Genomic DNA, 54801 nt, shown 5'->3' on the forward strand with positions numbered 1-54801 from the left:
TTCCCACCGGGCGGAATCCGCAGAACTCCGCCGTGGCGGTGACGCAGGGGCTGCTGAACCACCTGTCCGCCGACGAGATCGAGGGCGTGATCGCCCATGAGCTGGCCCATATCCGGCACCGCGACACGCTGACCATGACCGTCACCGCGACCATGGCCGGCGCCATCGCGATGATGGGGAACATGATGCTGTTCGCGGGCAACCGCGAGGGGCGGGGCGGCATGATCGGCGGCATCATGGCGATGATCCTGGCGCCGATGGCCGCGATGATGGTGCAGATGGCGATCTCTCGTGCGCGGGAATACGAGGCGGATGCGACCGGCGCGCAGATCAGCGGCAAGCCGCGGGCGCTGGCCTCGGCGCTGAGCCGGATCGCGCAGGCGGCGGGGCGCAGCGTGAACCTGCCGGCCGAGAAGAACCCCGCCGCGGCGGCGATGTTCATCATCAACCCGCTGCACGCGATGCGGGCCGACCGGCTGTTCACCACCCACCCCCCGACCGAGGAGCGGATCGCCCGGCTGATGGCGATGGATGGCACGGCCCCGCGTGACCCGGCCCCCGCCGCCGGACCAAGCCGCATCCCCCGCACCGGCGCCGCGCCGCGCACGCCGTGGGGCCGCGGATGACCGGGCCGGACCCTGACCTGCGCCCCGAAAAGCTGGACAGCGATGTCGAGGATCGCGCGCTTCGGCCGCAGAACCTGTCCGAATTCGTGGGCCAGGCCGAGGCGCGCGCGAACCTGAAGGTGTTCATCGAGAGCGCCAAGATGCGCGGCAAGGCGATGGACCACACGCTGTTCTTCGGCCCCCCGGGACTGGGCAAGACCACGCTGGCGCAGATCATGTCGCGCGAACTGGGGGTGAACTTCCGCATGACATCCGGGCCGGTCATCGCGCGGGCGGGGGACTTGGCCGCGATCCTGACCAACCTCGAGGCGCGCGACGTCCTGTTCATCGACGAGATCCACCGCATGAACCCTGCGGTCGAGGAGATCCTGTACCCCGCGATGGAGGATTTCGAGCTGGATCTTGTGATCGGCGAGGGCCCGGCCGCACGCACCGTGCGGATCGAGCTGCAGCCCTTCACGCTGGTGGGGGCGACCACGCGGCTTGGCCTGCTGACCACGCCGCTGCGCGACCGGTTCGGCATTCCGACCCGGCTGCAGTTCTATGAGATCGCGGAACTGGACCTGATCGTGCAGCGCGGCGCGCGGCTGATGGGGATCAGCGCCGATCCCGAAGGCACGCTGGAGATCGCGCGCCGCGCCCGCGGCACGCCCCGCATCGCGGGCCGGCTGCTGCGCCGCGTGGTCGATTTCGCGCTGGTGGAGGGGAACGGCCGCCTGACGCGCGAGATCGCCGATATCGCGCTGAACCGGCTGGGGGTGGATGATCTGGGCCTGGACGGGGCCGACCGGCGCTACCTGACGCAGATGGCGCAGCATTACGCGGGCGGACCCGTGGGGGTCGAGACGCTATCCGCCGCCCTGTCCGAGAGCCGCGACGCCATCGAGGAGGTGATCGAGCCCTATCTGCTGCAGCAGGGCCTGGTCGCGCGGACCCCGCGCGGGCGCATGCTGACCCAGGGGGCCTGGCGCCATCTGGGCTTGGACATGCCGGTCCCCACCGGTCAGGCGACGCTGTTCGACGTCTGATTGCGGACGGGACCGATCGCGCGTATTTTGGCCCCCATGAGCCATCACCTGACATTGCGCGTCTATTACGAAGACACCGACCTGGCCGGGATCGTCTATTATGCGAACTATCTGAAATACATCGAGCGGGGGCGGTCCGAATGGATGCGCGCCACCGGAATCGACCAGATGCGCATGAAGGAGACGTCGGGCCACGTCTTTGCCGTCCGCCATATCGAGGCCGACTATCTGCGCCCCGCGCGCTTCGACGACCTGCTGACCGTGGTCACCGACCTGTCGCACGCCACGGCCGCGCGGATCGTGGTCGACCAGCAGGTGCTGCGCGGTGATGAGGTACTGTTTTCGGCGCGGGTGACGATCGTCAGCCTGGACGGGCGGGGACGTCCCGTGCGCCTGCCCGCCGCCCTGGCGCGGGCGCTGCCGGAGGGCTGAACCCGTGGCTTCTGCCGCGCGGATGCGGCAACACGGACGCAGGTTGATGAAAATTGACGCCATTGTGTTGCCGCGGGGGCTGAAACCCGTGGCAATTACAGGGTAACAGGCCGCAACGCCGGGCTGCCAGGGGGCAGTTGCGGCCCCTGATGATGAGGCAGTAGACCATGGAACCCATTCAGGCCGCCGAGGCCATCGACTTTTCGGCCGTGGCTTTGTTCTGGCGATCCTCGCTGACGGTGCAGGTGGTCATGATCATGCTGATCGCGGCCTCGTTCTGGTCCTGGGCGATCATCGTGCAGAAGTTCCTGACCTTTGCGCAGGCGCGCAAGGAGGCCGCCCGCTTTGACCGCGCCTTCTGGTCCGGAGAGCCCTTGGACGATCTTTATGACCGGCTTGGCGACCGCCCCAAGGGGCCGTCCGAACGGATCTTTTCCGCGGGCATGACCGAATGGCGCCGCAGCCACCGCGATGACGGGCGGCTGATCGCGGGCGGCATCGGGCGCATCGACCGGGCCATGAACGTGGCCATCCAGCGCGAGGAACAGCGCCTGTTCCGCGGCCTGTCCTTCCTGGCGACCGTGGGGTCGACCGCGCCCTTCATCGGCCTGTTCGGCACCGTCTGGGGCATCAAGTCCGCATTCGAGGGCATCGCCCTGACCCAGGACACCAGTCTGGCCGTCGTGGCGCCGGGCATCGCCGAGGCCCTGCTGGCGACCGCTTTGGGCCTGGTCGCGGCCATCCCGGCCGTCGTCTTCTACAACAAGCTGTCGGGCGACGCGGAACGCATCACCGGCGGATGGGAGGCGTTCTCGGACGAGTTCTCGACCCTTCTGTCGCGCCAGATGGACGAGGCCTGACATGGCATCCGGGGTCGTCAAGCGCGTCCGCAGCAAGGGCCGTCGGCGCAACCTGCCGATGTCCGAGATCAACGTCACGCCCTTTGTGGACGTGATGCTGGTGCTGCTGATCATCTTTATGGTCGCGGCGCCGCTGATGACGGCGGGCGTTCCGCTGAACCTGCCCGAAACCGCCGCCAACGCGGTCCCCAACGAGGACGAAGAGCCGTTGATGGTGTCGATCCCGGTCGAGGGGTCGCTGACGATCATGGACCAGCCGGTGGCGGACGAGCAGGTCGTGACGACGCTGCGCACGATCCTGGCGGAACGGCAGTCGGGCCGGGTGTTCCTGCGTGCCGACGGCACCATCCCCTATGCCCGCGTGGTCCAGATCATGGGCGCGCTGAACGCCGCGGGGATCACCGACATCGTGCTGGTCACCGAGACCGGCGGACCGCGGATGGACGGCTGAACCATGGACGAACGCGAAGGGCGCATCGGTTACTGGGTCTCGGGGGTCGCGCACGGCTCTCTGATCCTGTGGGCGATCCTGGGCGGGGCGCTGTTTCGTCCGCAGCCCAGCCCGATGGTGCGCACGACCCAGGTCTCGACCATCAGCGGCGCCGAGTTCGAGGCGATGGCCGCCGCCGCCCGCGGGGCGGGGCCGGTGGGTGCCGATTCGACCGCGGTGGCCACCTTGCCCGACCCCGTCGACCCGGCCGAGGACGGTGCGGCGCGGCCCGTCGATGCGATCCCCCCGCAATCGGGGCAGGCCGCGGCGCTGGAACAGCCCGACACGGCCGAATCCGTGCCCGACCTCAGCGATTTCGCGCCCGCCGCCCCGGTCGAGGTCGCGACCGATCTGCCCGCGCCGCGCCCGAACCAGACCGACGGGGCCGAGACCGCCCCGCAGGTCCCGGACACCCCCCCGGCCCCCGTGGCAGAGGCCCAGCCTAACCGCCCGGCGCTGCCGACGCCCGACGCCGCGGCCGTTCCGGTCGCCCCGCGATCGGCGCTCGCACTTGACGCCTCGCGCCGCCCCGAGGACCGGCCGGCCGACCTGGTCGAATCCTTCAACCGCCGCGTGGCGGAGGCGGCTGCCGCCGAGGCTGCGCGTCAGGCGGCCGCAGATGCGGCTGCCGCCGCCGCGCGTCAGGCCACGGCCGATGCGGCCGCCGAAGCCGCAGCCGAGGCGGAACGCCAGGCTGCCGCCGAGGCAGACCGCCAAGCCGCGGCCGAACGCGAGCGCCAGGCCGCGGCGGACGCTGCCGCGGAAGCCGAACGTCAGGCGGCGGCAGAGGCGGAGCAGGAACGGCGCGCAGCGGCAGAGGCCGCGGAAGAGCGCCGCGCGGAAGCCGCGCGCCAAGCTGCGGAGGAGGAACGGCAGGCAGCCGACGCCGCGGAGGCCGAACGCCGCGCGGCGGCCGAAGCGGAAGCGGCGCGTCGTGCCGCCGCAGAGGCCGCGGCCGAGGAGGAGCGCCGCGCCGAAGCCGCACTTCAGGCGGCGGAGGCCGAGCGCCAGGCCGCTGAGGAGGCGGAACGCCAAGCCGCTGAGGAGGCGGAGCGCCGTGCTGCCGCAGAGGCGGAGGAGGAGCGCCGCGCCGCTGCAGCGGCCGAGGAAGAACGTCGCGCCGAAGCCGCACGCCAGGCCGAAGAAGCGGAGCGCCAGGCCGCCGCGGAGGCGGAACGCCGCGCTGCCGCCGAGGCCGAGGAAGAACGCCGTGCCGCCGCCGAAGCCGCAGAGCGGCAAGCCGAGGCCGAGCGTCAGGCGGCTGCCGAACAGGCCGCGCGCGAGGCGGCGGATCGGCAGGCGCTGGAGGACGCGCTGCGCGATGCGCAGGGCGGGGCAGGGGGGCAGGACGCCGCCTCTGGCTCCGACACGGCCGGCAGCCCGTCGCAGACCATCGAGGGCGGCAGCGGCGCCTCGGCCGGGCTGGACCCGCTGGCCGCCGCGCTGGCGGGGGCCATGGCGGGGACCGGGGCCGCGGCGGATCCGGCGAACGACCCTTCGGGCCCGCCTGCCGACATGATGCAGCTGACCCCCAGCCCGATCCAGGCGACGCCCTTGCCCGATGCGGCGCAGGGCCTGCCCCTGGGCGATCCGCTGACGCTGTCGGAGCGCGACGGGCTGCGCTTTGCGATCCAAGACTGCTGGAACCTGGGCGCGCTGTCGGTCGAGGCGTCGCAGATGACCGTCTCTGTCGGGTTCACGCTGTCGCCGGACGGGGTGCCCGACCAGAACAGCATGCGCATCGCTGGCTATCAGGGCGGCAGCGAATCCGCAGCCCAGCAGGGGTTCGAGGTCGCGCGCCGCGCCATCCTGATGTGCGGACGCGCCGGGTTCGATCTGCCCGCATCGAAATACGGACGCTGGCGCGATGTCGTGGTGGATTTCCGCCCCGACGGCGTCGCGTTCCAATGACTGACCGGCGGGGGCCACCTTCCGCTGTTCGCCGAAAAAAGGTAGTGATGACGCCATGTTCCGCAGACTGATCCTTGCCCCTGCCTTCCTGCTGGCCGCAGCGTTGCTGCCGACCGGGCCCGTGATGGCGCAGGACACCCCCCTGCGCATCGAGATCACCGACGGCGTGATAGAGCCGATGTCGATCGCCATTCCGGCCTTTCATGGCGATGCCGAGATCGCGGCCCGCATCCGTCAGGTCGTGGCGGACGACCTGACCGGTACCGGCCTGTTCAGCGAGATCCCCGTCGAGACGCATGTCGCCCGCCCCGCCAGCTTTACCGAGGCCGTCAGCTATGACGACTGGCGGGCGGTGAACGCGCAGGCGCTGGTCTCGGCCGAGGTGCGGCAGATGGGCGACAACATCAGCGTGGGCTTTCGGCTGTTCGACGTCGTGTCGGGCCAGCCGCAGGGCGACGGGATGCAGTTCGACGCCCGCGCCGCCGACTGGCGCCGCGCGGCCCACAAGATCGCCGACCAGATCTATGCCCGGCTGACCGGCGAAAAGCCCTATTTCGACAGCCGCGTGGCCTTCGTCCAGGAAACCGGCCCGAAAAGCGCACGGATCAAGCGGATCGGCGTGATGGATTACGACGGCGCGAACATCCTGTGGATGACCGACAGCTCGTCCCTGGTGCTGGCGCCGAAATTCTCGCCCGACGGGCGGCGGCTGCTGTTCACCAGCTATGACAGCGGCTTTCCCCAGATCCAGCTGATGGACGTGGCGACCGTCAGCGCCCGGCCGCTGACCCGCGATGCCAGCACGATGGCTTTTGCGCCGACCTTCAGCCCGGACGGGCGGTGGGTCGCGTATTCGCGCGAACAGGGCGGCAATACCGACATCTGGCTGATGGACGTGGCCACCGGCGCCCAACGCGCGCTGACCAATTCGCCGGCCATCGACACCTCTCCGGGTTTAGCCCGGACGGGCAGCGCATCGTGTTCGAAAGCGACCGGTCCGGCGCGCCGCAGCTGTACATCATGGGGTTGGACGGGGCCGAGCCGTCGCGCATCAGCTTTGGGGACGGGCGTTACGGCACGCCCACCTGGTCGCCCAAGGGGGACCTGATCGCGTTCACCAAGCAGATCGGCGAACGCTTTCACATCGGCACCATGCGCACCGACGGATCGTCCGAGCGTATGCTGACCGAAAGCTTCCTGGACGAGGGCCCGACCTGGGCCCCGAACGGTCGGGTGGTGATGTTCACGCGCGCCACCCCCGGCGGAAACGGCCAGCCGCGGCTGCATTCGGTGGACATCACCGGGCGCAACATGCGACCGATGAATCTTGACTTTGCCGCCTCGGACCCGTCCTGGGGTCCCCTGTTGCCATGAGGATGAGATGATGAACGCCGCGACCAAGCCTGTCCTGCTGGCCGCCCTTCTGGGGCTGGCGGCCTGTGCCCAGCCCGCGCCGACGGTGGCGCCGCCCGTGGTCGACCCCTATGCCAGCACGGGCGGGGGGCGCGGTGTTCCAGGGCGATCTGGCCGGCGGCGTCCTGGGCGCCGAGGCCACGGCCCAGTATTTCCGCGGCACGGTCGGCGACACGGTCCTGTTTCCCGCCGACCAGACGACCCTGACCCCCGAGGCGCGGACCATCCTGGCGGCGCAGGCCGCCTGGCTGACGCGCCACACCGCCTTTACCGCCGTGGTCCAGGGCCATGCCGAGGAGACGGGCACCCGCGAATACAACCTTGCGCTTGGCGCACGGCGGGCCAGTGCGGTGCAGGAATACCTGGTCGCGCAGGGCGTGGCCCCGGGCCGCATCCGCACGCTGTCCTTCGGCAAGGAGCGTCCCGCGGCGACCTGTTCGGACGAGGGCTGCTATGCCCAGAACCGCCGTGCCGTCACCGTCGTGACCGAAGCCGCCCCCCCCGCCGTGGCGACGGCCCCCGTGGCAAGCGCCGCCCCTGTCGGGGGCGTCGTCGGGGCAGGCATGTGATGCGGCTGATCCCCGCGCTGATCCTGGCCCTGACGCTTGGGGCGCCTGTTCAGGCCGCCCCCGACGCCGCGACCCTGGCCGACATGCGTCAGCAGGTCACGCAGCTGCGCAGTCAGCTGCAGGGATTGCGAGGCGAACTGGTCGCGTCGGGTGCCGCCGGGTTCCAGGCGGCGGGCGGGGCCAGCGCCATCGACCGCATGAACGCGATGGAGGCGCAGCTGATGCGCCTGACGAACCAGGCCGAACAGCTGCAGAATCGCATCAACCGGATCGCGGGCGACAGCGAACGGCGCCTGTCCGACCTGGAATTCCGCCTGTGCGAGGCCGAACCGGGCTGCGATCTGTCGGCGCTGACCGTGCCGCAGGCGCAGGCGGGGCTCAGCCCGCAGCTGGCGCCCTCGGCCCCGGCGGATGGCGGGGCGGGGCAGCCTGCCTCGACCGCGGCCGAGCAGACCGATTTCGACGCGGCCCGCGCCGCGATGGACGCCGGCGATCACGCCCGCGCGGCGCAGATGTTCGCCGATGTCGCGGAAACCCATGCCGGCGGTCCCCTGACCGCCGAGGCGCTGTTCCTGCGCGGGCAGGCGCTGGATCTGGCCGGCCAGCCGCGCGATGCGGCCGCCGCCTGGCTGGAGGGGTTCGCCGCCGATCCGGACGGCGCACGGGCTGGCGAGAGCCTGCTGGGCATCGCTCGTGTGATCGAGGCGCAGGGTGACGCGACCGCCGCCTGCCTGTACCTGGCAGAGATTCCCGCCCGATTTCCCGGCAGCCCGCAGGCCGTTGAGGCGGAGGGCCACGTGACCCGCCTTGGCTGCGGCGTCAGCGACCTGGGCGTTCTGGACCCGCTGCTCGATCCGTCGATGGACCCCGAAGCGGCGGCCGATCTGGCCGAATATCCGTGATCCGCGACCCCGGCGCCCGCATCAGGTCCGTCCTGGACCGGCTGGCGGGGGACCTGCCGGCGCTTGGACTGGCGGTGTCGGGGGGCGGTGATTCCATCGCCCTGATGCATGTGGCCGCCGAATGGGCGCAGGGGCGGCGCGTCATGGTCGCCACCGTCGATCACGGCCTGCGCGAAGGAAGCGCGGCCGAGGCCGAGGAGGTCGCCCGCGCCGCGCGTGCCCTGGGCCTGTCGCATGCGGTGCTGCTGTGGCGGCGCGACACGCAGGTCGGCAATCTGATGGCGCAGGCCCGCGATGCGCGGCTGCGGCTGCTGTCGGGCTGGGCGCGTCGCAACGACCTGCCGGCGGTGGCGCTTGGCCACACGGCCGACGATCTGGCCGAGACGCTGCTGATGCGCCTGGCGCGCGGTTCCGGCGTGGACGGGCTGTCGGCGATGGCGGAATGGCGCGACGCGTTCGACATGCGCTGGCTGCGGCCGATGCTGGGCACCGGGCGGGCCGAGCTGCGCGACTGGCTAACGGCGCGCGACATCACCTGGATCGACGATCCGACGAACGACAATGCCGACTATGACCGCATCCGGGCGCGTCAGGCCATCGCGGCCCTGGGGCTGGAGGTGTCGGGCCTGGCCCGATCCGCCGCCCATATTGCCGACGCGCGCGACGCGCTGGCCGATTACGCGGCCCTGCTGAGCGCCGATGCCAAGGTCGATCGCGGCAGCCTGATCCTGTCGCGCGGCCCCCTGCGCGACGCGCCGCCAGAGATCCGCCGCCGCATTCTGGTCGCCGCCTGCCGATGGGTGACGGGCGCCGACTATCCGCCGCGCCGCGCGACGCTGATCCACGCGCTGGAGGCGATGCTGGCGCAGGGGCGGGTGACGCTGGATGGGGCGATGATCTCTCCGACGGGCGCGGGGCTGCGGGTCACGCGCGAGGCCGCGGCCGCGCTGCGCACCGGCCCAACGCCCGACCAGGTCTGGGACCGTCGCTGGCGGGTGCGCGGTCTTGCCCCCGGCCAGACGATCGCGGCCTTGGGGACCGAGCCGCTGGCCCGCCTGCCGTGGCGCGATTCGGGCCTGCTGCGTGACGAGGCTGCGGCCAGCCCCGGCATCTGGCAGGACGGACGGCTGATCGCCGCGCCGCTGCTGCGCGACCACCCCGGAATCACCCTGATTCCGGTCCGGGGCGCGGCAGATTTCCACAGGTTGGTGAAGGCGCATTGAACCTGTCGCGATAATCCCTATTTTCAAGTCAAACCGCATTCCGTCGGAGGACCCGTATTGGGCAATGCTCGCAACTTCGCCTTCTGGGTGGTTCTGTTCCTGATGATCCTCGCGCTGTTCAATCTGTTCAGCGACGGGTCGGGCACCATGAACAGCCGCCAGATCAGCTATTCCGACTTCATCGAACGGGTGCAGAACGACCAGGTCAGCGCCGTCACGATCGACGGAGAGGACGTGGCCATCACCGGCACCAACGGCGAGCAGTACGCGACCGTGCGCCCGATGGGCGAGGATATCAGCGACCGGCTGATCCAGCAGGGCGTGGACGTGCGCGTGGTCAAGCAGCAAAGCAGCGGCTTCATGTCGATGCTGGGCGTCTGGCTGCCGTTCATCCTGCTGATCGGGGTGTGGATATTCTTCATGAATCGCATGCAGGGCGGCGGCAAGGGCGGCGCGATGGGCTTTGGCAAGTCCAAGGCCAAGCTGCTGACCGAAAAGCACGGACGCGTGACCTTTGACGACGTCGCGGGCATCGACGAAGCCAAGGAGGAGCTTGAGGAGATCGTCGAGTTCCTGCGCAACCCGCAGAAGTTCAGCCGCCTTGGCGGCAAGATCCCCAAGGGTGCGCTGCTGGTGGGCCCTCCGGGCACTGGTAAGACGCTGCTGGCGCGGGCCATCGCGGGCGAGGCGGGCGTGCCGTTCTTCACCATCTCGGGATCGGACTTCGTCGAGATGTTCGTGGGCGTCGGTGCCAGCCGCGTGCGCGACATGTTCGAGCAGGCCAAGAAATCGGCCCCCTGCATCCTGTTCATCGACGAGATCGACGCCGTGGGTCGCGCCCGTGGCGTAGGCATCGGCGGCGGCAACGATGAGCGCGAACAGACACTGAACCAGCTGCTGGTCGAGATGGACGGCTTCGAGGCGAACGAAGGCATCATCATCATCGCCGCGACCAACCGCAAGGACGTGCTGGACCCCGCGCTGCTGCGTCCGGGCCGGTTCGACCGCACGATCCACGTGCCGAACCCCGACATCAAGGGCCGCGAGCGGATCCTGTCGGTCCATGCCCGCAAGGTTCCGGTCGGACCGGATGTCGACCTGCGCCTGATCGCGCGCGGTACGCCCGGCTTTTCGGGCGCGGACCTGATGAACCTAGTGAACGAGGCTGCCTTGGGCGCCGCGCGCATCGGGCGCCGCTTTGTCAGCATGGCCGATTTCGAGAACGCCAAGGACAAGGTGATGCTGGGTGTCGAGCGTCGCAGCCTGGTCCTGACGCCCGAGCAGAAAGAAAAGACCGCCTATCACGAAGCGGGCCACGCCGTCGTCGGCCTGTCGCTGCCGAAATGCGATCCGGTCTACAAGGCCACGATCATCCCGCGCGGCGGCGCCCTGGGCATGGTCGTCAGCCTGCCCGAGATGGACCGCCTGAACTTCCACAAGGACGAGGCCAAGCAGAAGATCGCCATGACCATGGCCGGGAAGGCTGCCGAGATCATCAAGTACGGCGAGGAGGGCGTCTCGAACGGCCCCGCCGGCGACATCCAGCAGGCCAGCGCACTGGCCCGGGCGATGGTGATGCGGTGGGGCATGTCCGACAAGGTCGGCGCGGTTGATTATGCCGAGGCGCATGAGGGCTATAACGGCAGCACCGGCGGCTTCTCCGTGTCCGCCTCGACCAAGGAACTGATCGAGCAGGAGGTTCGCGACCTGATCGAGGAGGGCTATCAGGAAGCCCGCCGCATCCTGCTGGAGAAGGAGGTCGAGTTCGAGCGCATGGCCAAGGGCCTGCTGGAATACGAGACCCTGACCGGAGAGGAGATCGCCCGCATTCTGCGCGGTGATGCGATCGGCGGGGATGACGACGACACCCCGGCCAGCGTGATCCCCTCGGTCACGGCCATCCCGCGGACAAAGCCCGCGCCGGGTGGCGACCCCGCCCCTGCCTGAGACGACAAAACCCCGGTCCGATGGACCGGGGTTTCTTCTTGGATCACACCAGGGTCGGCGTGATGGTCAGCGTGCCGGCCGTGGCATGCGAATAGGGACAGACCTTGTGACCGCCCTCGATCAGGTCCTGCGCCACGGCGGGGTCCATGCCGGGCAGGGACACGGCGATCTGGACGTCCAGTCCGAAGCCCGGATCGCTGCGGGGGCCGATGCCCACGCTGACATTGACCGCCGCATCATCCGGCACCTTGACCTTTTGCGACGCAGCGTAATGGCGCATCGCGCCCATGAAGCAGGCGGCATAGCCGAGCGCGAACAGCTTTTCCGGGTTGAGCCCGTCGCCGCCGGGACCGCCCAATTCCTTCGGAACGACCAGGTCGATGGCCGAAGTGCCGTCATTTAAGGCGGTTTTGCCGTCACGGCCGCCCCCAGTGGCCGTCGCGGCGGTTCGATAGAGGATCTTTTCCGGCATGGCATTTCCTTTCTTCGATAATAGATAGCACGCTATATAAATTAACCCTTCGAAATTGCAACAGTTGCGGACTGCGCTTTGTGCAATTACACCATGTGCATGAGCGATGATCCCGCCTTGTCCAGCCTGTCGCCTTTCGATCAGATGCTGTGCTTTGACGTCTATGCCGTCAATCTTGCCTTTGGGCGGATCTACAAGCCGTTGCTGGACCCGCTTGGGCTGACCTATCCGCAGTTCCTGGTGATGATGGCCTTGTGGGCCAACGATCATCAGTCCGTCGGCGGCATCGGGGACAGCCTTGGGCTGGACAGCAGCACCCTGACCCCGCTGATCAAGCGGCTGGAGGCGGCGAACCTGGTTACCCGACAGCGGGATTCGCGCGACGAACGCCGGGTGATCGTGTCGCTGTCTCCGCAGGGCGCCGACCTGCAAAGCCAGTCCGAACGCGTCATCGCCTGCGTGACCGGCAATACCGGGCTGGATGACCGGACCGCCCAGGCACTGCGCGAACAGCTGCGCCGCCTGCGACATCAGCTGCAGCAGAGCCCGCAGGGCTAGGCTGGGCCTTGCGATTTTGCGCGCGACGGTGCATGGGACGGGCACCATGACCCGGACCTGTGACATTCCCGACATGCCCGCGCTGCGGGCTCAGATCGACCAGCTGGACGAACAGCTGATGGCTTTGCTGGCGCGACGCCATGCGCTGATCGACCGCGCCGCGCAGATCAAGGCCGGCAACGGCATGCCCGCGCGCATCGATGCCCGCGTCGAGGAGGTCGTGGCGAATGTCCGCCGCCACGCCGAGGGTCACGGCCTGGACCCCCAGCTGTACGATCGCCTGTGGCGGCAGCTGATCGAGGCCGCCATCGCCCAGGAAGAACGCCAGCTGAACAAGGACCGCCCATGACCGCCCAGACCCTTGACGGCAAGGCCTTTGCCGCCCGCCTGCGCGCCCGGATTGCCACGCAGGTCGCCGATCTTGCAGGGCAGGGCATCGTGCCCGGCCTGGCTGTCGTCCTGGTGGGCGAGGATCCGGCCAGCCAGGTTTATGTCCGGTCCAAGGGGCGCATGACGCGAGAGGTCGGCATGACCTCGTTCGAACACCGGCTGCCGGCATCGACGGATCAGGACACGCTGATGGCGCTGATCGCCAAGCTGAACGCCGATCCGGCCGTGAACGGCATCCTGGTCCAGCTGCCCCTGCCCAAGGGCATGGACGAGGCGGCGGTCATCAACGCCATCCTGCCCGAAAAGGACGTGGACGGGTTCCACATCCTGAACGTCGGGCGCCTGGCCACCGGACAGAAGGCGATGGTGCCCTGCACGCCGCTTGGCTGTCTGATGCTGCTGCGCGACCATCTGGGGTCGCTGGCCGGCCGCAATGCGGTGGTCATCGGGCGCAGCAATATCGTGGGCAAGCCCATGGCGCAGCTGCTGCTGCGCGACAGCGCGACCGTGACGGTGGCGCATTCGCGCACGACCGATCTGGCCGCGCTGTGCCGTCAGGCCGACATCCTGGTCGCCGCCGTCGGGCGGCCGCATTTCGTGCAGGGCGACTGGATCAAGCCGGGCGCCACAGTCATCGACGTGGGCATCAACCGGACCGATGACGGGCTGGTGGGCGATGTCGACTTTGCCGCGGCAGTGCAGGTGGCCGGTGCGATCACCCCGGTTCCCGGGGGCGTGGGGCCGATGACCATCGCCTGCCTGTTGGCCAACACGCTGACCGCGACCGCGCGCAGCCACGGCCTGCCCGACCCCGAGGGGCTGACCCCCTAAGCGGCCATCCGCGCCGACAGCCGGAGCGCATGGGCCGGCTGTGTCGCGACCATCGGCAGCACCGGGTCATAGGCGGCGCGGATCAGCGCCGCCAGCGCGGCGGATGGCGTCACCTCGGTGGAAAAGGTCAGCGCGGATTGCATCGTGATGTGTTCCGCAAGGGCCGCTGGATGCGCGTCGGCCAGCGCGCCCCCCATCCTGACGAAGGTCAGGCAGGCGCGGATGCCGCCCGCCTCGTCAAAGCGGAACAGCCGGTACTGGTCGGCGCCCTGGCCCGCCAGACGGTCGGGCAGGCCGGGAAGGCCCGTCAGCCGGTCCAGATCGGGCACCCCGGCCAGTTCGGACCAGTCCCGCACGAAGAACAGCATCAGGTTTGCACCGGTTTCGGGGTCGGTGTCGACCACCGGGTGGCGCGCATGCGCAAAGCCCGCACGGATCGCGGCGCGAAAGATGTCCAGGCTGTCATCGGCCAGGCCGAACACCACGGGCGCCACCGGGCGGCCCCACCGCGCGCACAGGAAGCTGCCGTCGGGGCGGGTGAACAGGGTCTCTATCGCGGCGGGGTCCATGGCGTCTTTCCTGGGCATGAGAACGGGGGGCGAATGCCCCCCGGTCGGTGGTCGGTGCGAATGGGTCAGACCAGCGTGGCCTGGGTCGCGGCGCGGATCTCATCCTCGGTGATGCCGTCGGCCAGCTGGACGATGCGCAGCCCGCCGGGCACCACGTCCAAGACACCCATGTTGGTGATGATCCGGTCGACCACGGCCTTGCCGGTCAGCGGCAGGGTGCAGGATTTCAGCACCTTGGACTCGCCCGCCTTGTTGGTGTGGTCCATGACCACGATCACGCGGCCCACGCCCGCGACCAGGTCCATCGCGCCGCCCATGCCCTTGACCAGCTTGCCGGGGATCATCCAGTTGGCCAGATCGCCCTCCTCCGAGACCTCCATCGCGCCCAGGATCGCCGCGGCGATCTTGCCGCCGCGGATCATGCCAAAGCTGGTGGCGCTGTCGAAATAGCTGGTGCGCGACAGCTCGGTGATGGTCTGCTTGCCGGCGTTGATCAGGTCGGGATCCTCGTCGCCCTCGAACGGAAAGGGGCCCATGCCCAGCATGCCGTTCTCGGACTGGAGCGTGATGTCCTTGTCGCCGACATAGTTCGCGACCAAGGTCGGAATGCCGATCCCCAGGTTGACGTACCAGCCGTCTTCCAGCTCCTCGGCCGCGCGGGCGGCCATCTGGTTGCGGTCCCAGCCTTTTGCTGCCTCGGTCATCACACGGCCTCCTTCTTGCGGGTGGTGCGCTGTTCGATGCGCTTTTCGTGCGACCCCTGGATGATCCGGTGGACATAGATGCCGGGCAGGTGGATCAGGTCGGGGTCCAGGCTGCCGCGTGGGACGATCTCCTCGACCTCGGCGACGCAGACGCGGCCGCACATCGCGGCGGGCGGGTTGAAGTTGCGTGCGGTCTTGCGGAACACCAGGTTGCCGGTGTCGTCGGCCTTCCAGGCCTTGACGATGGACAGGTCGGCCACGATCCCGCGCTCCAGGATGTAGTCCTGGCCGTCGAAATTCTTGACCTCCTTGCCCTCGGCGATGACGGTGCCGACGCCGGTCTTGGTATAGAAGCCCGGGATGCCGGCGCCGCCCGCACGCATGCGTTCGGCCAGGGTGCCCTGCGGGTTGAACTCCAGCTCAAGCTCTCCGGACAGGTACTGACGCATGAATTCGGCGTTCTCGCCGACATAGCTGCTGATCATCTTCTTGATCTGACGCGTGTCCAGCAGCTTGCCCAGGCCGAACCCGTCCACGCCGCAATTGTTGCTGGCGATGGTCAGATCCTTGACCTTGGATTCGACCAGGGCGTCGATCAGCAGCTCGGGGATGCCGCACAGGCCGAACCCCCCTGCCGCGATGAACATCCCGTCATGCAAAAGCCCGTCCAGAGCCTCGCCCGCAGTGGCATAGACCTTTTTCATCGGTCCTCCCGTCCTTGATCCCGTTATCGGCCCAAGTTGTTGCGTGCGCTGGCGCAAGTGTCAATCGCGGGGGCGGCGTGTTAGCGCCGCCACCCGGTCCTACTCGGCCTCGGGCTTGGCCGCGGCCTTTTTCGCGGCAGGCTTCTTGGCCGCGGGCTTCTTTGCCGCCGGTTTCTTGGCGGCAGGCTTCTTGGCGGCTGCCTTGGGCGCGGCCTTCTTGGCGGCCGGTTTCTTGGCCTTGGACGGCGATTTCGCAGCCTTGGCCGCGATCAGCTCCAGCGCCTGTTCGACGGTCAGATCCTCGGGGGTGACGTCGCGTGGCAGGGTCGCGTTGACCTTGGCCCATTTGACATAGGGGCCGTACTTGCCGCCCAGGATCTGGATCGGACCGCCGTCCGGATGCTCTCCCAGCTCGCGCAGCGGTGCGGCCGCTGCGGCGCGGCCGCGGGTCTGCTTGGCGGCCAGCACCTCGACCGCGCGGTTCATGCCGATGGTGAAGACCTCGTCGACATCGGCGATGTTGGCGTATTTCGACCCGTGCTTCACATAGGGGCCAAAGCGGCCGATCCCGGCCTCGATCAGCACCCCGTCCTCGGGGTGGGGACCGACGGGGCGGGGCAGGGCCAGCAGCTGCACGGCTTGGTCCAGGTCCAGGGTCGCGACCTCCCATCCCTTCGGGATCGACGCGCGGGGGGGCTTGGGGGCCTCCTCGGTCGCCTCGCCGCGCTGGACATAGGGACCGAAACGCCCGGTCTTGAGGCTGATCTGATCGCCCGCATCCTCTCCCAGCACGCGGTCGCCGATGGGCGCCTCGCCGTCCGGGGCGGACAGGGGGCGGGTATAGCGGCATTCCGGATAGTTGGTGCAGCCGATGAAGGCCCCGCCCGACCGCGCGGTCTTGAGGTTCAGGCGGCCCTGACCGCACAGCGGGCATTCGCGCGGATCGCCCCCATCCGCCCGCGGCGGATAGAGATGCGGCGCCAGCGCGTCGTCGATCGCCTCCAGCACCTCGGTGATGCGCAGCTCGGACGTGCCCTCCAGTGCTTTGGAGAAGTCCTTCCAGAAGCGGCTCAGAACCTCGCGCCACAGGCGGTCGCCGGCGCTGATCTCGTCCAGCTCGTTCTCCAGGTCGGCGGTGAAGTCATAGCTGACGTATCGCGGGAAATACTTCAGCAGGAAGATCGTGACCAACCGGCCCTTGTCCTCGGCGATCAGGCGGTTCTTGTCCTTGCGGACATATTCGCGGTCCTGGATCGTGGTGACGATGCTGGCATAGGTCGATGGGCGTCCGATGCCCAGCTCCTCCATCCGCTTGACCAGCGTGGCCTCGGTATAGCGCGGCGGGGGCTGGGTGAAATGCTGGCGCGCTGCGGCCTGGGCCTTGTCGCTGACCAAGAGGCCCGGCCCGGCCTTCAGCCCCGCGGGGGCCGCGACCGCGTCGCCGCCCTTCTCGCGGGCCTTGGCCAGTTCGTCGTCGAACGCGTCGGCGACCAGACGCGCGGCCTCGCCCTCGGTGATCGCGGGCAGGCGGGCGCTGTCCTCTCCGTCGTCGTCGTCCCGACCCTGGTCATAGACGCGCAGGAAGCCGTCGAACAGCATCACCTGGCCGGTGGCGCGCAGGCCGACCTGGTCGTCGGGGCTGGCGATCTCGACCGTGGTCCGCTCCATCCGGGCGGCCTCCATCTGGCTGGCGATGGTCCGCTTCCAGATCAGGTCGTACAGCTTGCGCTGATCCTCGGCGGTGATCTTCAGCTTTTCCGGCGACAGCATCATGTCGGTCGGCCGGATGCACTCATGCGCCTCCTGCGCGTTCTTGGCCTTGTTCTTGTACATGCGCGGCGATTTCGGCAGGTACTTGTCGCCGAACTTGGCCTTGATCGCGTCGCGGGCGGCCATCACGGCCTCGGGGGCCATGTCGATGCCGTCGGTCCGCATGTAGGTGATCAGCCCGGCCTCGTACAGGCGCTGCGCCGCCGACATGCAGGCCTTGGCGCCCATGCCCATCTTGCGGCTGGCCTCCTGCTGCAGGGTCGAGGTCATGAAGGGCGGCCAGGGGTTGCGGCTGGCGGGCTTGGCGGCGACCGACGCGACTTTCAGGTCGCGGCTTGCCACCGCGCTCAGCGCCATCGCGGCCTGATCGGCGGCGGCCAGGTCGAACCGGTCCAGCTTCTTGCCGGCCAGCGACACCAGCGTGGCGTCGTATTCGTCGCCGCCCGGGGTCGCCAGGCGGGCATGGACGGACCAGTATTCGCGTGCCTTGAAGGCCTCGATCTCCATCTCGCGGTCGACGATCAGGCGCAGGCAGACGGACTGGACGCGGCCCGCCGACTTTGCGCCCGGCAGCTTGCGCCACAGGACCGGCGACAGCTTGAACCCCACCAGATAATCCAGCGCGCGGCGCGCCAGATAGGCGTCGACCAGCGGCTGGTCGATCTGGCGCGGCTTGGCCATCGCCTCGGTCACGGCGGTCTTGGTGATGGCGTTGAAGGTCACGCGGCTGACCGCGCTGCCCTTCTTGAGGGCCGGTGCCAGCGCCTCCAGCAGGTGCCAGCTGATCGCCTCGCCCTCGCGGTCGGGGTCGGTGGCCAGAATCAGCGTCTGGTCGTCCTTCAGCGCATCCTTGATCGCCTTGAGGTGCTTGCGGCTGTCGGCCGCGACCTCCCATTTCATGTCGAAATCATGGTCGGTGTCGACGCTGCCGTCCTTGGGCGGCAGGTCGCGGACATGGCCGAAGCTGGCCAGAACCCGATAGTCGGAACCCAGGTATTTCTCGATGGTCTTGGCCTTGGCCGGGGATTCGACGACGACGACGGGCATGATGACCTCGGACAACTGCAATGGGGCGGCAAGATGGGTGCCGGGCGGGGCAGTGTCAACGGGGGGTGACAGCACAAGACCGCAAGACGGGGGGTCAGGACAGCGCCAGACGCCCCCCGGCCAGCCGCGTCACGCGGCCCTGCAGTTCCAGCGACAGGATCACCGCGCTGGCCGTCGCCGCCGGCACGCCCAGGTCGCGGATCAGGTCGTTCTCCTCGGTCGGAGAGGGGGACAGGCGCTGCAGGATGCGGCTTTCCAGCTGGATCGGACCGCCTTGGTCACGCGGCGGGGGCGGCAGGGGGTCGGGCGCGGCCATGACGACGGGCGCGGGCAGGGGCCGGGTCTGCGCCAGTGCGTCGGCCACGTCCGCGGCGCTGCGCACCAGCGTCGCCCCGTCGCGGATCAGCGCATTGCAGCCCGCCGCCCGCGCATCCATCGGATGTCCGGGCACGGCCATGACCTCTCGTCCCTGGTCCAGCGCGTTCCGGGCGGTGATCAGGGTGCCGGACCGTTGTGCGGCCTCGATCACCACGACGCCCTGTGACAGGCCTGACACGATGCGGTTGCGGGTCGGGAAATGTCGCGCCGCAGGTTCCGTGCCGGGCGGCTGTTCGGACACCAGCACGCCGCATTCCGCGATCCGCGCGGCAAGATCGGCATTTTCGGCCGGATAGATGACGTCGACGCCCCCGGCCATCACGGCGATGGTCCCGGTGGGCAGGGCCGCGGCATGGGCGGCGGTATCGACGCCGCGCGCCAGCCCGGCGGCCACGGTGAACCCGGCCTCTCCCAGCCCGGCGGCCATGCCGCGCGCCATGCGCAGCCCCAGGGACGATGCGTTGCGCGCCCCGATCACCGCCATCACGTCGCGCGACAGCCAGGCCGGGTCGCCCCGGACCCACAGGATCGCGGGGGCGCCGTCAATCTGGCGCAGGCTGTCGGGATAATCGGCGCTGTCATGGCGGACCAGGCGCGCGCCCGCCCGTCGACCGGCGGCCAGTTCGGCCGCGGCGACGCTTTCAGGGCAGACGGCATAGTCGGCAATGCCGGACTGGGCCGCGATCCCGGGCAGCGCCTCCAGCGCGGCGCGGGCGCTGCCATGTTCGGCGATCAGACGGTGGAACGTGGTGGGGCCCACGCGGCGCGACCGGATCAGCCGCAGCACGGACAGGTCGTCGTCGACGGCCGAGGCGGGCAGGCCGAAACGGGCAGGGGCAAGTCCGATGGTCATGGGGCACCTTCTGCAGGACAGCCCCAGGATAGCCCCGTGGTGGTTAACAATCGGTTAGCGCGCGCCCTCAGGCGGCCGAGCCGCCGACCGTCAGGCCGCCGATCATCAGCGTGGGTTGGCCCACGCCGACGGGCACCCATTGCCCCTGCTTGCCGCAATTGCCGATGCCGGGGTCCAGCGCCATGTCGTTTCCTATGGCGCGCACCTGCTGCAGCGCGGTCGCCCCGTCGCCGATCAGCGTCGCGCCCCGAATCGGGTCGCCGACGACACCGTTCCTGACGCGATAGGCCTCGGTGCAGCTGAAGACGAACTTGCCGTTGGTGATGTCCACCTGGCCGCCGCCGAAACCCACCGCATAGATGCCGTCGCGCAGGTCTGCCAGGATCGCCGCGGGGTCCGCGTCGCCGCCCGGCATGAAGGTATTGGTCATCCGCGGCATCGGGACATTCGCGAAGCTTTCGCGTCGGCCGTTGCCGGTGGGCGCCACGCCCATCAGCCGCGCGTTCTGGCGGTCCTGCATGTACCCGGTCAGGATGCCGTCCTCGATCAGCACGTTGCGGGCGGGGGGCGTGCCCTCGTCGTCGATGTTGATGCTGCCGCGGCGGCCCGCGATGGTGCCGTCATCGACCACGGTCACGCCGGGGGCGGCGACGCGCTGGCCCATCAGGCCCGCAAAGGCAGAGGCCTTCTTGCGGTTGAAATCACCCTCCAGCCCGTGGCCCACGGCCTCGTGCAGCAGGATGCCGGGCCAGCCCGGCCCCAGCACGACGTCCATCACCCCCGCCGGCGCGGGGACCGACCGCAGGTTGACCAGGGCGATGCGCAGCGCCTCGTGGACCAGGCCCTGCCAATGGTCGGGGGCCATCAGCTGTTCCAGCCCGTGACGTCCGCCGCCGCCGGCGCTGCCGCTTTCGCGGCGGTCGTTGTTCTCGACGATCACCGCGACGTTCAGGCGCGCCATGGGGCGGATGTCGGTGGCAAGTCCGCCCTCGGGGCGCAGGATGGCGATCTCCTGCAGGCTGCTGCCCATGGAAATGGTCACCTGCACGACACGCGGGTCCAGCGCACGGGCAAAGGCGTCGATCTCGCGCAGCAGCGCGATGCGGCGGGCGGTCGAGATGCCCTCGGCCGGGTCGATCGCAGGATAGAGGTTCACCGGCTCCATCGCGGGGCGCATCGCGGCCGTTCCGCCGCCGCGGCCCACGGCCAAGCGCGCGGTCTCGGCCGCGCGGCGCAGCGCGGCCTCGGAGATGTCGGTCGAATGGGCATAGCCGGTGACCTCGCCCAGCACCGCGCGCAGGCCGAAGCCTCGCCCGGCCATGAAGCTGGAGTTGCGCAGCCGGCCGTCGTCGAAGACCAGCGATTCCTGCTGGCTGCGTTCCAGGAACAGCTCTCCGTCATCGGCGCCGGCCACCGCATCGCGCAGGATCCGCAGCGCGCCGTCCCGGTCCAGATCGGTCGAGAACGGGTCGAAGGACGGGCGGGTCATGGCGGATCTCCTGGCGGTTGGCGGGCGGGGACGGGCCTTTGGACGGGCGCGGCAGGGGGTCGCGTTTCCTTCGGGCGGGGAAATGCTGTAGGTATGTCTTGCCCGTAAGGGCGAGATATGGTCATAGAACGGTCACTGTGAAAGGAAAAGGGGCAGCCTCCCGGCAGCCCCTGCGGTCATTGGGGCCGGGCCACTGCAACGGGATGGAATGATGGCAAAAGCGATGATGGGCCGTGCATTCGCGGCAGCGACAGGGTTCGCGACGGCGGGCATGTTGGCCGGGACTGCGATGGCACAGGACGTGCTGGGCGATCTGCCCACGATCGGCAAGCCGGTCGCAAGGGGCATGGGCTTTCAGCCGGCGTCCACGGAACTGGCGCGCGATCAGCAATGGCTGGACCATTTCGTGCTGATCATCATCACGGTCGTGACGGTCTTCGTCTGCCTTCTGCTGCTGTTCGTGATCTTCCGGTTCAACGCCAAGGCGAACCCGGTGCCCGCGAAATACACCCACAACACCCCGCTGGAGATCGGCTGGACCCTGGTCCCGGTGCTGATCCTGGTGGCCATCGGCGCCTTCTCCCTGCCGATCCTGTTCCGCAGCCAAGAGATGCCGGAGAATCCCGATGTCGTGATCAAGGCCACCGGCCACCAGTGGTACTGGTCCTATGAATATCCCGACAACGGCATCGCATTCGATTCGCTGATGCTGCCTGAGGAGGAGCTGGCCGAGAACGGCTATGCCCCCGACGAATACCTGCTGGCGACCGATACCACGGTGGTCGTGCCCGTCGGCCAGACCGTGCTGCTGCAGGTGACCGCCAGCGACGTGATCCATTCCTGGACCATCCCGGCCTTTGCCGTGAAGCAGGACGCCGTTCCGGGCCGCATCGCCCAGGCCTGGTTCAATGTCGAGCAGGAAGGCACCTATTTCGGTCAGTGCAGCGAGCTGTGCGGCATCAACCACGCCTACATGCCGATCGTCGTCAAGGCCGTCAGCCCTGAGGTCTATGCGGCCTGGGTCGCCGAGCAGGGCGGTACCATGGGCGACGAACCCGCACCGACCGCCAGCCTGGACGGCGCGGCCAAGGTCGACCTGGCCCGCGCCGACTGAGGTCGGACCCACCCAGGCCCGTGGCGGCATCCTGCCGGCACGGCCAAGGAACAGAGATTGCAGGCGCGATGACCGATATCAACGCATATGACGCCGCCCCCGAGGGCGAGTTCCGCGATTACGTCGCGCTGCTGAAGCCGCGTGTGATGTCGCTGGTCGTGTTCACCGCTTTTGTCGGTCTGTTCGTCGCCCCCGTCGACGTGCATCCCTTCATCGCCTTCTGTTCGGTGCTGTTCATCGCCTTGGGCGGCGGCGCCTCGGGCGCGCTGAACATGTGGTACGACCGCGACATCGACGCGATCATGAACCGCACGCAAAGCCGCCCCATCCCGTCGGGCCGGGTCGAGCACAGCGCGGCCCTGGGCCTGGGGCTGGTCCTGTCGATCATCTCGGTCATGATGCTGGGCCTGGTTGCGAACTGGTTCGCGGCCGGGTTCCTGGCCTTCACCATCTTCTTCTATGCCGTCGTCTATACGGTCTGGCTGAAGCGCTGGACGCCCCAGAACATCGTCATCGGCGGCGCCGCGGGCGCCTTTCCCCCGATGATCGGATGGGCCTGCGCGACCGGCGGGATCAGCATCGAATCGCTTCTGATGTTCGCCCTGGTCTTCTTCTGGACGCCGCCCCATTTCTGGGCGCTGGCGCTGTTCATGAAGGAGGACTATCACAACGCGGGCGTCCCGATGCTGACCGTGACCCACGGTCGCCGCGCCGCGCGTCGCCACATCTTCGCCTATACGCTGGTCCTGGCGCCCTTCGCGCTGTGGCTGGGCGTGACCTCGGTCGGCGGGCCGCTCTACATGGCGGTCGCGGTCGTGCTGAACGCGGCCTTCATCCGGGGCGGCTGGCAAGTTCTGCGCCGCGACGAGGACGCCGCGATCGCCGACGGCTATCTGGTCGAACGGCGCGTCTTCAAGCTGTCGCTCTATTACCTGTTCCTGCATTTCCTGGCCCTGCTGGTGCAGAGCTGGATGGGAGGCTGGTGATGGCCCTGCGCACCGAACACGAGATCCACCGCCGCCGCCGGTCCCGCAACGTGGGGCTGGGCATCGTGCTGCTGGGCTTTGTCGCGCTGGTCTTCGGCCTGACGGTGGTCAAGGTCCAGGAGGGCGGCCTGGTCGAGGGTTTCGATCACCAGCCGCGCGTGTCGCTGACCCCGATGGAACCGCAGGCCCCGGCCCAGGGCCAGGCCCCCGTGCAGGAGGTGACCGAATGAAGCGTCTGAGCCCCGAGGGCCGCACCGTCGCGATGCTGCTGGGCGTCGTCGTCACGATGGGCGCGCTGGCCTGGGCGGCCGTGCCCTTCTACGACTGGTTCTGCCGGGTGACCGGGTTCGGCGGCACCACGCAGGTGTCCGAGACCGCATCGGACCAGATCCTGGACGAGGTCGTGCGCGTCCGGTTCGACGCCAACACCGATTCCAACCTGGAATGGACCTTCCGCCCGATGCAGGCCCGCATGGACCTGAAGATCGGCCAAAGCGGTCTGGCCTTCTACGAGGCCGTGAACAACTCCGACGTGCCGCTGACCGGAACGGCCAGCTACAACGTCGCCCCCGAGGTCTCGGGCTATTACTTCATCAAGGTCGAGTGCTTCTGCTTCACCGAGCAGACGCTGCAGCCGGGTGAACGGGTCGAGATGCCGGTCAGCTTCTACGTGGACCCCGAGCTGGTGGACGACCGCGACGCCGGTCATGTCCGCGACATCACGCTGTCCTATACCTTCCATCGGACCGAGCCGCGCAGCGCTGCGCTTGACAGCGGCGCGGCCGACACCATCAACTAAGACGAATACACGAGGGAGCCGACGGGGATCCGACATGGCGCACGCAAAGAACCACGACTATCACATCCTACCGGCCTCGGTCTGGCCGTTCCTGACCGCGATCGCGGTCTTCGTCATGCTGTTCGGCGCCGTGGCCTGGATGTCCGGAGAGGTGACCGTCATGGGCGTGCCGGTGACCGGCCCCTGGATGTTCGCAATCGGCCTTGTCGGCACCTTCTACGTGGCCTTCGCCTGGTGGGCCGACATGGTGCGCGAGGCCGAGCAGGGCGACCACACCCCGGTGGTCCGCATCGGCCTGCAGTACGGCTTCATCCTGTTCGTGATGTCCGAGGCGATGCTGTTCGTGTCGCTGTTCTGGAACTTCATCAAGCACGCGATGTACCCGATGGGCGAGAACAGCCCCATCACCGACGGCGTCTGGCCGCCGCAGGGCATCGAGACCTTCGACCCCTGGCACCTGCCGTTCATCAACACGCTGATCCTGCTTCTGTCGGGCGTGGCCGTGACCTGGGCGCACCATGCCTGGGCGCATGAGGGCGACCGTCGCACCACCATCAACGGCCTGGCGATCGCCGTGGTCCTGGGCCTGGTCTTCACCGGCCTGCAGGCCTACGAATACAGCCACGCGGCCTTTGGTCTGGCCGACACGGCCTATGCGGCGGCCTTCTACATCGCGACGGGTTTCCACGGCCTGCACGTGATCATCGGGACGATCTTCCTGGCCGTCTGCCTGCTGCGCTTCCAGAAGGGCCAGATGACCAAGGACCAGCATCTGGGGTTCGAGGCCGCCGCCTGGTACTGGCACTTCGTCGACGTGATCTGGCTGGTGCTGTTCGCCGTCATCTATGTCTGGGGCAGCTGATCCCCGACGGTGACCGTTCAAGGCGCGCGGGGCGATCGTCCCGCGCGTTTTTCGTTGTCCTTGCCCCCCGGAGCGCCCCATGCGCCGCTATCTGTTTCCCCTGATCCTCGGCGTCGTCGGCTGTGCCGTCCTGATCTATCTGGGACTGTGGCAGCTGGACCGCCGCGCCTGGAAGGAGGACATGCTGGCAGACATCACCGCGGGCATTCAGGCCGATCCCGTGCCCTTGCCGGACGCGATCGACCCGTCGATGAAATACCTGCCGGTGACGGTCAGCGGCACCACCACCGGGGCCGAGATCGACGTGCTGTCCCACACCCGCGAACAGGGCGCCGGCTATCAGATCGTGTCGCGCTTCGTCACCGATGACGGGCGCGCGATCCTCTTGGACCGGGGCTTTGTCCCGCAGGAGGCGCGTCGCATCGACCGGCCCCCCGTCCGCCTGCAGGTGACGGGCAACCTGCACTGGCCGCAGGATGCCAGCAGCTCGACCCCGGCGCCGAACATGGACGAGAACATCTGGTTCGCCCGCGACGTGGACGCGATGGCCCTGACGCTGGACACGTTGCCCGTGCTGGTCGTGGCCAGCGCCGTCGAGGGCGACAATCAGGGCGCCCGTCCCCTGCCGGTTGCCATCGAGGGGATTCCCAACAACCACCTGTCCTATGCGGTGCAGTGGTTCCTGATCGCGGCCACCTGGGCGGTGATGACACTGGCGCTGATCTGGCGTATCAGGCAGCGCAGCTACTAAAGGATTTCCGATGCGTTACGTCTCGACGCGGGGCCAGGCCCCGGTGCTGAATTTCGAACAGGCCATGCTGTCGGGGCTGGCGCGCGACGGGGGCCTGTACCTGCCCGAGACGATCCCGGCCTTCGAGGGGTTGGAGCAGCTGGACGGCCTGTCATACGAGGAGGTTGCGTTCCGGGTGGTGCGCCCCTTCACCGGCGACAGCTTCAGCGATGACGAACTGCGCGGCGCCATCAACCGAGCCTATGCGCGCATCAGTCATGACGCCCGCGCGCCGCTGGTGCAGCTGGCCCCCGGCCATCACCTGCTGGAGCTGTTCCACGGCCCCACGCTGGCCTTCAAGGATTTCGCGATGCAGCTGATCGCGCAGCTGTTCCAGATCGCCCTGGCGCGGTCGGGTCAGCGGATCACCATTGTGGGCGCCACATCCGGCGATACCGGATCGGCCGCGATCGAGGCCTTTCGCGGCATCGACAATGTGGACGTGTTCATCATGTATCCGCATGGCCGCGTCAGTGAGGTGCAGCGCCGCCAGATGACCACGCCGCCCGCCGCCAATGTCCATGCGCTGGCCGTGACCGGGCATTTCGACGACTGCCAGGCGCGGCTCAAGGACCTGTTCAACGACCATGCCTTCCGCGATCATGTGGGGCTGGCGGGCGTGAACAGCATCAACTGGGCCCGCGTCGTGGCGCAGATCGTCTATTACTTCACTGCGACCGCGTCACTTGGCATGCGGCCCACCGATTTCTGCGTGCCGACGGGCAATTTCGGCGACATCTTCGCGGGGTCCATCGCGCGACAGATGGGCCTGCCGATCCGCCGTCTGATCGTCGCCACGAACCAGAACGACATCCTGCACCGCGCGCTGACCAGCGGCGAATACCGCATGGGCGCGGTCGAGCCGTCGATCAGCCCGTCGATGGACATTCAAGTGAGTTCCAACTTCGAACGCGCGCTGTATCTGGCCTACGGCCAGGACGCGGGCGCGATCCGGCAGCTGATGGAGGAGCTGAAACAGGGCGGCTTCGCGATCAGCCAGGGCGCGCTGGAGGCCCTGCGCGAGCAATATGTCTCGGGCCGCGTGTCCGAGGAGGAGACGCTGGACACGATCCGCGCCATGCGCGAGCGGACCGGAGAGATCCTCTGCCCGCACAGCGCCGTGGGCGTCGCCGTGGCCGAGCGCCATCTGGAGCCCGGCGTGCCGATGGTCACGCTTGCCACCGCTCATCCGGCCAAGTTCCCCGATGCGGTGGAACGCGCCATCGGCGTCCGCCCCGGCCTGCCGCCGCACATGGCGGACCTGTTCGACCTCCCCGAGCGCCTGACCCGGGTTGAAAACGACGTGGACGCGCTTAAGTCCCTGATCCTTGAACGGAGGACCGCGTGAGCCAAGACCCCACCCCGCGCCTGACCACGCTGCCCAACGGGCTGCGCATCGTGACCCGGCAGATGCCCGGCCTGCATTCGGCGGCCCTGGGCATCTGGGTCAGCGCGGGCGGGCGCAATGAACGCGCCGACCAGAACGGCATCGCGCATTTCCTGGAGCACATGGCCTTCAAGGGCACCGCCACCCGCAGCGCGTTGCAGATCGCCGAGGCGATCGAGGATGTAGGCGGGTATATCAACGCCTATACCTCGCGCGATGCGACGGCCTATTACGTTCGCGTGCTGGAGGATGACGTCGATCTGGCCTTCGACGTGATCAGCGACATCGTCCTGAACCCCGTCTTCGACGAGCGCGAGATCGAGGTCGAGCGCGGCGTGATCCTGCAGGAGATCGGGCAGTCGCTGGACACGCCCGACGACATCATCTTCGACTGGCTGCAGGAGGCCGCCTATCCGGACCAGCCGATGGGCCGCACCATCCTGGGCCCCGCCGAACGCGTCAGCAGCTTTGGTCGCGCCGACCTGGCCGGTTTCGTGACCGAGAATTACGGCCCCGGCCAGATGGTCGTGGCCGCCGCCGGATCGGTCGATCACGACCGCATCGTGCGGTTGGCCGAAAAGGCGCTGGGCCATATCGTGCCGCGTCCCCAGGGTCCGCGCGAACAAGCCCGCTGGCAGGGGCTGGAGAGCCGGACCGTCAAGCCGCTAGAGCAGGCGCATTTCGCGCTGGCGCTGGAAGGGCCGGGCTATCTGGCGCCCGATTTCTATGCCGCCCAGATCTTCTCCTCGGCGCTTGGTGGGGGAATGTCGTCGCGGCTGTTCCAGAAAATCCGCGAGGAACGGGGGCTGTGCTATACGATCTTCGCGCAATCGGGTTTCCATGACGACACGGGCATGCTGACCATCTATGCCGGCACCGGCGCCGAGGATCTTGGCGATCTGGCGACCCTGACAATCGACGAGGTCCGTCGTGCGGCCGACGACATGTCCGAGGCCGAGATCGCCCGCGCCAAGGCGCAGCTGCGGGCGGGACTGTTGATGGGGCTGGAAAGCCCGTCGGGCCAGGCCGAGCGCATGGCCCGCAGCCTGGCGATCTGGGGCCGCGTCCCGGACCCGGCCGAGGTTGCCGAACGCATTGCCGCCGTCACCGCCGCGGACGTGCGCGCGCATGCCGAGGCGCTGCTGGCCAATGCCCGCCCGGCGCTGGCGCTTTACGGTCCGGTGGACGGTGCGCCGTCGCGCGAGGCCCTGGCCGAACGGCTGGCCGCATGATCCTGGCGCGGCGCCGTGCCTTTCGGCTGGATGCCGAACGCATCGCGCTGCGCCTGCCATTGCATTCCGATTTCAGCGCGTGGCGGACGCTGCGCGATGACAGCCGCGCCTTTCTAACCCCGTGGGAGCCGGTCTGGTCCCCCGACCATCTGTCACGCAAAAGCTTTACCAACCGCGTCTATTGGGCGGCCCGCTCTGCCCGGGCGGGGACGGCCTATCCGCTGTTTCTGGTCCATCGCGACGGCACGTTGCTGGGCGCGATCACGCTGGACAACATCCGCCGCGGCCCCGCGCAGTCGGGCACCGTCGGATACTGGATCGGGCAGGAGCATGCCCGACATGGCTATATGCGCGAGGCGATCGGGGCGCTGGTGCATCACGCCTTCACTGCGTTGGACCTGAGCCGGATCGAGGCCGCCTGCCTGCCCGAGAATGCCGCATCGCGGGGCGTGCTGGAACGGTCGGGCTTCAAGTACGAGGGCGTGGCTCAGAGCTATCTGCAGATCGACGGTCGCTGGCGCAACCATGTGCTCTACGCCAACCTGCGCAGCGACCGGCGCGGAAAGACCGAGGTGCGTTGATGCTGATCCCCGCCGACAAGACCCTGGCCGCGGCCCTGCCCGCGGGCGTGCTGCGCGACCCGTCCCCCGCCTATACCGAGGAACCGCGGGGACGGTATCACGGGCAGGCGGGCCTGGTCGCCGCGCCCCGCGACACGCAGGAATGCGCCGCGATCATCCGCGCCTGTGCCGCGGCACGCGTCCCGGTGGTGCCCCGCGGTGGGGGCACCGGGCTGGTCGGGGGGCAGGTGATGACGGACGGTCCCGCGCCCCTGATCCTGTCGATGGAGCGGATGACAGCGATACGCGACACCTTTGCCGAGGAAGGGGTGATGATCGTCGAATCGGGCGTGACGCTGCAGGCGGCGCGGCAGGCGGCGGCAGGTGTGGGACGGCAGTTCCCGCTGTCGCTGGCCTCACAGGGCTCGGCCCAGATCGGTGGCGTGCTGTCGACCAATGCGGGGGGCGTGAACGTTTTGCGATACGGCAATGCCCGCGCGCTGTGCCTGGGTCTGGAGGCGGTGCTGCCCGACGGGTCGGTGATGCACGACCTGAAGCGCCTGCGGAAGGACAATACCGGATACGATCTGCGCGACCTGCTGATCGGGGCTGAGGGCACCTTGGGCATCATCACCGCCGCCTCGCTGGTCTTGGCCCCAGTGCCTGCAGAGACCGGGGTCGCGATGCTGGTCGTGGACAGCCCCGCGGCGGCCCTGTCGCTGCTGTCACTGGCGCAGGCGCGTATGGCGGGCGGCGTCACGGCCTTCGAGCTGATCTCAGGCCAGAGCCTGCATTTCCTGGACACGGCCTTTCCCGACATGCGCCAGCCGTTCGACACGCGGCCCGACTGGCTGGTTCTGATCGAGGTCGGCCTGCCCGCGGGCCTGTCGGCCGACGCGGCGCTGGAGGGGCTGTTCACCGCGGGGACCGAGGCCGGTCTGGTCCATGACGGCGTCATCGCGCAATCGGGCCAGCAGGGGGCGGACCTGTGGGCGCTGCGCGAGCATATCCCGCTGGCCAACCGCCATGTCGGCGCCATCGCCAGCCATGACATCAGCCTGCCTCTGTCCGAGGTCGCCCGCTTCATCGACGATGCGGGGGCCTGGCTGGCAGGGCAGGGGGACATGCGCGTCAACTGCTTCGGCCATCTGGGCGACGGCAACCTGCATTACAACCTGTTTCCGGCGGTGGGCCGGACCCGCGACGACTATGAAACCATCCGCCGCGACCTGTCGCGCAAGCTGCACGAAATGGTCGTGGCGCGGGGCGGGTCGTTCTCGGCCGAACATGGCGTTGGGAGGCTCAAGGCCGCCGATCTGGCGCGGTGGGGCGATCCGGCGCGGCTGGCGGCGATGCGGGCGATCAAGGGGGCGCTGGACCCCCTTGGCATCATGAACCCCGGCGCGGTGCTGGCCTAGGCCCCCTCGAACTCGCAGAGCGCGTGGACCGGCATGTCCATGCCCTCTAGAACCTTGCGCCCGCCCAGTTCGGGCAGGTCGATCACGAAGGCGCAACCGATGACCTCGGCGCCAAGACGACGGCACAGCGTGATCGCCGCCGCCGCCGTCCCGCCGGTGGCCAGCAGGTCGTCCACGATCAGGACTTTTTCGCCGGGCTTCAGCGCGTCGTCATGGATCTCCATGATCGCCTCGCCATATTCCAGCTGATAGGCCTCGGAGATGACGGTGCCGGGCAGCTTGCCCTTCTTGCGGATCGGCACAAAGCCGGTGGACAGCTGATGCGCCACCGCGCCGCCCAGGATGAAGCCGCGCGCTTCGAGCCCCACGACCTTGTCGATACGGGTTCCGGCATAGGCGTGCAGGATCTGGTCCACCGCCATGCGGAATCCGCGTGCATCCGCGAACAGCGTGGTCACGTCGCGGAAGATGATCCCCTCATGCGGGAAATCATGGATGGAGCGGACATAGTCCTTGACGGTGCGGCTCATGCAGGGCGGTCCATTTCGAAAAGATCGGTCACCGCGGCATAATCCTTGTATCCCAGACGCGCAATCCAGCCGCCCGCGGCACGCGGATCGAACCGCCCGTCCACGACGCAATCGTCGCGCATGTGGATGCCGGTCACCACGCCGAAGACGGCAAAGTTCGCCTGACCGGCCAGGGGCACGATCTGGGTCATGCGGCATTCCAGCGCTGCCGCGGCACCCGCCACGCGCGGACAGTCGATGGTGGTGCAATCGGCGGCCTCGATCCCCGCGGCCGCGAATTCGCTGGCCCCCGCGGGCAGGGGGGCCGAGGTCGCGTTGACCGCGTCGCGCAGATCGCCCGTGGCGATGTTCACGCAGAAGACGCCCGTCTCGATGATCTGGGCCACGCTGTCCTTGGTGCTGGGCCGGTCGCCCTTGGCGCCGGTCGAGGCGAACATCACCTGCGGCGGGACATAGGCCACGGCGTTGAAGAAGGAATAGGGCGCCAGGTTGTCGCCCTGCGACCCGCGGGTCGAGATCCAGCCGATCGGGCGGGGGGCGATGATCGCGTTGAAGGGATTGTGCGGCAGGCCGTGTCCGGCTTCGGGGCGATAGAACATGGGCGGCCTCCTTGTGGGTTCGGGCGCCAACCTGCCCCGCTTTTTCGCGCGACGCAATGTTTCGCCCGCCTTGCACCCGTGCTAAACGCCCGCCCGACAGCAAGGAGGCGCGATGTACGAGATCTGCCCCGAGACGCCCGCCGACGAACCCGAGGTCGAGGGCCTGTACGATCTGTGCTTTGCGCCGGGTCGCACCGCGCTGTCGTCCTATCGCCTGCGCGACGGCGTGCCGCGCGTGGCCGAACTGTGCCTTGTGCTGCGGGATGCGGGCGGCACGCTGATGGCCGCGATCCGGTTCTGGCCGGTGCGCGTCGACGACCGTCCCGTGCTGCTGCTGGGGCCCATCGCCGTGCACCCCACCGCGCAGGGAGAGGGTCTGGGCGGGCTCTTGATGCGCGACAGCCTGACGCGCGCGCGCCGGATGGGGTTCGACCGGGTTCTGCTGGTGGGCGACGCGCCCTATTACAGCCGTTTCGGCTTTCAGCGCCTTGACGATGTGGTGATGCCGCCGCCCACGAACCCCGACCGGGTGCTGGGGCTGGAACTTCGGCCGGATGCATGGGTTAACGTGGCAGGCCCCGTCCAGCGAGAGACCCGGCCCCCCGCAGACCCGCCCGCGCCGGACCCCACGGCTTGCACCCAGGTCGACCCTCCGAAAAGGCCCGCTGATGACAGAACCGAAACCCCTCGTCCTGCCCCCCATCACTGATCCGGCGCTGCACGCCCAGATCGATCGTCTGGCGTTGCGCTATCTGGAGGCCGGGGGTCTGGGGATGCAGATCATGTCCCGCATCGGCAACGGCGCCGAAGGGCTTATCGAACGCCTGCCGGGTTTCGTGCGGTCGCGGCTGGACAGCGTCACGCGGGCCGCGCTGACGCGGGCGTTTGGTGCCGCCAGCCAGTCGCGCAAGGTGGTTCGGGACCGGGGCGATTGGTTCAACCGCATGGCCTCGACCGTCAGCGGTGCGGCGGGCGGGGTGGGCGGTTTCGCGGGCGCGCTGGTCGAACTGCCGTTCACGGTCACGTTGCTGCTGCGCGCCATGCTGGACATCGCCGCCGAACACGGCCTTGATCCCGAAAGTGAGGAAGTGCGCCTAGAATGCCTGCGCATCTTCGCCGCCGCGGGTCCGATGGCGGATGACGACCAGACCGACCTGGGCATGCTGGCCGCGCGCTTGTCGGTGACCGGCCAGACGGTGCAGAGCATGGTCAGCAAGGTCGCCCCGCGCCTGTCCGTCTCGCTTGGGCAGAAGATGGCGGCGCAGGCGGCGCCGGTTTTCGGCGCGGTGGTCGGCGCGTCCATCAACTATACCTTTGCCCGCTACTATCAGGAACTGGCCCGCGTCCATTTCGGCGTCATGCGCCTGTCCCATGAAACCGGCATTCCGCAGGAGGCCCTGACGGAGGCGCTGCGCCTGTCCATCCAGCGCCAGACGCCCCTCGACCGATCATCGCGCTGACCGCGGGGGGTCCGGGGGGCGGCAGCCCCCCGGCGTCGCGGGACGCAATCACGCCTCCTCGGCGTCCAGTGCCAGGGGCGCGGACGGGGACGCCAGATCGTCGGTCGTCAACGGCCCTGCGGGACGCGCCAGCCGTGCCTTGGTCACCCAGTACAGCCGCTCCTGCGCCCGGGTGATGGCGACATAGGTCAGCCGCTTCCACAGCTGGACCCCGGCCTCGGACCGGTTCGACCAGGCGGCGGCGCTGATGTCGGGGCCGAACACCTGCACCTCGGGCCACTGGCTGCCCTGCGCCTTGTGGATCGTGACCGCCGCCCCGTGCAGAAAGGCCGCGCCCATCCGCGCCGCAAAGGGGATGAAGGGTTCGTCCTCGTCCGGCATCTCGATCTTGACGATGCTGGCGGCCGACAGGCGCGGGTCCTCGGCCCCGATCACGTGCAGGCGCGAAAAGCCCGGCTTGCGGCCCGGCCCCAGATAGACCACTTGCGCTCCCTTGATCAGGCCGCGCGCCTCCAGATCGATCCGCTTCTTGCGATGCTTCAGCGGCAGCTCCAGCCCGTCGCAGATCAGCGGCTCTCCGGGCAGCAGCGCGTCCCCCGGCGCGCCGAAGGCCGTGCGGAACGCATGGATCAGCCGGATGCGCGTCGCGTTGCGCCAGACCAGGACTGGGCTGCGCGCCATCAGGTCGCTTTCCACCCGCTCGGCCCAGACCACGCGGTCGTCCTTGCGCGCCGCATCGCGGATCATCTGCTCGAAATCGTCAAAGCCCAGTTGATCGTCGGCCAACGCATGGGCCAGGTCCAGAATCGGGTTGTCGTCGGCCTGGCGGTGAATGCGGCTCAGCATCAGGCGCTGCGCCGGCGCCAGCTTGTCGAACACCATCTCTCCGGACTGGCCGACCGGGGCCAGCTGGGCAGGGTCGCCGAACAGGACCAGCACGGGAAAGATCTCGCGCAGGTCCTCGAACTGCTTCTCGTCCAGCATCGAGGCCTCGTCGATCAGCCCGACGTCCAGCCCCTCCTCGCGTCTGGTCCAGCCGCGGATGAAATCCGACCCGCGCAATCCGGCCGTGGCCAGTGCCCCGGGGATCGAGGCATGCTGGTCATAGAACGCCTTGGCCCGGTCCAGCGCCGTGTCCGACAGTTCCGCGATGACCGGGCGTTCGGCCGCCCCGGTCAGCCATTCGGCGATCTTCTCGTATTGCGGATCATAGACCGGGGTGTACAGGATCCGGTGGATCGTCGTGGCCGGCACGCCGCGCATGCGCAGAACGAACGCCGCCTTGTTCGTCGGCGCCAGGATGGCGACGCTGCGCCGGTCCTTGCGGCGCCGCCCTTCGTAATCTGGGCTGATCAGTTCGACCCCTGCCTCCAGCAGGGCCTTGGTGATCTGCGACAGCATCAGCGTCTTGCCCGATCCGGCCTTGCCGATGACCGCCATGACGCGACCTTTTCCCGACTGGGGCGGATGCAGTTCCTCTGCGATGATGTCGATGCCCGCCGCGCCAAAGGTTTCGGCCAGCGCATCCCAGGCATCGGCCTGATCGGGCGAAAGGGTCGGGGCGGGGACGGGACTGTTCATGCCAGACCCTTAGCCTGCCTTCGCGGCCAAGGCAAAGCGCCGCGCAACTTTTCCGCCCCGGGCACCGTGCCTGCGGGCACCCCAACAGGAGAGACGCGATGATCGAGCTGTTCTTCGTCACCTGCCTGCTCGCCGACCCACAGCGCTGCAGCGATCACAGCCTGCTGTTCGAGGAACGGAACGGCCTGTTCACCTGCATGCTGCAGAGCCAGTCCGAGCTGGCGAAATGGGTGGCCACCCATCCGACCGAACAGGTTCGCGAATGGAAATGCCGCCGCGCCGGAGAGGGCGACCGCAAGGTCTGACCCCATGCACCGCCGCGCGGGGGGTCCGGGGGGCGGCAGGCCCCCCGGCACGTCGCGGGACGCAGGTCAGCGCCGGCCGGCCTCCAGCGCATCCTCGAAAGTGCGCAGCCCGGTCCGCGGCGATTGGACCAGCACCGCCATGTTGCCGGGCTTGTGCTGGTTGCGCAGCATCATCATGTGCGCGGCCGGGATCTCGGCCCAGGGGAAAACCTCGGACATGCAGGGGTCCAGGCGGCGTTCCAGCATCAGCTTGTTCGCGGCGCTGGCCTGCTTCAGATGCGCGAAATGCGATCCCTGGATGCGCTTCTGATGCATCCACAGGTACCGCACGTCGAAGGTGCAGTTGAACCCGGTCGTGCCCGCGCAGATCACCACCATACCGCCCTTCTTGCAGACCAGCGTGCTGACCGGGAAGGTCGCCTCGCCGGGATGTTCAAAGACGATGTCGACGTTGTTGCCCTTGCCGGTGATGTCCCAGATCGCCGCGCCGAACTTGCGCGCCTCGGTGAACCATTCCTTGTATTCCGGCGTGTTCACCGTGGGCAGCTGCCCCCAGCAGCGGAATTCCTTGCGGTTGATGACCCCTTTCGCGCCCAGCCCCATGACGAAGTCGCGCTTGTCCTCCTCGGAGATCACGCCGATGGCGTTGCCGCCCGCCGCGTTGATCAGCTGGATCGCATAGGAGCCGAGCCCCCCCGACGCGCCCCAGACCAGCACGTTCATGCCCGGCTTCAGCTCGTGCGGCTCGTGCCCGAACAGCATCCGGTACGCCGTGGCCAGCGTCAGCGTATAGCAGGCCGATTCCTCCCAGGTCAGGTGGCGCGGCCGGGGCATCAGCTGCTGGGCCTGCACGCGGGTGAACTGGGCAAAGCTGCCGTCCGGCGTCTCGTATCCCCAGATCCGCTGCGTGGGCGAGAACATCGGATCGCCGCCGTTGCAATGCTCGTCGTCGCCGTCGTCCTGGTTGCAGTGGATGACGACCTCGTCCCCGACCTTCCACCGCTTGACCTTGTCGCCCACCGCCCAGACGATCCCCGACGCATCCGATCCGGCGATATGATAGGGCTGCTTGTGCACGTCGAACATGCTGATCGGCTTGCCCAGGCCCGCCCAGATCCCGTTGTAGTTGACGCCCGCCGCCATCACCAGGACCAGCACCTCGTTGCTGTCGATGGCCGGGGTGTCCACGACCTCCAGCTGCATCGCCTGATCGGGCTCTCCCTGCCGTTCGCGGCGGATCGCCCAGGCATGCATGCGCGCAGGCACATGGCCCAGGGGGGGCATCTCGCCCACGGCGTACAGGTCTTTGACCGGGGCGTCGTAGGGCGCGATCGGGGTGGGTGCGTCGAGAGCCATCGTCTTTCTCCTGTCCTGTGCCGCAGTGCAGAATCACCGGGCCGATTTGCCCTGTCCTACGCCATCAAAAGCAACAATGCAACTATCAGACACCATTGTACGCAATAATATGTCGGAATGATCAGAAATGCGCCGCGCTGCGGCGAATTGACGGCGCAGCTTTGTATCTGTATCGATACTCAGGATGACATTTTCTTGCGAGGGCATGATGGTCGACAAGGACAAACCCTGGCTGTTCCGCACCTATGCGGGCCATTCCACGGCGGCGAAATCCAATGCGCTGTACCGGACGAACCTGTCGCGCGGACAGACCGGCCTGTCGGTGGCCTTCGACCTGCCCACGCAGACCGGTTACGACAGCGATCATATCCTGGCGCGCGGAGAGGTCGGCAAGGTCGGCGTCCCCGTCTGCCATCTGGGCGACATGCGCGCTCTGTTCGACCAGATCCCGCTGGAGCAGATGAACACCTCGATGACGATCAACGCGACCGCGCCGTGGCTTCTGTCGCTGTACATTGCCGTGGCCGAGGAGCAGGGGGCCGATGTCAGCCGCCTGCAGGGCACCGTCCAGAACGACCTGATCAAGGAATACCTGTCGCGCGGCACCTATATCTGTCCACCCGCGCCGTCGCTGGCGATGATCACCGACATCGCCGCCTATACGCGGCAGCACCTGCCGAAATGGAACCCGATGAACGTCTGCAGCTATCACCTGCAGGAGGCCGGGGCGACGCCGGAACAGGAGCTGGCCTATGCGCTGGCCACAGCCGTGGCCGTGCTGGACGATCTGCGGGACAAGGTGCCCGCCGACAGCTTTCCCGAGATGGTCGGGCGCATCAGCTTCTTCGTGAACGCGGGCATCCGCTTCGTCACCGAGCTGTGCAAGATGCGCGCCTTTACCGAGCTGTGGGACGAGATCACCCGTGACCGTTATGGCATCGCGGATGAGAAATACCGTCGGTTCCGCTATGGCGTGCAGGTCAACAGCCTGGGCCTGACCGAGCAGCAGCCCGAGAACAACGTCTATCGCATCCTGCTGGAGATGCTGGCCGTCACGCTGTCCAAGAACGCCCGCGCCCGTGCGGTGCAGCTGCCCGCCTGGAACGAGGCCCTGGGCCTGCCGCGGCCCTGGGATCAGCAATGGTCGCTGCGGATGCAGCAGATCCTGGCCTATGAGACCGACCTGCTGGAATATGGCGACCTGTTCGACGGCAATCCGGTGATCGCCGCCAAGGTCGAAACCCTCAAGCAGGGCGCTCGGGACGAATTGGCGCTGCTGGACCAGATGGGCGGCGCGATCGCGGCCATCGACTACATGAAGGCGCGACTGGTCGAATCGAACGCGGCCCGCCTTGGCCGGATCGAGACGAACGAGACAGTCGTGGTCGGCGTCAACCGCTGGCAGCAGGCCGAGCCTTCGCCGCTGACGGCGGGCGATGGCGGCATCATGGTCGTCGACCCCGCGGTCGAGGCCGATCAGGTCGGCCGCCTGGCCGCCTGGCGCGCGGAACGCGACACAAGCGCGGTCGAGGCGGCGCTGACGGCGCTGCGCCGCGCCGCGCAGTCGGGCGCGAACATCATGGAGCCGTCCATCGCCGCCGCCCGCGCGGGCGTCACCACCGGCGAATGGGCGGGCGTGATGCGCGCGGTGCATGGCGAATACCGCGGCCCGACGGGGGTGTCGCAGGCGCCCTCGAATCGCACCGAGGGACTGGAGGAGATCCGGGACGCGGTCGGTGCGGTCAGCGCCCGGCTGGGGCGGCGGCTGAAGTTCCTGGTGGGCAAGCCGGGCCTGGACGGCCATTCGAACGGCGCCGAACAGATCGCCTTCCGCGCCCGCGACTGCGGCATGGACATCACCTATGAGGGTATCCGCCTGACCCCGGAGGAGATCGTTGCGCGTGCCCGCGAACAGGACGTCCATGTCGTCGGCCTGTCGATCCTGTCGGGCAGCCACCTGCCGCTGATCGAGGATCTGATGGCCCGCATGCAGGCCGCCGGAATGGGCCATGTGCCGGTGATCGTCGGCGGCATCATTCCCGACGACGACGCCGCCCGCCTGACGGCGATGGGCGTGGCACGGGTCTATACGCCCAAGGATTTCCAGCTGAACACGATCATGATGGACATCGTCGGGCTGGTCGCGCCGGGCGCCGCTGCCGCGTGACCGGGCAGGGCGCAGATAACGCGCCCCGTGGGTGAACCGGACGGGCCTTTGGCCGTTGACAGGGCTGCACGACAAAGGCCGGCCCATGACATCCCAGACCCGGCGCAACAGCGCCATCGACCCGTTGCGCATCCTTCTGGCGCTGATGGTCATCGCCCTGCATAGCGGATTTCCCGAGGGCGCGCCTCCGCTGGTCAAGCAGGTGCTGTTCAACGGCCTCTATCGTCTGGCGGTGCCGGTCTTCGCCTTGATCTCGGGGTACTTCTTCCTGTCAGCCATGCGCGGCGGGCGCAGTGGGCCGTATCTGCGCCGCATCCTGGTGTTGTACCTGCTGTGGATGACGATCTATCTGCCGATCTATGGTCCGGACCTGACCGGGGCGGGGCATGCGCTGCAGACGCTGGTGTTCGGCTATTTCCATCTGTGGTTCCTGCCGGGCCTGCTGGTATCGGCGGTGATGGTCATGGTGCTGCGGCGACCGATGCGGATCGCCGTCGCGGCGGCGCTTCTGGCGGGTACGGGGCTGGCCCTGCAACTGCTGGTCCTGACCGGGCAGGCAGAGATCCAGCTGGACCATTATCGCAACGGGGTCTTCACCATCTTTCCGTTCTTCGCGCTTGGCGTTCTGCTGGCGCATGGCTGGGGTTCGGGGCTGCGGCGGTGGGCCATGCCGCTGGCCGGTCTGGCGCTGCTGGCGGTGATGGGGGAAAGCTTGGTCTGGCGGCTGATCGCGGGCGGGGGCTGGGGCGTCGACATGATGCTGTCGCTGCTGGCGGCGGCGCCGCTGCTGTTCCTGGCTGCGCAGCAGGTGCAGGGGGCGTGGGACGGCAAGCGCGCGGCCAGCACCGCGGCCTTCGTCTATTTCGTGCATGTCATGATCATGATCTGCGCCAGCCGGTTCGGGCTGGAGGGCGACACCAAGGCGCTGACCGTCATGGCGGTCTGCCTGGCCTTAGCCTCCTGGCTGGGGATGGCAGAGCGCCGCCGCGTACTGGCCTTCTTTACCTGACCCCGGAATGCGAAACGCCGCCCCGAGGGGCGGCGTCTGCGACGTCGATCGTGGCGTGGATCAGAAGCCCAGGCCCGCGTATTTCGATTTGAACTTGGTCACGCGGCCGCCGGCATCCATCAGGCGCGACGAACCACCGGTCCAGGCCGGGTGCGAGGTCGGGTCGATGTCTAGCGACATGCTGTCGCCCTCGGCGCCCCAGGTCGAACGGGTCTGGTAGGTGGTCCCGTCCGTCATCTTGACCGAGATCGTGTGGTAATCGGGGTGAATCTCTTTTTTCATGGCGTGACCTCTGCTCAGGCTTTCGCGTCCGACAGCGGACGGTAGTTGGTCTTTTCGACGATACGGGCCGACTTGCCGCGACGATCGCGCAGATAGTACAGCTTGGCGCGACGGACCTTGCCGCGACGGACGACCTCGATCGTGGCGATGTTGGTCGAATACAGCGGGAACACGCGCTCCACGCCTTCGCCGAAGCTGATCTTGCGAACCGTGAAGCTGGCCGCGATGTTCGCGCCGCCACGGCGCGAGATGCAGACGCCTTCGTAGTTCTGGACGCGGGTACGCGTACCCTCGGTCACTTTGTAGCCGACGCGGATGGTGTCGCCAGCCTTGAAGTCGGGAATGGACTTGCCAAGCTCGGCGATCTGCTCGGCTTCGAGTTGTGCGATCAGGTTCATCGCTTTGGTTCCTTGTCATGCTCGCGGTACATCCGCGATTGGTCTGATGCGCCCGAGCGCTGTCGGTCCTTAGCCGGGTCCACATGCGTTTCCGCATATGCCCGCCACAGATCGGGGCGGCGTTCTTGTGTCAGCCTCTCGGCCTCACCGGACCGCCATGCGGCGATGGCTGCGTGATTGCCCGACAACAGCACGGGCGGTATCTCGCGGCCATCCCAGAGGGCGGGCTTGGTGAACTGCGGCGCTTCCAGAAGACCCCGGTTGCCGATGGAAAAGGACTCCTCGGCCAGGGAATCATGATTGCCCAGCACGCGCGGTATAAGCCGGACCGTCGCGTCGATCAAGACCTGTGCGGCGATCTCTCCGCCGGTCAGGACATAATCCCCGATGCTGATCTCCTCGATGGCGTGCTTGTCCAGCACGCGTTGGTCGATTCCCTCGAACCGGCCGCAGATCAGCGTGACGCCCGGCCCCTGCGCCAACGCCCGGGCACGGGCCTGGGTCAGCGGCCTGCCGCGCGGTGACATGTAAAGGACGGGCAGGGTCGGCCCCGGTCCCGCCTGCGCCTCGGTCAGGGCCGCGTCAAGCACGTCCGCGCGGATGACCATGCCGGCCCCGCCGCCCGCGGGCGTGTCGTCGACATTGCGGTGCCGGCCCATGCCAAAATCGCGCAGGCCGATGGTGCGCAGGTTCCACAAGCCCTGCGCCAGCGCCTTGCCGGTCAGGGACAGGCCCAGGATGCCGGGAAAGGCCTCGGGGAACAGCGTGACGATCCGCGCGGTCCATGCGCCCGCCACCTGCGGTTCCGCCATCAGCTCGCGCGGGCGCAGGCTGGGACGGGCGGTCAGGCGGCCATGCGACTTGGGACTGGGCGCGTCGCTCATTCGTCGTCGCCGGGCGGGTCCACCACGATGCGACGCGCGGCCAGATCGACGGTCGGCACGACGGCACGGGTAAAGGGCAGCATCAGCACCTGCGTGCCGCCCACCACCTCGATGATATCGCCCGCGCCGTGATCGTACAGCGCACGCACCCGGCCCAAGGATTTGCCGCCGGTATCAACGACCTCAAGCCCGATCAGGTCGGCGTGATAGAATTCGTCATCTGGCAGCGCGGGCAGGGCACTGCGCGGGGCCCACAGGGTCACGCCGCGCAGGGCGTCGGCATCCTCCTTGGTGGCGATGCCCTTGATGCGCGCACCCAGGGCCCCCGTCACCTCGCGCGTCAGCGACACCTCGAACCGGCGGGTGCCGTCCTCGGACGTCAGGGGGGAATAGGTCGCGATATCGGCAGGGTCCGAGCAGAAGCTTTTCAGCCGCACCTCTCCGTGGACCCCGAAAGCCCCCGCGATGGCGCCGACGCAGATGCGGTCTTCGGTCATGTCACACCCTTGCAATAAAGGACTGGCGGGGTTTCCCCCGCCAGCGTCAGATCATTCGGCTTCGGCGGGCGCCGCGGCCTTCTTGGCGCGCTCGTCGGCGCGGGCCTTGGCTTTCTTGCCGGGCTCTGCCTTCTTCATGTTCTTGCGCTCGGCCTTTTCTTTGACGCCCGCGGCTTCCAGGAAGCGTGCGACGCGGTCGGTCGGCTGCGCGCCGTGGCTCAGCCAGTACTGGATGCGCTCGACGTCCATCTTGACGCGGTCTTCGCTGTCCTTGGCCAGCAGCGGGTTGTAGGTGCCCAGCTTCTCGATGAAGCGGCCGTCGCGCGGCATGCGCGAATCCGACGCGACGATGGCATAGTGCGGGCGCTTCTTGCTGCCACCACGGGCCAGGCGGATCTTCATGGACATCAGATAGTCTCCTTGGGTTGTCGTCCGGTCAGGACTGATAATGTTCGTGGTGCCGAATGACTTCGGCGATCACGAAGGTCAGGAATTTGCGCGCGAATTCCGGGTCGAGATCGGCCTCGCGCGCGAGGCGTTCCAGGCGTTCGATCTGGCTTGCCTCGCGCGAGGGATCGGACGGCGGAAGGTCGTGCCGGGCCTTCAGGCGGCCGACGGACTGGGTGTGCTTGAAGCGTTCGGCCAGCGTATAGACCAGGATGGCGTCAAGCCGGTCGATGCTGGCACGGTGGTCGCGCAGCAGGTCGGCCGCGCGGGTGGTTGCGTCGGTCATGCGGCCTCCGGGCTGTGACGATAGACGAGGCAGGGCTTGTCGAAGACCGGCTGCCGCGCGCCGCGGTCGCGCACCGCGCCAAGCCGTTCGGCCAGCGCGATCGACCGGGCATTGTCCGGGTCGATATAGCTGACGGCCGTGGTCCAGCCCAGGTCGCGGAACGCATGCGCGCGCACCGCACGGGCGGCCTCGGCAACATAGCCGCGGCCTTCGGCGGCCTGCGACCAGACGGTCCAGCCCAGTTCATGCTCGGGCCAGCCGTCGGGGTACCACGGGCCGGTCATGCCAAGGGGCGTATCATCGCCCTTGAGGCAGAACACGAACATCCCGAAACCGCGCATCACCCAATGGCCGGTCAGGTGGCCGAAGGCCCGCCAATAGGCGCCTGGCTTGGGTTCGGGCGAACCGCCGCCCACGAACTGGGCGCGATCCGACTGATAGAAGCTGCGCCAATGCGGCCAGTCGCTGCCCAGGGGCGCGCGCAGGGTCAGCCGTTCCGTCTCCAGAACCGGGGTGGGGGACAGCGTGATCATTTCTTGCCGAACAATCCGCCCAAGCCGGCAGGCAGGCCCGCGCGGCCCAACTGGCCGCCCAGGCCCTTGGGATCGGCCAGCATCTTCTGGGCCTCGGCCATCTTGGCGGGGTCCAGGTTCTCCATGTCGGGCAGGCCGCCGCCCTTGCCGGTCATGGCGCGCATGGCCTGCTTCATCAGCCCGCCCTTGCCCATCTTGCCCAGCTTCTTCATCGTGTCGGCCATCTGCTTCTGCATCTTCAGCAGCTTGTTCAGGTCCGACACGTCCAGACCTGCGCCCGCAGCAATGCGCTTTTTCCGGCTGGCCTGCAGCAGGTCGGGATTGGCCCGTTCCTTCTTGGTCATCGAATTGATCAGGGCGATCTGGTGGCGGACGACCTTGTCGTCATAGCCCGCGGCCTCGGCCTGCTTGGCCATCTTGGCCATGCCGGGCATCATCCCCATGACCGAGGACATGCCGCCCATCTTCTGCATCTGCTCCAGCTGGCCGCGCAGGTCGTTCATGTTGAAGAGGCCCTTCTGGAACCGCTTCATCATGCGTTCGGCCTGCTCGACCTCCAGCACCTGCTGGGCCTTCTCGACCAGGGCCACGATGTCGCCCATGCCCAGGATGCGCCCCGCGACGCGGCTGGCGTCAAAGGTCTCCAGCGCGTCCATCTTTTCGCCCAGACCCACGAAGCGGATCGGCTTGCCGGTCACGGCGCGCATCGACAGGGCCGCACCCCCGCGTCCGTCGCCATCCATCCGGGTCAGCACCACGCCGGTGACGCCGACCTTGGCGTCGAATTCGGTCGCGACGTTCACGGCGTCCTGGCCGGTCAGGCCGTCGACGACCAGCAGCGTCTCTCGCGGGTTCGCGATGTCGCGGACCTGCTGGACCTGGGTCATCAGCGCCTCGTCGATATGCAGGCGGCCGGCGGTGTCCAGCATCACCACGTCATAGCCGCCAAGCGAGGCCTGCGTCTTGGCGCGCTGCGCGATCTGCACGGCGGTCTGGCCCATCATGATGGGCAGCGTGTCGACGCCGATCTGCTGGCCCAGGATGGCCAGCTGCTCCATCGCGGCGGGGCGGTTGGTGTCCAGGGACGCCATCAGCACGCGCTTCTTCTCGCGGTCCTTCAGGCGCAGGGCCAGTTTCGCGGTCGTGGTGGTCTTGCCCGAACCCTGCAGGCCGACCATCAGGATGGCGGCGGGCGGGTTGTCGATGCGCAGTGCCTCGGGGGCGTCGTCGCCCTGCAGGACGCGGATCAGCTCGTCATGGACGATCTTGACGACCTGCTGGCCGGGGCTGACCGATTTCGTGACCGCGGCGCCGGTGGCCTTGGCCGTGACGGCCTTGACGAAGTTGCGCGCCACCGGCAGCGAGACGTCCGCCTCCAGCAGGGCCACGCGCACCTCGCGCATGGCGGCGGTGACGTCCTCCTCGGACAGGGCGCCCTGCTTGGTCAGCCGGTCGAAGACGCCGCCCAGGCGATCGGAAAGGTTCTCGAACATGGCCGGGCCTCCTATGGCTCCAAATCGGTTTAGCCCCCGTGGGCGCAACGCGCTGACGGGGGGCGATCCCCGCATCTGGCGCAGGGACCGGAAGGCTGTGCTTCCGGGAATCCGGGGTCTTGTACAGGGCAGGGGGGGGCCTGTCAACGCAGGCCCGGTCGGATCACGGGGTCGCGACGTTGACCGGCAGAACGAAGCTGGCGCTGCCCCGCGGCATGTCGTCCGTGAAGGGCGGCATCCGGGGCATGTCCATGATGCTGTTGCGCAGGGCATGATCCATCAGCGGGTTGCCCGAGGACTGCATGGTCCGCACATCGATGATCATGCCGTCCTGGGCTACGACGATGACGAATTGGGCGGCGTTGGTCGCGCTGACGGTCGCCGCCTGCAGAAGGGCCACATGGCTTTGGCGGGCGGCGTTGTCGCGAAGCAGCTTGGTCCATTCGATCATGTCACGGGGGCGGTGCGTGGCGATTTCGTTGACCGCGGTCTGCGCCACGGCCGGGGTGTAAAAAACCGCCAGCCCTGTCAGCAGGGCGGCGGTCGCAATCGTGAAACGCATGGCGGCAATGTCCCCGAAGGATGCAATGCCGCCATATGAGGATGGGGTGAAGCTGCGCAACAACGCAGACCGGTCAGGCCGCGATCTGCTCCAGCGCCTGTTGTGCGCGTGCCATGCCGGCCTCGCGGTCAATGGCAAGGCCGTCGGCGGCCACGAAGGTCACGTCGGTGATGCCCAGGAAGCCCAGCATGTGGCGCAGATAGCCCGACGCGTGGTCCAGGTCCGAACCCATCGGCGTGCCGGCGGCGGTATAGGCCACGAAGGCGCGCTTGCCCGTCAGCAGGCCCTCGGGGCCCTCGGCGGTATAGCGGAAGCTGACACCGGCGCGGGCGATCTGGTCCAGCCAGGTCTTCAGCTGCGACGGCAGGAAGAAGTTGTAGACCGGCAGCCCGATCACCAGCGTGTCGGCGGCCTGAACCTCGGCCAGCAGCGCGTTCGAGGTGTCGATCTGCGCCTGCTGCTGCGGGGTCGGATCGTCGGTGCCCACGCGCACGGCCTTGAACCATGCGGTGTCGATGGCAGGGACGCCCGTGCTGAGATCGCGATAGGTCACCGTCGCGTCGGGATTGCCAGCAGTCAGGCGGGCCAGGATGTCGGCGGTCAGCTGGCGCGAGACCGAGGCGTCGGCGGTGATGGCGCTGTCGAGATGCAGGATGTTCATGGCAAGCTCCCAAAGAGTTGTTTCTGCGTTGCAGCAGATTTAGGTCTATGCACCTGCGAACGTAAGGGGGATAACTGCGCATTCACTGTGCGGGGATGCACATGCAGATCGAATCGTGGGACGATATTCGCGTGGCACTGGCCGTCGCGCGCACCGGAACGGTCAGTGGGGCGGCCGCCGATCTTGGCGTGCACCACGCCACGGTGATCCGCCGCATCGACGCGCTGGAATCGGCCCTGCGCGCCCGGTTGTTCCAACGCCACACCCGCGGCTATGCCCTGACCGAGGCGGGGCGCACCCTGCTGGATGCGGCTGGGGCCGCGGATGAACGCTTTGCCCAGATGGCTGCGCAGATCGCCGGCGCCGGAGAGCGGATCGAGGGAGAGCTGGTCGTGACCTCGCTGCCGGAACTGGTGGATCTGGTCATGCCGCGACTGATCGCGCTGATGGCGCGCCATCCCGACCTGCGCCTGACCTATGCCACGGACGCGCGCCTGTTCAGGCTGGGCGCCGGAGAGGCGCATGTGGCCATCCGCGGCGGGGCCGAACCGACCGAGCCCGACTATGTCGTGCGTGCGATGGGGCGGATGGGGCATGTGATGTATGCCGCGGCCTCGTACCTGGACCGGCACGGGCCGGTCGACGATCCGCGCGACCACCGCTTTGCCCTGCCGGGACCGGAGGCGCGCGGCGCCCCCTACATGCGCTGGCTGCAGGACCGCATCGGCCCCGAGAACATCCTGGTCACCGCCAACGAGGCCACCGCGCGCGAAGCGGTGATCCGCGCCGGGCTGGCGGTCGGTGCCTTGCCCGACAGCCTGGCGCATGGCCTTCTGCCGGCGCTGAGCCTGCCGGAATGGGACTCCAACCTGTGGCTGGTCACCCATGTCGACCTGCATCGCACCCCGAAGGTCCAGGCCGCGCTGGCGGCGCTGCGCGACGGCTGAGCCCTTTCCCTCGGCCCCGGCTTGGGGCAGCGTGCGCCGCAGGAGGACCCATGACCCATTCCCGCCCATTGCCTGACCGGACCGTCCGATGATCACCGCGCGGATGAGCGCATCCGACTGGGGCCTTCTGCTACTGCTGTCACTGATCTGGGGCGGGTCGTTCTTCCTGATCGCGTTGATCGTGGGGCACATGCCGGTCCTGTGGGTGGTGGCATTGCGCGTGATGATCGCCGCCGCGGTCCTGTGGGTCATCGTGCTGGCGACCGGGCGGGCACTGCCGCGCGGGGCGGGGCTGTGGGGCGCGTTCCTGGTGATGGGCGTCCTGAACAACGCCATCCCCTTTGGGCTGATCGTCTGGGCGCAGGGGTTCATCCCGGCCGGGCTGGCATCCATCCTGAACGCGACGACGCCGCTGTTCACGGTGCTGGTCTCGACCCTGGTGCTGGCGGATGAGCGCGCGGGACTGATGCGCCTGGCCGGGGTCGCCCTGGGCCTGGGCGGTGTCGCAGTGATGATCGGCGTGGACGAACTGGCCGGTCACGGCCATGGCGTGCTGCCGCAACTGGCGATGTTGGGCGCCGCGATCAGCTATGCCTGGGCCGCGGCCTTTGGACGGCGGTTCCGTGCGCAGGGCGTCGACCCGCTGGTCACGGCGGCGGGCATGGTGACGGGCACCAGCGTCGTGCTGCTGCCGCTGGCATTGGCGCATGACGGGCTGCCGCCGGCGGCACCTGCCCAGGTCTGGCTGGCGATCAGCCTGCTGGGGCTGGTCTGCACGGGGCTGGCCTATGTGCTGTTCTTTCGCATCCTGGGCCGGGCGGGGGCCACGAACATCTCTCTGGTGACGTTCCTGGTGCCGGTGTCGGCAATTCTGCTTGGCTGGCTGTTCCTGGACGAGATTCTGGGCCTGCCGCAACTGCTGGGCATGGCGGTCATCGGGCTTGGGCTGGCGATGATCGACGGGCGGCTGCTGCGGCGCTAGGGCTGCCGGGGCGGCTTTCCATCCGGCGGCGCGGTCGCTAGGTTTCCCGTCGGGACAGGACAAGAGGCTGCTTGTGGCGCATATCATCGTGGTCGGAAACGAAAAGGGCGGCTCGGGCAAGTCGACCACCTCGATGCATGTGGCGACCGCGCTGGCGCGGATGGGGCACCGTGTCGGCGGGCTGGACCTGGACGTCCGCCAGCGCAGCTTTGGCCGCTATCTGGAGAATCGCGCCGCCTTCCTGGTGCGCAAGGGGCTGGACCTGCCCATGCCCGTGCTGGCGCCGCTGGGCGAGGGCGCCGATCCCCTGACGCCCGCCCTGCGGCAGCTGGAGGAGACGTGCGACTTCATCCTGCTGGATTGCCCCGGCTCGCACACCAAGCTGAGCCAGATGGCGCATACGGTCGCCGATACGCTGATCACGCCCCTGAACGACAGTTTCGTCGATTTCGACCTGCTGGCGCGCCTGTCGCCCGACGGTGACGTGCTTGGTCCCTCGATCTATGCCGAGATGGTATGGGGCGCACGCCAGCTGCGCGCGCAGGCCGGGGCAGTGCCCATCGACTGGCTCGTGCTGAGAAACCGCCTGGGCAGCCAGCAGATGCACAACAAGCGCAAGGTCGGCGGCGCGCTGGCCGACCTGTCCAAGCGGATCGGGTTTCGGGTGGCGCCTGGATTTTCCGAACGCGTGATCTTTCGCGAGCTGTTTCCGAACGGGCTGACCCTGCTGGATCTGAAGGATGTCGGCACCGAGGCCATGAGCATGTCCCAGATCGCCGCGCGGCAGGAGTTGCGCGACCTGATCAACGAATTGCGCCTGCCGGGCGTCACCGTCACGTTCTGACAACGAAAGACGGCGGGCCGATGGCCCGCCGTTCGTTTCGTCCGGTGGCTGGATCAGGCCAGCATGCCCATCGGGTTTTCCAGATGGGCGACGATCGCCTCCAGCAGCTGCGCGCCCATGGCGCCGTCGATCACCCGGTGGTCCACCGACAGCGTCATCGACATGACGTTGCGCACCACGACCTCGCCCTTTTCGACGACCGGGGTCGGGATGCCCGCACCCACGGCCAGGATCGCGCCATGCGGCGGGTTGATGACCGCGTCGAAGTTCTCGATGCCGAACATGCCCAGGTTGCTGATCGCGAAGCTGCCGCCCTGGTATTCATGGGGGGCCAGCTTCTTGGACTTGGCGCGCGCGGCCAGATCCTTCATCTGCGCCGACAGCGCCGACAGGGTCTTCTGATGCGCGTCCTTCAGCACGGGTGTGAACAGCCCGCCCTCGATGGCCACGGCCACGGCGACGTCCGACGGTTTCAGCTTGAGGATGCGATCCCCCGCCCAGACCGCGTTCGCATCCGGCACCTGCTGCAGCGCAAGGGCGCTGGCCTTGATGATGAAGTCGTTGACCGACAGCTTGACGCCACGGCCCTCCAGCTGCTTGTTCAGCGTGGCCCGGAACTCCATCAGCGCATCCAGCTTGGCCGAGCGGCGCAGGTAGAAATGCGGGATGGTCTGCTTGGCTTCGGACAGGCGGGCGGCGATGGTGCGGCGCATGCCGTCCAGCGCGACCTCCTCGGTCTCGCGGTCGGCATACATCTTCAGCACAGCGTCGGTCGACAGGCCCTTGGGGGCCTGGGCCGGGGCTGCGGCTGCCGCGGGGGCCGCCTTCGCCTCGGGCTGGGCCGCAGCCGACGCGGAGGGCTTGGCGTCACCTGCCTTGGCGTTCTCGACATCGGCCTTGACGATGCGGCCACGGGGGCCGCTGCCTTGGATCTGCGACAGGTCCAGACCCTTGTCCTTGGCGATGCGCCGCGCCAAGGGCGAGGCGAAGACCCGGTCGCCCTTGGGTGCGTCGGCCTTGGCATCGCCGGCGACCGGCGCGCCGATCGGGCCGCCATAGCCCTTTTCGGCCGGTTCGGGCTCGGCATCCGCCTTGGGCTTGGGCTCTTCCTTGGCCTTGGGCGCGCTGATGTCGCCCGCCTCCTCGCCGTCCTCCAGCAGGACCGCGATGGCGGTGTTGACCTTGACCGCCGAGGTGCCCTCGGCGATCAGAATCTTGCCGATGCGACCTTCGTCGACGGCCTCGAACTCCATCGTGGCCTTGTCGGTCTCGATCTCGGCGATGACGTCGCCGGACTTGACCTCGTCGCCTTCCTTGACCAGCCACTTGGCCAGCGTGCCCTCCTCCATCGTCGGGGAGAGGGCGGGCATCAGGATTTCCGTGGGCATCGCGCAGCTCCCTTACTTGTAGGTGACTTTTTTCACGGCTTCGACGATCTCGGCGGGCGTGATCAGCGCGTGCTTTTCCAGGTTGGCGGCATAGGGCATCGGCACGTCCTTGCCGGTGCAGTTGATGACGGGCGCGTCCAGATAGTCGAACGCGTTCTCCATCAGATAGGCCGAGATGTGGTTGCCGATGGCGCCCACGGGGAAGCCCTCCTCGACGGTCACGCAACGGTTGGTCCGCTTGACCGATTCCAGGATCGCGTCATAGTCCAGCGGCCGCAGGGTGCGCAGGTCGATCACGTCGGCCTCGATGCCCTCCTCGGCCAGCTTGGCCGCGGCCTCCAGCGCATGCGCCACACCGATGCCGAAGCTGACCAGCGTCACGTCGTCGCCCGACCGGACCGTGTTGGCCTTGCCGAAGGGAATGGTGAAGTCCTCAAGGTCCGGCACCTCGAAGCTGCGGCCATACAGGATCTCGTTCTCCAAGAAGATGACCGGGTTGTTGTCGCGGATCGCCTGCTTCATCAGGCCCTTCGCGTCGGCGGCCGAATAGGGCATCACGACCTTGAGGCCCGGAATGGCCGCGTACCATGCGGCATAGTCCTGGCTGTGCTGCGCGCCCACGCGGGCGGCGGCGCCGTTCGGGCCGCGGAACACGATCGGGCAGCCCATCTGGCCGCCCGACATGTACAGCGTCTTTGCGGCCGAGTTGATGATGTGGTCGATCGCCTGCATGGCGAAGTTGAAGGTCATGAACTCGACGATCGGGCGCAGGCCGGCCAGGGCCGCCCCCGTGCCGATGCCGGCAAAGCCGATCTCGGAGATGGGCGTGTCCACGACGCGGCGGGGGCCGAACCGCTCCAGCAGGCCTTGGCTGATCTTGTAGGCGCCCTGGTATTCGCCCACTTCCTCGCCCATCAGGAAGACGGTCTCGTCGCGGTCCATCTCTTCGGCCATGGCCTCGCGCAGGGCTTCCCGCACGGTCATGGTCTTCATCTTGGTGCCCTCGGGCCAGTCGGGGCTGCGCGGCTTGGGCTGCGGGGTCACGACCTCCTCGATGGCGGATTCGCCGGGCTGGGCGCCGTCATCCTTCTTGGGGGCTTCGGCCGGCTTGGCCTCGGCCTTGGGGGCAGGGGCCGCGTCGGCGTCCTCTCCCTCCTCGACCAGCACCGCGATGGGGGTGTTCACGGCGACGCCCTGGGTGCCCTCGGCCACCAGCAGCTTGCCCATGATCCCCTCGTCGACGGCCTCGAACTCCATCGTGGCCTTGTCGGTCTCGATCTCGGCGATGACGTCGCCGGATTTCACCGCGTCGCCCTCTTTCTTCAGCCATTTCGCCAGCGTGCCTTCCTCCATCGTGGGGGACAGGGCGGGCATCAGGATTTCAATTGCCATGTGACGGTCCCCCTCAGGCGTTCTCTTCGGCGCTGCCCTGGGGCAGTTCGTCGGCATAGATGTCGGTCCACAGCTCGGCCAGGTCGGGCTCGGGGCTGTCCTTGGCGAATTCCGCGGAATCGTTGACGATGTCCTTGATTTCCTTGTCCAGCGCCTTGAGGTCCTCCTCGGTGGCATGCTTGCCGGTCAGCAGCATCTCACGGATGTTCTCGATTGGGTCACGCTCGTCGCGCATCTTCTGGACCTCCTCGCGGGTCCGGTACTTGGCCGGGTCCGACATCGAGTGCCCGCGATAGCGGTAGGTCATGACCTCCAAGATGTATGGGCCCTTGCCGGCGCGGCAATGCGCCACGGCCTTTTCGCCCGCTGCCTTGACCGCCAGCACGTCCATGCCGTCGACCTGTTCGCCGGGGATGCCGAAGGCCTCTCCGCGGCCGAAGAAGGTCGTCGATTTCGTCGACCGCTTGACCGACATGCCCATGGCATACTGGTTGTTCTCGATCACGAAGACGACCGGCAGGTCCCACAGCTCGGCCATGTTGTAGGTCTCGTAGACCTGGCCCTGGTTCGCCGCACCATCGCCGAAATAGGTGAAGGTGACGTTGTCGTTGCCCAGATATTTGTCCGCGAAGGCCAGACCCGCGCCAAGCGGCACCTGCGCCGCGACGATGCCGTGGCCGCCATAGAAATGCTTTTCGCGGCTGAACATGTGCATGCTGCCGCCCTTGCCCTTGGAATAGCCGTCCTGACGCCCGGTCAGCTCGGCCATGACGCCGCGCGCCTCCATCCCGCAGGCCAGCATGTGACCGTGGTCACGATAGCTGGTGATGCGCTTGTCGCCGTCCTTGGCGCAGGCCTCCAGACCCACCACGACGGCCTCCTGGCCGATATACAAGTGGCAGAACCCGCCGATCAGGCCCATGCCGTACAGCTGGCCGGCCTTCTCCTCGAATCGGCGGATCAGCAGCATGTCGCGATAGTATTTCAGCAACTCTTCCTTCGACGTGTTCGAAGGAGCCTCCTGCTGGGGGCTTGGTTTTCTGGCCATGCGGCGTGTCCTCCTGGAAGCGTGGCGGATAGTTCAGCGTTAAACTATCCGTAGCGCATCACCGACAGCCGTGCAATCCCGGCCCTAGCGCAGCAGGATCTCGTCCGCGCGCAGCAGGCCCAGCACCTCGCGGGCGCGTTCGTCCAAGAGGTCCAGGTCCAGATAATCGTCCGACAGGCGACGGGTCAGGTTCTGCATGCGAGTCACGTCGGCCTGCAGCAGGTCGCGGGCCTCGCGCAGATCCTCGGTCTCGGCCTGGATCTGGATCCGGCGCAGGATGCCCGACGGGCCCTGCACCGCGGCATAGGCGAAATACAGACCGACCAGGACGGTCAGAACCAGGAACACGGTGGCGCCGATGGACAGACGTTGAGGCATGGCAGGGAATCCTTGTGGCCGGGCCGATCATGGCACAGCGCAATCGGCGGGGGAATCCCCGTCAGGCGCGCTCGCGGAACATCGCCTCGATCTGGCGGGCGTGCTCGGCCAGACCCCAGGGGGCGTTGAGCACGAACATGCCCGATCCGATCATCGAATGACCGGGACGGGCAGGGGGAAACGACACCTCGGACAGCAGGGCATCAGGGAAATCGCTGACCAGCTGCGCGGTCATGCCCATGTGGCGGTGATCGGTCAGGATCGGATACCACAGCGCGATGACGCCTACGTTCCACTTGCGCGCGATCAGGCCGATCTGGCGCGGGATCGCGGCATAATCTGCCTTGACCTCATAGCTGGGGTCGATCAGCAGCAGGCCGCGGCGCGGATCGGGCGGACAGACCGCCTGTGCCATCGCGAACCCGTCCTGTTGGTGCAGGGTGGCAAAGCCCGCCACGCGGCGCAGGGCCTGAAATTCCGCGGGGTGCAGTTCGGCCAGATGGGCCTTGTCCTCGTGGCGCAGGAAATGCCCCGCGATCAGCGGTGAACCGGGATAGGCCTGCGCGCCCCGCAGGTCGCGCACGGCCCGCAGCGCCTGCATCAGCGGGTGATCCTGCGGCAGCCAGTGTTCGACCGTGGCGCGGGCGATGCCCTGCGCGGCCTCCTGCGTCTTCTGCGCCTCGGCGCCGGTCAGGTCATAAAGGCCACGACCCGCATGGGTTTCCAGATAGGAAAGAGGCTTGTCCTTGCGGGTCAGGTAGTCCAGCGCGACGGCCAGCAACGCGTGCTTGTGCAGGTCGGCCAGGTTCCCGGCATGATAGGCATGTTGATAGCTGAGCATCCGCCAGCCTTAGCGTGGGCGCACGGCGGGGAAAAGACGTCAATCGGCGCGGCGCAGTTCTGACCGGCCCTTCAGCACCTGGTCACCGTCTTCCTGTTCGATCAGGTAGGCGGGATCGTCCTTGGATGCCTTTCGGCTGATCTTGCTGCCCTTGATCGTCCGTTCGACGTCATCGGTGAAGATGTCGGTGATCTTTCCGGTCGCCTTGTGGCCCGACCAGTCCCATTCCACCTTGGTGCCCTTGCGCAGAATCATGCGGCCTCCGACTGCGTGTCGGGGGCAATGCGTCATGGGGGCGATGGGTTCCGGAGGAAGGGCGCGGCGACCTCCAGGGAGGAGGAGGGAGGTCGCCGCTGAACGCTGGCCCAGGGAGGAGGAGGGGCCGCGTATGGGTCGCGGTTCCGGCCAGGGAGGAGGAGAGGCCATCACCGCTTACGACAGGGCAGGGAGGAGGAGAGCCCGTCGTATCCGTGTGCCGCGATCGGGGCGGCTATGAAGGCGCGGCGACCTCCAGGGAGGAGGAGGGAGGTCGCCGCTGAACGCTGGCCCAGGGAGGAGGAGGGGCCGCGTATGGGGTGCGGTAGGGCCAGGGAGGAGGAGAGGCCGTACCGCGAACGCCGGGTCCGGGAGGGAGGAGGAGAGGACCGGGCGTATCAGCGTGCCGCGAATGGGGCGGCTATGAAACTTTTTGCGGCGACCCCTGGGAGGGAGGAGTGGGGCCGCCGCCTGGCACGTGAACCCGGGGAGGAGGATCGGGTTCCAGTGCGTCTTTTGGGCGGCACCCTCCAGGGAGGAGGAGAGGAGGATGCCGCCGGTCCCGGACCCAGGGAGGAGGAGAGGGCCGGGAATGCGAATTCTTGGTGTCCCAGGATTACTGGGCCGAACCCCATGCCGCTTCGTGCGCCAGGCGGGTGATCATCGAGCGGCTGATGCCCAGATCGTCCAGATCGCGGGTGGTCAGGGCATTCAGTTCGCGCACGGTCTGGCGGTAAACGGCGCGGCGGGCGCGGTTTTCCTGCATCCGCTGGATCGCGCTCAGCAGGCGGCCACGCAGGCCGGCGTCGGCGGTGGCGTTGTGTGCTTGGGCGATAACAGCCATGGTCGTATCCTTTCGGTTCATCTCGTCTGCGCCGTTCCCGGATTGGCCCGGCGTTTCGTTGAGTTGAAGATGGCCCCATCGGCGGCGTTTCACAACGGATGGTTTCGTAATGCTGCCATGCAGCAATTGCATAGCCAAGGCTGACCTATTGCCTTCTTTAACGATGAATTAACAACATAAAATTGACACGATACATCTGTTAGCGATCACGCCGCGGACGCAAAAATCACCTGTTTGAAAGCGGTTAGCGCCGTGCGGTACGGATTGTCGCAGGGGGTGTTGAGGGTCCCGTCTCTATGCTTCATGCTGCCGGGCGAACAAAGACACAGGTCCCTCACATGCCCGTCACACGCGAAACGATCCTTACGGCAATCTCGGATATTGCCCTTCCGCAGGGAGGGACGCTGGGTCAGGCTGACCTGATCCGCGCGCTGACCATCGACCAGGAGACGGTGCGATTCGTGCTGGAGGTGGAGAATGCGGCCACCGCGCAGGCCATGGCCCCGGTCGAGGCCGAG

The 54801-nt window shown here is 68.0% G+C and carries 60 protein-coding genes and 1 pseudogene (1 of these 61 only partly in view); 33 read left to right on the forward strand and 28 right to left on the reverse strand.

Annotation, left to right across the window (positions count from 1 at the left end):
* From F1642_RS11190 to ftsH, 11 genes and pseudogenes are all read left to right on the forward strand, one after another.
* A partial coding sequence (locus F1642_RS11190; RefSeq protein ID WP_194886271.1) for a M48 family metalloprotease occupies positions 1–626 on the forward strand: 626 nt, incomplete at its 5' end.
* Positions 623–1654 carry a Holliday junction branch migration DNA helicase RuvB gene (ruvB, locus tag F1642_RS11195; RefSeq protein ID WP_045981457.1) on the forward strand — a complete coding sequence of 344 codons (1032 nt, stop codon included), beginning with the start codon at positions 623–625 and terminating at the stop codon, positions 1652–1654. The genes F1642_RS11190 and ruvB, both read left to right, overlap by 4 nt.
* Positions 1655–1690: 36 nt before the next feature.
* A complete protein-coding gene (gene ybgC / locus F1642_RS11200) occupies positions 1691–2086 on the forward strand; it encodes a tol-pal system-associated acyl-CoA thioesterase (RefSeq protein ID WP_046001373.1) in 396 nt (131 codons plus the stop codon).
* Positions 2087–2253: 167 nt separating this feature from the next.
* The gene (gene tolQ, locus F1642_RS11205) at positions 2254–2946 is read left to right on the forward strand and encodes a protein TolQ (RefSeq protein ID WP_045981459.1); all 693 of its coding nucleotides are present in this window, start codon (positions 2254–2256) and stop codon (positions 2944–2946) included.
* Position 2947: 1 nt separating this feature from the next.
* The gene (locus F1642_RS11210; protein ID WP_046001374.1) at positions 2948–3397 is read left to right on the forward strand and encodes an ExbD/TolR family protein; all 450 of its coding nucleotides are present in this window, start codon (positions 2948–2950) and stop codon (positions 3395–3397) included.
* A 3-nt stretch (positions 3398–3400) separates the two neighbouring features.
* Positions 3401–5347, forward strand: a complete 1947-nt coding sequence (locus F1642_RS11215; RefSeq protein WP_194886272.1) for a hypothetical protein — start codon at positions 3401–3403, stop codon at positions 5345–5347.
* A 55-nt stretch (positions 5348–5402) separates the two neighbouring features.
* Positions 5403–6721, forward strand: a pseudogene (gene tolB / locus F1642_RS11220) (Tol-Pal system beta propeller repeat protein TolB).
* Between the two features lie 110 nt (positions 6722–6831).
* Positions 6832–7329 (forward strand): peptidoglycan-associated lipoprotein Pal, encoded by a 498-nt coding sequence (pal, locus tag F1642_RS11225; protein ID WP_194886273.1) that lies wholly within the window; start codon positions 6832–6834, stop codon positions 7327–7329.
* Positions 7329–8231: a tetratricopeptide repeat protein gene (locus F1642_RS11230; RefSeq protein ID WP_045982843.1), complete on the forward strand. Its 903-nt coding sequence runs from the start codon at positions 7329–7331 to the stop codon at positions 8229–8231. Before pal ends, F1642_RS11230 begins: the two co-directional genes overlap by 1 nt.
* The gene (tilS, locus tag F1642_RS11235; RefSeq protein ID WP_194886274.1) at positions 8228–9454 is read left to right on the forward strand and encodes a tRNA lysidine(34) synthetase TilS; all 1227 of its coding nucleotides are present in this window, start codon (positions 8228–8230) and stop codon (positions 9452–9454) included. The genes F1642_RS11230 and tilS overlap by 4 nt, the downstream gene beginning before the upstream one ends.
* A 57-nt stretch (positions 9455–9511) precedes the next feature.
* Positions 9512–11401, forward strand: a complete 1890-nt coding sequence (gene ftsH, locus F1642_RS11240) for an ATP-dependent zinc metalloprotease FtsH (RefSeq protein WP_045982844.1) — start codon at positions 9512–9514, stop codon at positions 11399–11401.
* Positions 11402–11444: 43 nt separating this feature from the next.
* Here ftsH and F1642_RS11245 read toward each other — a convergent pair whose 3' ends face one another.
* Positions 11445–11873 carry an organic hydroperoxide resistance protein gene (locus F1642_RS11245; protein ID WP_046001377.1) on the reverse strand — a complete coding sequence of 143 codons (429 nt, stop codon included), beginning with the start codon at positions 11871–11873 and terminating at the stop codon, positions 11445–11447.
* 99 nt (positions 11874–11972) lie between these two features.
* On the opposite strand from F1642_RS11245, the gene F1642_RS11250 reads away from it, so the two are divergent.
* Genes F1642_RS11250 through folD form a run of 3 tightly spaced genes read left to right on the forward strand, consistent with a single transcriptional unit; the run spans position 11973 to position 13652 of the window.
* Entirely contained in the window at positions 11973–12431 is a 459-nt protein-coding gene (locus F1642_RS11250; protein WP_194886275.1) for a MarR family winged helix-turn-helix transcriptional regulator, read from the forward strand.
* 46 nt (positions 12432–12477) lie between these two features.
* Positions 12478–12780 (forward strand): chorismate mutase, encoded by a 303-nt coding sequence (locus F1642_RS11255; RefSeq protein WP_045982896.1) that lies wholly within the window; start codon positions 12478–12480, stop codon positions 12778–12780.
* Positions 12777–13652 carry a bifunctional methylenetetrahydrofolate dehydrogenase/methenyltetrahydrofolate cyclohydrolase FolD gene (folD, locus tag F1642_RS11260; protein WP_045982846.1) on the forward strand — a complete coding sequence of 292 codons (876 nt, stop codon included), beginning with the start codon at positions 12777–12779 and terminating at the stop codon, positions 13650–13652. The genes F1642_RS11255 and folD overlap by 4 nt, the downstream gene beginning before the upstream one ends.
* Here the strand turns inward: folD and F1642_RS11265 are convergent.
* The 6 genes from F1642_RS11265 to tldD form a co-directional block, all read right to left on the reverse strand.
* The gene (locus tag F1642_RS11265; RefSeq protein WP_194886276.1) at positions 13649–14221 is read right to left on the reverse strand and encodes a hypothetical protein; all 573 of its coding nucleotides are present in this window, start codon (positions 14219–14221) and stop codon (positions 13649–13651) included. The two genes, folD and F1642_RS11265, sit on opposite strands and share 4 nt — an antisense overlap.
* Positions 14222–14286: 65 nt before the next feature.
* A complete protein-coding gene (locus F1642_RS11270) occupies positions 14287–14925 on the reverse strand; it encodes a 3-oxoacid CoA-transferase subunit B (RefSeq protein ID WP_046001381.1) in 639 nt (212 codons plus the stop codon).
* Positions 14925–15629, reverse strand: a complete 705-nt coding sequence (locus F1642_RS11275; protein ID WP_194886277.1) for a CoA transferase subunit A — start codon at positions 15627–15629, stop codon at positions 14925–14927. Before F1642_RS11275 ends, F1642_RS11270 begins: the two co-directional genes overlap by 1 nt.
* 99 nt (positions 15630–15728) lie before the next feature.
* Positions 15729–18446 (reverse strand): type I DNA topoisomerase, encoded by a 2718-nt coding sequence (topA, locus tag F1642_RS11280; RefSeq protein WP_194886278.1) that lies wholly within the window; start codon positions 18444–18446, stop codon positions 15729–15731.
* Between the two features lie 94 nt (positions 18447–18540).
* Positions 18541–19677: a DNA-processing protein DprA gene (dprA, locus tag F1642_RS11285; RefSeq protein WP_194886279.1), complete on the reverse strand. Its 1137-nt coding sequence runs from the start codon at positions 19675–19677 to the stop codon at positions 18541–18543.
* A gap of 67 nt (positions 19678–19744) precedes the next feature.
* Positions 19745–21166, reverse strand: a complete 1422-nt coding sequence (gene tldD / locus F1642_RS11290) for a metalloprotease TldD (protein ID WP_127899097.1) — start codon at positions 21164–21166, stop codon at positions 19745–19747.
* A gap of 208 nt (positions 21167–21374) precedes the next feature.
* Between tldD and coxB the strand changes: the two genes are divergently transcribed.
* The 10 genes from coxB to F1642_RS11340 all read left to right on the forward strand — a co-directional run bounded on the left by coxB (position 21375) and on the right by F1642_RS11340 (position 30314).
* Positions 21375–22280: a cytochrome c oxidase subunit II gene (coxB, locus tag F1642_RS11295; RefSeq protein ID WP_084693889.1), complete on the forward strand. Its 906-nt coding sequence runs from the start codon at positions 21375–21377 to the stop codon at positions 22278–22280.
* 68 nt (positions 22281–22348) lie between these two features.
* Entirely contained in the window at positions 22349–23266 is a 918-nt protein-coding gene (gene cyoE / locus F1642_RS11300; protein ID WP_046001386.1) for a heme o synthase, read from the forward strand.
* Complete coding sequence (locus F1642_RS11305; RefSeq protein ID WP_046001387.1) at positions 23266–23496, forward strand: hypothetical protein; 231 nt, start codon at positions 23266–23268, stop codon at positions 23494–23496. The genes cyoE and F1642_RS11305 overlap by 1 nt, the downstream gene beginning before the upstream one ends.
* Positions 23493–24065 carry a cytochrome c oxidase assembly protein gene (locus tag F1642_RS11310; protein WP_194886280.1) on the forward strand — a complete coding sequence of 191 codons (573 nt, stop codon included), beginning with the start codon at positions 23493–23495 and terminating at the stop codon, positions 24063–24065. Before F1642_RS11305 ends, F1642_RS11310 begins: the two co-directional genes overlap by 4 nt.
* Positions 24066–24099: 34 nt before the next feature.
* Positions 24100–24927, forward strand: coding sequence for a cytochrome c oxidase subunit 3 (locus F1642_RS11315; protein WP_045982855.1), 828 nt, complete (start codon positions 24100–24102; stop codon positions 24925–24927).
* Positions 24928–25006: 79 nt separating this feature from the next.
* Positions 25007–25678 (forward strand): SURF1 family protein, encoded by a 672-nt coding sequence (locus F1642_RS11320; RefSeq protein ID WP_045982856.1) that lies wholly within the window; start codon positions 25007–25009, stop codon positions 25676–25678.
* Positions 25679–25688: 10 nt separating this feature from the next.
* A complete protein-coding gene (gene thrC / locus F1642_RS11325; RefSeq protein WP_194886281.1) occupies positions 25689–27065 on the forward strand; it encodes a threonine synthase in 1377 nt (458 codons plus the stop codon).
* Positions 27062–28336 carry a M16 family metallopeptidase gene (locus F1642_RS11330; protein ID WP_370582868.1) on the forward strand — a complete coding sequence of 425 codons (1275 nt, stop codon included), beginning with the start codon at positions 27062–27064 and terminating at the stop codon, positions 28334–28336. Before thrC ends, F1642_RS11330 begins: the two co-directional genes overlap by 4 nt.
* Entirely contained in the window at positions 28336–28917 is a 582-nt protein-coding gene (locus F1642_RS11335) for a GNAT family N-acetyltransferase (RefSeq protein ID WP_194886338.1), read from the forward strand. Before F1642_RS11330 ends, F1642_RS11335 begins: the two co-directional genes overlap by 1 nt.
* Positions 28917–30314, forward strand: coding sequence for an FAD-binding oxidoreductase (locus tag F1642_RS11340; RefSeq protein WP_194886282.1), 1398 nt, complete (start codon positions 28917–28919; stop codon positions 30312–30314). Before F1642_RS11335 ends, F1642_RS11340 begins: the two co-directional genes overlap by 1 nt.
* Here the strand turns inward: F1642_RS11340 and F1642_RS11345 are convergent.
* Both F1642_RS11345 and F1642_RS11350 read right to left on the reverse strand, forming a co-directional pair.
* Positions 30311–30844 carry an adenine phosphoribosyltransferase gene (locus tag F1642_RS11345; RefSeq protein ID WP_148911375.1) on the reverse strand — a complete coding sequence of 178 codons (534 nt, stop codon included), beginning with the start codon at positions 30842–30844 and terminating at the stop codon, positions 30311–30313. The two genes, F1642_RS11340 and F1642_RS11345, sit on opposite strands and share 4 nt — an antisense overlap.
* The gene (locus F1642_RS11350; RefSeq protein ID WP_194886283.1) at positions 30841–31443 is read right to left on the reverse strand and encodes a flavin reductase family protein; all 603 of its coding nucleotides are present in this window, start codon (positions 31441–31443) and stop codon (positions 30841–30843) included. Before F1642_RS11350 ends, F1642_RS11345 begins: the two co-directional genes overlap by 4 nt.
* Before the next feature lie 112 nt (positions 31444–31555).
* Between F1642_RS11350 and F1642_RS11355 the strand changes: the two genes are divergently transcribed.
* Positions 31556–32152, forward strand: a complete 597-nt coding sequence (locus F1642_RS11355; protein ID WP_194886284.1) for a GNAT family N-acetyltransferase — start codon at positions 31556–31558, stop codon at positions 32150–32152.
* Positions 32112–32903, forward strand: coding sequence for an EcsC family protein (locus tag F1642_RS11360; protein ID WP_194886285.1), 792 nt, complete (start codon positions 32112–32114; stop codon positions 32901–32903). Before F1642_RS11355 ends, F1642_RS11360 begins: the two co-directional genes overlap by 41 nt.
* Before the next feature lie 48 nt (positions 32904–32951).
* On the opposite strand, the gene F1642_RS11365 is transcribed toward F1642_RS11360, so the two are convergent.
* Entirely contained in the window at positions 32952–34484 is a 1533-nt protein-coding gene (locus tag F1642_RS11365) for an ATP-dependent RecD-like DNA helicase (RefSeq protein ID WP_046001394.1), read from the reverse strand.
* 98 nt (positions 34485–34582) lie between these two features.
* Here F1642_RS11365 and F1642_RS11370 point away from each other — a divergent pair, with 98 nt between their 5' ends.
* A complete protein-coding gene (locus F1642_RS11370) occupies positions 34583–34789 on the forward strand; it encodes a hypothetical protein (protein WP_045982863.1) in 207 nt (68 codons plus the stop codon).
* Between the two features lie 66 nt (positions 34790–34855).
* Here the strand turns inward: F1642_RS11370 and ccrA are convergent, their stop codons facing one another.
* Positions 34856–36145 (reverse strand): crotonyl-CoA carboxylase/reductase, encoded by a 1290-nt coding sequence (ccrA, locus tag F1642_RS11375; RefSeq protein ID WP_194886286.1) that lies wholly within the window; start codon positions 36143–36145, stop codon positions 34856–34858.
* 208 nt (positions 36146–36353) lie between these two features.
* Between ccrA and F1642_RS11380 the strand changes: the two genes are divergently transcribed.
* Both F1642_RS11380 and F1642_RS11385 read left to right on the forward strand, forming a co-directional pair.
* Complete coding sequence (locus F1642_RS11380; protein ID WP_194886339.1) at positions 36354–38312, forward strand: protein meaA; 1959 nt, start codon at positions 36354–36356, stop codon at positions 38310–38312.
* Positions 38313–38397: 85 nt separating this feature from the next.
* Positions 38398–39321 carry an acyltransferase gene (locus tag F1642_RS11385; protein WP_194886287.1) on the forward strand — a complete coding sequence of 308 codons (924 nt, stop codon included), beginning with the start codon at positions 38398–38400 and terminating at the stop codon, positions 39319–39321.
* Between the two features lie 60 nt (positions 39322–39381).
* Here the strand turns inward: F1642_RS11385 and rpmE are convergent, their stop codons facing one another.
* From rpmE to F1642_RS11435, 10 genes are all read right to left on the reverse strand, one after another.
* A complete protein-coding gene (gene rpmE, locus F1642_RS11390; protein WP_042249018.1) occupies positions 39382–39603 on the reverse strand; it encodes a 50S ribosomal protein L31 in 222 nt (73 codons plus the stop codon).
* 14 nt (positions 39604–39617) lie between these two features.
* Positions 39618–40001, reverse strand: a complete 384-nt coding sequence (rplS, locus tag F1642_RS11395; protein WP_045982866.1) for a 50S ribosomal protein L19 — start codon at positions 39999–40001, stop codon at positions 39618–39620.
* Positions 39998–40885: a tRNA (guanosine(37)-N1)-methyltransferase TrmD gene (gene trmD, locus F1642_RS11400; RefSeq protein ID WP_045982867.1), complete on the reverse strand. Its 888-nt coding sequence runs from the start codon at positions 40883–40885 to the stop codon at positions 39998–40000. Before trmD ends, rplS begins: the two co-directional genes overlap by 4 nt.
* Positions 40882–41382 carry a ribosome maturation factor RimM gene (rimM, locus tag F1642_RS11405; RefSeq protein WP_046001398.1) on the reverse strand — a complete coding sequence of 167 codons (501 nt, stop codon included), beginning with the start codon at positions 41380–41382 and terminating at the stop codon, positions 40882–40884. Before rimM ends, trmD begins: the two co-directional genes overlap by 4 nt.
* A 51-nt stretch (positions 41383–41433) precedes the next feature.
* Positions 41434–41790: a 30S ribosomal protein S16 gene (rpsP, locus tag F1642_RS11410; RefSeq protein ID WP_045982869.1), complete on the reverse strand. Its 357-nt coding sequence runs from the start codon at positions 41788–41790 to the stop codon at positions 41434–41436.
* 28 nt (positions 41791–41818) lie between these two features.
* Entirely contained in the window at positions 41819–42115 is a 297-nt protein-coding gene (locus F1642_RS11415) for a chorismate mutase (RefSeq protein ID WP_042249024.1), read from the reverse strand.
* Positions 42112–42648, reverse strand: coding sequence for a GNAT family N-acetyltransferase (locus F1642_RS11420; RefSeq protein ID WP_045982870.1), 537 nt, complete (start codon positions 42646–42648; stop codon positions 42112–42114). The genes F1642_RS11415 and F1642_RS11420 overlap by 4 nt, the downstream gene beginning before the upstream one ends.
* A complete protein-coding gene (gene ffh, locus F1642_RS11425; RefSeq protein ID WP_194886288.1) occupies positions 42645–44141 on the reverse strand; it encodes a signal recognition particle protein in 1497 nt (498 codons plus the stop codon). The genes F1642_RS11420 and ffh overlap by 4 nt, the downstream gene beginning before the upstream one ends.
* A gap of 163 nt (positions 44142–44304) precedes the next feature.
* A complete protein-coding gene (locus F1642_RS11430) occupies positions 44305–44703 on the reverse strand; it encodes a TonB C-terminal domain-containing protein (protein ID WP_194886289.1) in 399 nt (132 codons plus the stop codon).
* Between the two features lie 73 nt (positions 44704–44776).
* Complete coding sequence (locus F1642_RS11435) at positions 44777–45364, reverse strand: FMN-dependent NADH-azoreductase (RefSeq protein WP_194886290.1); 588 nt, start codon at positions 45362–45364, stop codon at positions 44777–44779.
* Positions 45365–45465: 101 nt separating this feature from the next.
* On the opposite strand from F1642_RS11435, the gene F1642_RS11440 reads away from it, so the two are divergent.
* From F1642_RS11440 to F1642_RS11450, 3 genes are all read left to right on the forward strand, one after another.
* On the forward strand, positions 45466–46311 hold the full coding sequence (locus F1642_RS11440) for a LysR family transcriptional regulator (protein ID WP_046001477.1): 846 nt from the start codon (positions 45466–45468) through the stop codon (positions 46309–46311).
* 88 nt (positions 46312–46399) lie between these two features.
* On the forward strand, positions 46400–47293 hold the full coding sequence (locus tag F1642_RS11445; protein WP_194886291.1) for a DMT family transporter: 894 nt from the start codon (positions 46400–46402) through the stop codon (positions 47291–47293).
* Between the two features lie 73 nt (positions 47294–47366).
* Positions 47367–48137: a division plane positioning ATPase MipZ gene (locus F1642_RS11450; RefSeq protein WP_194886292.1), complete on the forward strand. Its 771-nt coding sequence runs from the start codon at positions 47367–47369 to the stop codon at positions 48135–48137.
* A 53-nt stretch (positions 48138–48190) separates the two neighbouring features.
* Here the strand turns inward: F1642_RS11450 and F1642_RS11455 are convergent, their stop codons facing one another.
* From F1642_RS11455 to F1642_RS15900, 7 genes are all read right to left on the reverse strand, one after another.
* Positions 48191–49525, reverse strand: a complete 1335-nt coding sequence (locus F1642_RS11455; RefSeq protein ID WP_194886293.1) for a pyruvate dehydrogenase complex dihydrolipoamide acetyltransferase — start codon at positions 49523–49525, stop codon at positions 48191–48193.
* 12 nt (positions 49526–49537) lie between these two features.
* Entirely contained in the window at positions 49538–50917 is a 1380-nt protein-coding gene (locus F1642_RS11460; RefSeq protein ID WP_046001404.1) for a pyruvate dehydrogenase complex E1 component subunit beta, read from the reverse strand.
* Between the two features lie 13 nt (positions 50918–50930).
* Positions 50931–51965, reverse strand: a complete 1035-nt coding sequence (gene pdhA, locus F1642_RS11465) for a pyruvate dehydrogenase (acetyl-transferring) E1 component subunit alpha (protein ID WP_045982878.1) — start codon at positions 51963–51965, stop codon at positions 50931–50933.
* 84 nt (positions 51966–52049) lie between these two features.
* Entirely contained in the window at positions 52050–52343 is a 294-nt protein-coding gene (locus F1642_RS11470; protein ID WP_045982879.1) for a septum formation initiator family protein, read from the reverse strand.
* Positions 52344–52404: 61 nt separating this feature from the next.
* A complete protein-coding gene (rlmJ, locus tag F1642_RS11475; RefSeq protein ID WP_148911387.1) occupies positions 52405–53184 on the reverse strand; it encodes a 23S rRNA (adenine(2030)-N(6))-methyltransferase RlmJ in 780 nt (259 codons plus the stop codon).
* Between the two features lie 39 nt (positions 53185–53223).
* Positions 53224–53439, reverse strand: a complete 216-nt coding sequence (locus F1642_RS11480) for a DUF2945 domain-containing protein (RefSeq protein ID WP_127899078.1) — start codon at positions 53437–53439, stop codon at positions 53224–53226.
* Between the two features lie 616 nt (positions 53440–54055).
* The gene (locus F1642_RS15900) at positions 54056–54415 is read right to left on the reverse strand and encodes a DUF1127 domain-containing protein (RefSeq protein WP_255522403.1); all 360 of its coding nucleotides are present in this window, start codon (positions 54413–54415) and stop codon (positions 54056–54058) included.
* 206 nt (positions 54416–54621) lie between these two features.
* On the opposite strand from F1642_RS15900, the gene F1642_RS11490 reads away from it, so the two are divergent.
* Positions 54622–54801: the beginning of an Mrp/NBP35 family ATP-binding protein gene (locus F1642_RS11490; protein ID WP_194886294.1), read on the forward strand. It continues 912 nt past the right edge of the window; only the first 180 of its 1092 coding nucleotides appear in the window; the start codon lies at positions 54622–54624; its stop codon lies off the right edge, out of view.

It is taken from the genome of Paracoccus sp. NBH48, from assembly GCF_015390265.1.
Lineage (GTDB): Bacteria > Pseudomonadota > Alphaproteobacteria > Rhodobacterales > Rhodobacteraceae > Paracoccus > Paracoccus marcusii.

Excerpts from the sequence above, each read along its gene's own strand:
- ruvB (WP_045981457.1), top strand. The coding sequence starts at position 623 with ATGACCGGGCCGGACCCTGACCTGCGCCCCGAAAAGCTGGACAGCGAT.
- ybgC (WP_046001373.1), top strand. The coding sequence starts at position 1,691 with ATGAGCCATCACCTGACATTGCGCGTCTATTACGAAGACACCGACCTG.
- tolQ (WP_045981459.1), top strand. The coding sequence starts at position 2,254 with ATGGAACCCATTCAGGCCGCCGAGGCCATCGACTTTTCGGCCGTGGCT.
- F1642_RS11210 (WP_046001374.1), top strand. The coding sequence starts at position 2,948 with ATGGCATCCGGGGTCGTCAAGCGCGTCCGCAGCAAGGGCCGTCGGCGC.
- F1642_RS11215 (WP_194886272.1), top strand. The coding sequence starts at position 3,401 with ATGGACGAACGCGAAGGGCGCATCGGTTACTGGGTCTCGGGGGTCGCG.
- pal (WP_194886273.1), top strand. The coding sequence starts at position 6,832 with ATGCCAGCACGGGCGGGGGGCGCGGTGTTCCAGGGCGATCTGGCCGGC.
- F1642_RS11230 (WP_045982843.1), top strand. The coding sequence starts at position 7,329 with ATGCGGCTGATCCCCGCGCTGATCCTGGCCCTGACGCTTGGGGCGCCT.
- F1642_RS11245 (WP_046001377.1), bottom strand. The coding sequence starts at position 11,873 with ATGCCGGAAAAGATCCTCTATCGAACCGCCGCGACGGCCACTGGGGGC.
- F1642_RS11250 (WP_194886275.1), top strand. The coding sequence starts at position 11,973 with ATGAGCGATGATCCCGCCTTGTCCAGCCTGTCGCCTTTCGATCAGATG.
- F1642_RS11255 (WP_045982896.1), top strand. The coding sequence starts at position 12,478 with ATGACCCGGACCTGTGACATTCCCGACATGCCCGCGCTGCGGGCTCAG.
- folD (WP_045982846.1), top strand. The coding sequence starts at position 12,777 with ATGACCGCCCAGACCCTTGACGGCAAGGCCTTTGCCGCCCGCCTGCGC.
- F1642_RS11265 (WP_194886276.1), bottom strand. The coding sequence starts at position 14,221 with ATGGACCCCGCCGCGATAGAGACCCTGTTCACCCGCCCCGACGGCAGC.
- F1642_RS11270 (WP_046001381.1), bottom strand. The coding sequence starts at position 14,925 with ATGACCGAGGCAGCAAAAGGCTGGGACCGCAACCAGATGGCCGCCCGC.
- F1642_RS11275 (WP_194886277.1), bottom strand. The coding sequence starts at position 15,629 with ATGAAAAAGGTCTATGCCACTGCGGGCGAGGCTCTGGACGGGCTTTTG.
- topA (WP_194886278.1), bottom strand. The coding sequence starts at position 18,446 with ATGCCCGTCGTCGTCGTCGAATCCCCGGCCAAGGCCAAGACCATCGAG.
- dprA (WP_194886279.1), bottom strand. The coding sequence starts at position 19,677 with ATGACCATCGGACTTGCCCCTGCCCGTTTCGGCCTGCCCGCCTCGGCC.
- tldD (WP_127899097.1), bottom strand. The coding sequence starts at position 21,166 with ATGACCCGCCCGTCCTTCGACCCGTTCTCGACCGATCTGGACCGGGAC.
- coxB (WP_084693889.1), top strand. The coding sequence starts at position 21,375 with ATGATGGCAAAAGCGATGATGGGCCGTGCATTCGCGGCAGCGACAGGG.
- cyoE (WP_046001386.1), top strand. The coding sequence starts at position 22,349 with ATGACCGATATCAACGCATATGACGCCGCCCCCGAGGGCGAGTTCCGC.
- F1642_RS11305 (WP_046001387.1), top strand. The coding sequence starts at position 23,266 with ATGGCCCTGCGCACCGAACACGAGATCCACCGCCGCCGCCGGTCCCGC.
- F1642_RS11310 (WP_194886280.1), top strand. The coding sequence starts at position 23,493 with ATGAAGCGTCTGAGCCCCGAGGGCCGCACCGTCGCGATGCTGCTGGGC.
- F1642_RS11315 (WP_045982855.1), top strand. The coding sequence starts at position 24,100 with ATGGCGCACGCAAAGAACCACGACTATCACATCCTACCGGCCTCGGTC.
- F1642_RS11320 (WP_045982856.1), top strand. The coding sequence starts at position 25,007 with ATGCGCCGCTATCTGTTTCCCCTGATCCTCGGCGTCGTCGGCTGTGCC.
- thrC (WP_194886281.1), top strand. The coding sequence starts at position 25,689 with ATGCGTTACGTCTCGACGCGGGGCCAGGCCCCGGTGCTGAATTTCGAA.
- F1642_RS11340 (WP_194886282.1), top strand. The coding sequence starts at position 28,917 with ATGCTGATCCCCGCCGACAAGACCCTGGCCGCGGCCCTGCCCGCGGGC.
- F1642_RS11345 (WP_148911375.1), bottom strand. The coding sequence starts at position 30,844 with ATGAGCCGCACCGTCAAGGACTATGTCCGCTCCATCCATGATTTCCCG.
- F1642_RS11350 (WP_194886283.1), bottom strand. The coding sequence starts at position 31,443 with ATGTTCTATCGCCCCGAAGCCGGACACGGCCTGCCGCACAATCCCTTC.
- F1642_RS11355 (WP_194886284.1), top strand. The coding sequence starts at position 31,556 with ATGTACGAGATCTGCCCCGAGACGCCCGCCGACGAACCCGAGGTCGAG.
- F1642_RS11360 (WP_194886285.1), top strand. The coding sequence starts at position 32,112 with ATGACAGAACCGAAACCCCTCGTCCTGCCCCCCATCACTGATCCGGCG.
- F1642_RS11365 (WP_046001394.1), bottom strand. The coding sequence starts at position 34,484 with ATGAACAGTCCCGTCCCCGCCCCGACCCTTTCGCCCGATCAGGCCGAT.
- F1642_RS11370 (WP_045982863.1), top strand. The coding sequence starts at position 34,583 with ATGATCGAGCTGTTCTTCGTCACCTGCCTGCTCGCCGACCCACAGCGC.
- ccrA (WP_194886286.1), bottom strand. The coding sequence starts at position 36,145 with ATGGCTCTCGACGCACCCACCCCGATCGCGCCCTACGACGCCCCGGTC.
- F1642_RS11380 (WP_194886339.1), top strand. The coding sequence starts at position 36,354 with ATGGTCGACAAGGACAAACCCTGGCTGTTCCGCACCTATGCGGGCCAT.
- F1642_RS11385 (WP_194886287.1), top strand. The coding sequence starts at position 38,398 with ATGACATCCCAGACCCGGCGCAACAGCGCCATCGACCCGTTGCGCATC.
- rpmE (WP_042249018.1), bottom strand. The coding sequence starts at position 39,603 with ATGAAAAAAGAGATTCACCCCGATTACCACACGATCTCGGTCAAGATG.
- rplS (WP_045982866.1), bottom strand. The coding sequence starts at position 40,001 with ATGAACCTGATCGCACAACTCGAAGCCGAGCAGATCGCCGAGCTTGGC.
- trmD (WP_045982867.1), bottom strand. The coding sequence starts at position 40,885 with ATGAGCGACGCGCCCAGTCCCAAGTCGCATGGCCGCCTGACCGCCCGT.
- rimM (WP_046001398.1), bottom strand. The coding sequence starts at position 41,382 with ATGACCGAAGACCGCATCTGCGTCGGCGCCATCGCGGGGGCTTTCGGG.
- rpsP (WP_045982869.1), bottom strand. The coding sequence starts at position 41,790 with ATGTCCATGAAGATCCGCCTGGCCCGTGGTGGCAGCAAGAAGCGCCCG.
- F1642_RS11415 (WP_042249024.1), bottom strand. The coding sequence starts at position 42,115 with ATGACCGACGCAACCACCCGCGCGGCCGACCTGCTGCGCGACCACCGT.
- F1642_RS11420 (WP_045982870.1), bottom strand. The coding sequence starts at position 42,648 with ATGATCACGCTGTCCCCCACCCCGGTTCTGGAGACGGAACGGCTGACC.
- ffh (WP_194886288.1), bottom strand. The coding sequence starts at position 44,141 with ATGTTCGAGAACCTTTCCGATCGCCTGGGCGGCGTCTTCGACCGGCTG.
- F1642_RS11430 (WP_194886289.1), bottom strand. The coding sequence starts at position 44,703 with ATGCGTTTCACGATTGCGACCGCCGCCCTGCTGACAGGGCTGGCGGTT.
- F1642_RS11435 (WP_194886290.1), bottom strand. The coding sequence starts at position 45,364 with ATGAACATCCTGCATCTCGACAGCGCCATCACCGCCGACGCCTCGGTC.
- F1642_RS11440 (WP_046001477.1), top strand. The coding sequence starts at position 45,466 with ATGCAGATCGAATCGTGGGACGATATTCGCGTGGCACTGGCCGTCGCG.
- F1642_RS11445 (WP_194886291.1), top strand. The coding sequence starts at position 46,400 with ATGATCACCGCGCGGATGAGCGCATCCGACTGGGGCCTTCTGCTACTG.
- F1642_RS11455 (WP_194886293.1), bottom strand. The coding sequence starts at position 49,525 with ATGCCCACGGAAATCCTGATGCCCGCCCTCTCCCCGACGATGGAGGAG.
- F1642_RS11460 (WP_046001404.1), bottom strand. The coding sequence starts at position 50,917 with ATGGCAATTGAAATCCTGATGCCCGCCCTGTCCCCCACGATGGAGGAA.
- pdhA (WP_045982878.1), bottom strand. The coding sequence starts at position 51,965 with ATGGCCAGAAAACCAAGCCCCCAGCAGGAGGCTCCTTCGAACACGTCG.
- F1642_RS11470 (WP_045982879.1), bottom strand. The coding sequence starts at position 52,343 with ATGCCTCAACGTCTGTCCATCGGCGCCACCGTGTTCCTGGTTCTGACC.
- rlmJ (WP_148911387.1), bottom strand. The coding sequence starts at position 53,184 with ATGCTCAGCTATCAACATGCCTATCATGCCGGGAACCTGGCCGACCTG.
- F1642_RS11480 (WP_127899078.1), bottom strand. The coding sequence starts at position 53,439 with ATGATTCTGCGCAAGGGCACCAAGGTGGAATGGGACTGGTCGGGCCAC.
- F1642_RS15900 (WP_255522403.1), bottom strand. The coding sequence starts at position 54,415 with ATGCAATTGCTGCATGGCAGCATTACGAAACCATCCGTTGTGAAACGC.